The following is a 57,671-nucleotide window of genomic DNA, read 5'->3' on the forward strand; positions in this document are numbered from 1 at the left end:
AAGGAAAAGACCGGCGGCACCCTGCTTCCGATCGATCCGAACGATGCCGGCTGGCTCCGCATCATGATGCAGTCGGCAGGCTCCTGGTACTTCAATCCCGATGGCAGCGTGCACATCGCTGACAATCCGGTCCTGAAGGCCTCCATCGAGACCTATCAGCGTCTCCTCGCTGCCGGCATTTCCAAGCCCGTGGCCGGCTGGACCGAATATACCGGTTCGTTCACCTCGGGTGACACCCTCTCGACCTTCACCGGCGTGTGGATGACCGGCACGATCAAGGCCAATGCCGATCAGTCCGGCAAGTGGGCCATCGCGCCGCTCCCGGCCCTCGATGGCGTCGAAGGTGCCACCAACGCCTCCAACCTCGGCGGCTCGAGCTGGTACGTTCTCTCCTCCTCCGCCGAAAAGGCCGAAGCCGTTGATTTCCTCGCCGAAATCTGGGGCAAGGACGTCGATTTCTACCAGAAGATCCTCGTCAACCAGGGCGCTCTCGGCTCGCTCCTCGCTGCCCGCGAAGGCGAAGCCTACAAGGCCAGCGACGAATTCTTCGGCGGCGCACCCGTCTGGCAGAACTTCTCCGATTGGCTGAGCGCCATCCCGGCTGTGAACTACGGTATCTTCACCAACGAAGCTGACGCTGCCGTTGTTGCCCAGATCCCGAACATCACTTCGGGCGGCAATATCGACGAGATCATCGCTGCCATCGACTCTCAGGTCCGCCAGCAGGTCCAGTAAGGTTCTTCGTAAGGGGCGGCCCACGCCGCCCCTTACTCTCCAACTCGCCGCGTCATTTCCCGGCGATATATGGAGCTTCCTGCTTTTGCGGGAATGACACCGTGACAGGTCGAAGCAGCCCTATTTGGCGACAATAACGGAGAATAGCGTGGCGCAATCGGGTCTCGCGCGTAACGAGCATTTGAGCGGCTGGCTTTTTGTCATGCCCGCCCTGGTCCTGCTCGGCCTCTTCATGATCTATCCGATCCTCTGGTCGCTCTGGATGAGCTTTCAGGTCGGCCGCGGCATGGCCTTCAGCTTCGGTGGCTTCACCAATATCATGCGCCTGACGCAGGATCCGGTGTTCCTGCGCGCGCTCACCAATACGCTGACCTTCCTCGCCATCCAGGTCCCGATCATGCTGGTCCTGGCGCTGCTCTTTGCCAATGCGCTCAACGACAGCAAGCTCTGGGGCAGGGGCCTTTTCCGCACAGCCATCTTCCTGCCCTGCGTTACCTCGCTCGTCGCCTATTCCGTCGTCTTCCGCTCCATGTTCGCCCAGGACGGCGTGATCAATCAGTTCCTGATGTTCGCCCATATCATCGCGAGCCCCATTCCCTGGATGGCGGATCCCTTCTGGTCGAAAGTCGTGATCATCAGCGCCATCACCTGGCGCTGGACCGGCTACAACATGATCTTCTATCTCGCCGCCATGCAGAACATCGACCGCTCGATCTACGAAGCGGCCAAGATCGACGGCGTCCCGGCCTGGGCCCGCTTCTGGTACATCACCGTACCCATGCTCAAGCCGGTGATCCTCTTCACCACGGTCATCTCGACCATCGGCACGCTGCAGCTCTTCGATGAGCCCAACCTGATCCCCTCGACCCCCGGCGCCCCCTCGGATTCGACGCTCACCCTGTCGCTCTACATCTACAATCTGAGCTTCAAGTTCATGCCCAGCTTCGGCTACGCGGCGACCGTCAGCTACGTCATCGTCGTCATGGTCGGCATCCTGACCCTGATCCAGTTCCTGGCCGCAAGAGAGCGCCGCACATGAGCAATCCTCTCGCCCTTCTCGGCCGCGTCGCCACCTATGCGCTGCTGATCATTGCCGCCTTCGTATCGGTCTTTCCCTTCCTTTGGATGCTCATCGGCGCGACCAACTATTCCGCCGATATCATCAAGGGCAAGGTCACCCCAGGCACGGCCCTGCTGCAGAACATTTCGGTGTTCTTCAATTCCGTCGATATGCCGCGGATCCTGTTCAATTCGTTCTTCATCGCCGGCGTCGGCACGGCGCTGACGCTGCTGATCTCTTCGCTTGCCGGCTATGGCTTCGAGATGTTCCGCAGCAAGTTCCGCGAAAAGGTCTTTGGCGGGCTTCTGCTGATGCTCTCCATCCCCTTCGCCGCCCTGATGATCCCGCTCTTCATCATGATGGCCAACTTCAAGATGATTAATACCTATCAGGCGATCATCCTGCCCACGGTCGCCTCGATCTTCATCATCTTCTACTTCCGCCAGGCAACGAAGGCCTTCCCCCATGAGCTGCGTGATGCTGCCCGCATCGATGGCCTCAAGGAGTGGCAGATCTTCCTCTATGTCTACATGCCGGTGATGCGCTCGACCTATGCGGCCGCCACCATCATCGTCTTCATGGCCAATTGGAACAATTACCTCTGGCCGCTCATCGTCCTGCAGACCAATGAGATGAAGACGCTCACCCTCGTCGTGGCTGGTCTCACCTCCGCCTATACGCCCGATTTCGGCGTCGTCATGGTCGGGGCGATTTTTGCGACCCTTCCCACCCTGGTCATTTTCTTCCTGCTCCAGCGCCGCTTCGTCGAAGGCATGCTGGGCGCCGTTAAGTAGAACCCCTATGCGACCACTGATCGATTTCAATTCCGGCTGGCTCTTCGAAGGCAAGGACACCGTCCGTCTGCCCCACAATGCGGTGGACCTGCCCTTCTCCTATTTCGACGAGAAGGCCTATCAGCGCGAATTCACCTACGAAAAGCGCTTCGCTGCCGATCCGTCGTGGCAGGGCCAGGAAGTCTCCGTCGTCTTCGACGGCGCCATGGCCAATTCCCGCGTCTATCTCAACGGCACGGAAATCGCCGCCCATAAGGACGGCTACACCCCCTTCGAAGGCCGCCTCACTGGCCTTCTCAAATCCGGCGAAAACGTCCTCAAAGTCGTTATCGACGGCAGCGAAAACCCCGCCATCCCGCCCTTCGGCGGTCAGATCGATTACCTGACCTATGCCGGCCTCTACCGCGAAGCCTGGCTGCGCGTGACCTCCAATATTTTTGTCGGCAACGGCAAGATCGAAACGCCCAACGTGCTGGCCGACAGGAAGTCCGTCCGCGCCCGCATCGAACTATCCAACCCGCAGAACCTGCCGCTCTCCGGCACCCTGGTCGCGACCCTCAAGGACGCTTCCGGCAAAGCGATTGCCACCACCGATGCCGCCATCTCCGGCGCTTCGGTCGACGTCGCCTTCAAAGACCTGACCGGCATCACCCTCTGGGACATCAAAACCCCGGCGCTCTACACGCTTGAGGTCACTTCAGACACCGCTGCTGGCCAGGACACCGCCAACTTCCGCTTCGGCTTCCGCAGCGCCGAATTCACCACCGAGGGTTTCAAGCTCAACGGCAAGCTGCTGAAACTGCGCGGCCTCAACCGCCACCAGTCCTTCCCCTATTCCGGCTATGCGATGGGCAAGTCGGCCCAGGTGCAGGATGCCGAAATCCTGAAACACCAGCTGCACCTCAACATGGTGCGCACCTCGCACTATCCGCAGAGCCACTATTTCCTCGACCGCTGCGACGAACTTGGCTTGCTCGTGTTCGAAGAAATCCCCGGCTGGCAGCATATCGGCCCGCTGGAGTGGCAGGACGAGTCGGTCGAAAACGTTCGCCGCATGATCACCCGCGATTGGAACCACCCTTCCATCGTCATCTGGGGCGTCCGCATCAACGAAAGCCAGGACAGCCACGATTTCTACGTCCGCACCAACAAGCTGGCCCGCGAACTCGACAGCACCCGCCCGACCGGCGGCGTCCGCTACATCACCGATAGCGAGCTGCTCGAAAACGTCTACACCATGAACGACTTCATCCTCGGCAACGAGGAATGGGGTGGCAATCGTCCGCGCACTCCGCTGCGCCCGCAGCAAGAGGTGACGGGTCTCGACCGCGTCGTGCCCTATATGATCACCGAATATGGTGGGCACATGTACCCCACCAAGAGTTTTGATCAGGAGCAGCGCCAGGCCGAGCACGTTCGCCGCCACCTCGAGGTGATGAACGCCGCCTATGGCGATCCGCAGATCGCCGGTTGCATCGGCTGGTGCGCTTTCGACTACAATACCCACAAGGACTTTGGCTCGGGCGACCGCCTCTGCCACCATGGCGTCATGGACATGTTCCGCGAGCCAAAATTTGCCGCCTTCGCCTATGCCAGCCAGTGCGAGCCCGAGGAAGAAGTCATCCTCAAGCCCGTCACCTTCTGGGCCCGCGGCGAGCGCAATATCGGTGGCGTGCTGCCGCTCATGATCCTCACCAATTGCGACGAGGTCGAGCTGACCTATGGCAATAACGCGCCCAAGCGTTTCCGCCCTGATCGCGAAGCCTTCCCGCATCTCCCCCATGCGCCCGTCGTCATCAAGCGCGAGCACCTGACCGACGAGGAACTCGGCCTCTGGGGCATGTCCTGGGAAGACGCCGTCATCACCGGCTACATCAATGACCAGGTGGTAAAGACGGTAAAGTTCATCTCCGACCCGATCGCCACCGAACTCCAGGTCTCCCCTGACCACACCGAACTCGGTGCGGAAGGCGATACGGTGCGCGTCATCATCCGTGCGCTCGATCAGTCGGGCAAGAAGCTGCCCTTCTTCCCCGAACCGGTTTCCATCGAAGTGTCGGGCGCCGCCGAGCGTCTCGGCCCCGGCCTTGTGCCGCTGCGGGCTGGTTCCACCGGCTTCTGGCTGCGGACCACCGGCAAGGGCCCGATCACCGTCACCGTTACCAATGAGCGGCTCGGCCGCACCGTCACCACTCTCACCGCCGTCTGAGGATTACCAATGTCCGGTCTAAAACTCCGAAATGTGAAGAAGTCCTTTGGCGCGGTGGATGTCATCAAGGGCGTCGATCTCGACATCGAAGACAAGCAGTTCGTGGTTTTTGTCGGACCCTCCGGCTGCGGTAAGTCCACGCTCCTGCGCATGATCGCCGGTCTCGAACAGATCTCCTCGGGTGATCTGTTCATCGGCGACAAGCGCATGAACGAGGTCGATCCCGCTCATCGCGGCATCGCCATGGTGTTCCAGTCCTACGCGCTCTATCCGCATATGACTGTCCGCGAAAACATGGGCTTCGCCCTCAAATTCGCGGGCCGTCCCAAGGAAGAGATCGCCAAGCGTGTCGACGAGGCCGCCCGCATTCTCGAACTCGGAAAACTGCTCGACCGCCGACCCGGCCAGCTCTCCGGTGGCCAGCGCCAGCGCGTCGCCATCGGCCGCGCCATCGTCCGTCACCCCGATGTGTTCCTCTTCGACGAACCGCTTTCCAACCTCGATGCGGAACTGCGCGTCCACATGCGCATCGAAATCGCGCGGCTCCACAAGGAGCTGAACACCACCATCATCTACGTCACCCATGATCAGGTCGAAGCCATGACCCTGGCCGACAAGATCGTGGTGCTGCGCGATGGCATCATCGAACAGGCCGGCTCGCCACTCGAGCTTTATGATGATCCGGACAATCTCTTCGTCGCCGGCTTCATCGGCTCGCCAAAAATGAACCTCCTCACCGGCACCGCCGAAGCCGGCGGCATCCGCCTCGCCGATTTCCCCGAACACCTCGTGCCCTCGCCCGTTGCCGTGCCCGCCGGCACCGCCGTGACGGTCGGCATCCGCCCCGAACACTTCGACCCCACCGGCTCTGCCGCCCTCGACACCTCAGTCGAAATCATCGAACACCTCGGCGGGGAAACCTACGCCTACGCCCGCGGCGCCGGTTCCAACCTCCTCACCATCGCCACCGACAACAATCGCACCCTCAAGACCGGCGACCGCTACCAGGCCAGGTTCAACCCCGCCTCGCTGCTCGTCTTCGGCAAGGACGGCAAGCGCCTGCGCTAACGACGCCCCGCACCACACGCCATTCCTTCCATTCCGTCGTCATTGCCGGGCTTGTCCCGGCAATCCATCTCGCCTCCACATGGACCACCGGGACAAGCCCGGTGGTGACGATCGTCGAGAGCGAAGAAGCCTTCCAAAGCAAAAGTACGCGGCGCCCCAAGGACTCTGGCCCTCCGGCCATCGTCTCCCTCCCCTTGTGGGGAGGGATCAAGGGTGGGGTAGGGATGCACCCAAGTTAGCATCGTTGATGGGGGGCCGGTCGCCTTGGGCACGCGCTGTTCCCTCAATTCCCACCGTGTCATCCCCGCGAAAGCGGGGACCTCTGTTTCAAAACCGGGGCTCCCGCCTTCGCAGGAATGACATCACAGGGAAAAATAAAGCACTGGCCCCCGCCGCGAACACCTCCCATGGCGCCAGCCCCTAGTCCGCCCTTCCACCGGAGCCATCCAGCCCACCCACCCGATCATTCTCCTCCCCCTCCAACGGCCGATGCCCTTGCATCCCACCCCACCCTCCTTTAACATGACCAAACAAATCATATTAAAGACGGGCGGCTCCAGCCATTGCCCGGAGCCGCCATGCACGAAAATGCCGACACCGCCGCCGATCGCGACAACGGAGATATTCTCCATCAGCGCGTCCTGACTCTCTTCTGCGAAGCGCTGGAAGTGAACCAGTCCCAGCCCATGGATGTGCTCGAACATCTCGCGACGGCCCTCGGCAAGGTCTATCGCGAAGTCGCCGACTCCCACCTGCCGCCGCGCAACTGCGTCTGCGGCTGGGAGCCCGCCGAATATTCCGACGTGCACTCCCTGCAGTTCGCCCTGGCCCGCGCGGCCCTTTCGCGCGACGCGTCCTCGCTCGCTTTGTCCCCTGTCATCGGCCACGCCTGAGCATGTCCCACACTCGACCCTATCGCATTTTCAACGCCGCGCTCGCGCGTTCCGAAAACGTCACCCCGCACCTGCGCCGCATCACCTTCGCCGGCCCGGAAATCCGCGAAATGACCACTTGGGCTCCCGACCAGCGCATCAAGATTTTCTTCCCCACCGACGACGGCCGTGTGCCCGACATGCCGGACGCCGAAGACTGGTACGCGACCTACAAATCCGTCCCCGTCGCCGAACGCGTCCCCATGCGCACCTACACCATCCGCAACCTGCGGGCCGATCAGGCCGAAGTAGACGTCGAATTCGTCCTCCACGGCGAGAATGGGCCCGCCTCGCGCTGGGCCACCCACGCCAGGCCGGGCGACAAGGTGCAAATCTCCGCCCCCAATCGCCGCTCTGAAAAGATTGGCGGCGGTTTCGAATGGAAGCCGCCTGCCGACCCGCGCCATGTCCTCCTCATGGCCGACGAAACCGCCGTTCCCGCCCTGGCCGGCATCCTCGAAGAACTCGCCGCGCGCAAAAGCCCGCCACCCTGCGAAGTCTTCGCCGAAGTCGCCGACCGCGCCGACGCTCTGGCCCTGCCCACTTGGCCCGGCCTTAACATCAACTGGCTCATCCGCCACGAAGAGGGCGACCCGCGTCCCGGCGATCTCCTCGTCGCCGCCGTCGACCGCGCCAAGCTCCCCGCCGCCAATGCCGAGCAGACCGCAGTCGAACTCGAAACCATCGACATCGACAAGAACGTCCCTTGGGAACTGGCCAAAGCCACCGAAGGCGCCTTCTACGCCTGGATCGCCGGCGAGTCGGAAGCCATCATGTCCATCCGCCGCCTTCTCATCAAGGAGCGCGGCATCGACCGGAGCCTCCTCAATCTCATGGGCTACTGGCGCTTCGGCAAGGTCTACGAATAGGCCAAAGCCAGGCTTGCGCCCGCGCGAAGTTTTTCTTTCGCGCCCCCACGCCGGCAAGGCTCTATCCTGCGCGCGCTACACCGGAGAATCGCGCGTGACTGAAACAGCGAATGCCGAACGGGTGATCGACATCCGCACCTTCTGGCAAGCCGTCGGCCTCCGCGCCGTCGGCACTGCCATCGTCACGGCCGAGGCCAAGGACGGCCCCCGCGGTTTCCTCGCGCTCTCTGCCACCCATCTCTGCGCCGAACCGCCCATGATGATGGTCTCGGTCGACAAGAAGACCTCGGCCCTGCAGACAATGCTCGATGGCAACCACTTCGCCATCAACTACCTGTCCACTGCTCAGGCCGACCTCGCCGGTCCCTTCGGCGGCAAAGGCGACCTCAAGGGCGCTGACCGTTTTAGTGTCGGCTCCTGGACCACGCTCGCATCCGGCGCTCCTGTGTTGGAAGGCGCGGCCGGCGTCATCGATTGCCGCATCGAGGAAGTCATCGAACGCTTCGGTACGGCCATCGTCATCGGCCGGGTTTTGGACTTCTCCTCGACCCCAGACACCACTCCACTCGTCTCCTTCAGGGGGAAGACACTCTAGAGTCACCAATTCAGCCCAAAACGGCACTCACTGCTAACAGTCTGCTAGCTGATTGGGCCCCTAAAGGGCCGATCGGGCATAGAGCCTCTTGTTAAGAAGATTGATCGACTTTATCTACCAACTGCGCGAAAATTTCGCGCGGCTTGAAGGATGGTCGGTTCGCTATGCTCACCAACAAGGGCAAATATGGTCTGAAGGCTCTGGGCCACCTCTCCGGCGTAAAACCCGGCGATTTGGCCATGGTCGGCGACATCGCCGCGACCAACAACATCCCCAAAAAATTCCTCGACGCCATCCTCTCCGAGCTACGCAATGCTGGCTTCGTCTACTCGCGCAAAGGCAAGTATGGCGGCTACTATCTTGCTCGCCCGCCTGAAGAAATCATGATCGGCCACGTCGTCCGCGTGCTCGATGGTCCCCTCGCGCCGATCCCCTGCGCCAGCAAAACCCGCTACCAGCCCTGCGCCGATTGCGACATCGAAACCTGCCGCGTCCGCAAGCTGATGTTCAACGTCCGCAACGCCATCGCCGAGGTCCTGGACAACACCAGCCTTGCCGACATGCAAGTCGCCGGCGGCATCGAGAGCATCAGCAACGACCTCGTCGCCTAACCCAGCTTAAAGCCGAGCTTCCGCAGCACGACCGTCAACCGCTCCCGCCCATTGAGCGCCGGGGTCGTCGCAGCGCGCCGCGTGACCAGTTCCGTCCAGTCGACCAGCGGCATGCTCTGCTCACTCTGAAACGATTTTAGCGTTTCATTATAAGTGTTTAGGTCTTCCGGTCGCGCCGCGTCGCCATAGCGCTCATGGTGCAAAACCGAACTCTGCGGCAGCCGCGGCTTCACCTCAGACTCGCGCTCCACATCCGGATAACCCACCGTCAGCCCAAACACCGCCACCGTTTCAGGCGGCAGGCCAAGCTCACTCGCCACAGCCTCCGGACTACTGCGAATTCCCCCGATATAACAAGAGCCTAGCCCCAGCGAATTAGCCGCCACCACGGCATTCTGCGCCGCCAACGCCGCATCGATCGCAGCGACCAGAAAACTCTCGAGATAGTCGAGACCATCCCCCGGCGCACCATTCTGCGTGGCGATGGCGCGTGCCCGCGCAAGATCGGCCACCCAGATCAGAAACAGCGGCGCCTCGTCGATATGCTTGTTCGATCCAGCCAGTTGCGACAGCCGCGCCTTCCGCGCCGGGTCCTGCACCGCCACCACGCTCCAGGCCTGCAGATTGGACGAAGTCGGCGCCGATTGTGCAGCCGCTACAAGGGTTTCGATGAGACCCACCGGCAATTGATCCGGCAAATAGGCCCGCGCCGTCTTGTGGTCGAGCAGCACATCGAGCGTCGCCGACCACGGCCCGCGCGGCAACGGCGCCCGCTCGCCATAGCGCCGACGGAATTTCAGCGCACGCATCTCAAGCGTTTCGACGCCTTCGTCCACAAGCGACATGTCTAGTGCAGCTTGGGAAAACCATGGCGCTCAGCGAGCAGCGCCAGGATGCGCGATGTTTCGCTGATGAAGTAGTTCCCATTCGCCTCCCGTGCATCGGCCGGCGGATTGTCGCCGAAAACCAGCACCGGAAGCCCCTGATTTTCCTCGCCGATGAGTTCGATCACCGGCTGGCGCGGCCGGGGGAAGGGCAGGCGGATTACGTCCACCTTCTCCGCCAGAGCTGGAAAGCTCGCCAGGAGTCCCTCGACCTGATTGCAATAGGGGCAGACAAATGGCCCGTCGTCGCGCCTGGGATCGTCAAAACCCGGGGCGATGAGAAAGATTTTGTCCTTGGTCGTCATATATTTGGCTTTCGAAACGCAGCTTATGCGGGGTAGGGCAGGCCATAACGATCCCTGATCGTTTTGCCTTCATATTCAGTGGGATAGACACCACGATCCTGCAGGATCGGCACGACCTTATCGACGAATTCCTCGATGTCATCCGGCGCCCGTGGCGGCTGGTAGGTATAGCCATCCACTGTGCCGTCGGCCCAAAGGTCGATGATCTGATCGGCCACTTCCTCTGCCGTACCGAGCACCAGCCGGTGATGCCCTTCCGAGCGCCGCACAGCCTCGCGCGCCGTAAGCTTCTCATGGGTCAACAGATCGGAAAGCCCGAGCCCCATGCCCACGGCCTGCAGCCGGTTTGGATCGGGAACGAAGCTTTCGCCGTCGAGCACCACGTCCGGATCGAAGGTATCGGGATCAAGCCCATTCTCCTTGATGAAGCGCTTGATGAGCCCATCTTCCGAGCCCGCGCCACTGAAGAGTTCATGCTTGCGCAAAGCCTCTTCGCGCGTCTCGCCGACAATGGCGACGAGCCCGGGAACGATGCGGATTTCCGATGTGTCGCGGCCAACTTCCTTAGCGCGATCAAAGACTTTCTTGCGGAAAGCCTGCCCGGCAGGGCGCGAGAGAATGTTGCAATAGATGATCTCGCCGTGCCGCGCCGCAAGGTCGATGCCGCCTTCCGAAGCGCCGGCTTGGGCGATCACCGGATGCCCCTGCGGGCCGCGCGGCACATTGAGCGGACCCTTCACCGAAAAATGGTCGCCGACATGGTCGATGGCCTGAGCCTGGCTCGCATCCCAGAACCGTTCGGGCGGCACTTCGCCCGCACGGCGCGGATCCCAGCTCGCCCAGAGTTTTTTGGCGACATCGAGAAATTCTCGCGCCTTGGCATAGCGCACATCACGCGGTGGCAGCGGTTCGCTGCCAAAATTGGCGGCCACAGCGGGATTGAACGAGGAGACGATGTTGATGATCAATCGGCCCGCCGAAATGATGTCGGTCGATTGCGTCCGCCGCGCCAGGTTGTAGGGCGAATTATAGGTCGACGACATGGTCGCAACGAAGCCGATATCGGGCACCTGCGCCGCCAGCGCCGTGACCAGGATCAGCGGGTCGATCGTGTGAAACGGCCGGCTGTTCGGGTCCGTCATCAGCGCCGGATGGTCCGAAAAGAAGACCGAGTCAAAGAGTCCACGATGGGCCAGCTGAGTAAGCCTCAGATAGTAGGCGGGATCGGTTATCTCCTCGCGCGTCCCGGTGCGATATTTCCAGCCTGCGCCAAGATATCCGGTCGTGTTGATGCCGACATTGAGATTGAGCCGGCGCTTGTAAGTGGTCATGTCAAGTTCCCAAGCAGTCGGCTCAATAGGCCGCCGTGAAGCGGCGACGCACGTAGCGGCCCTGCTCCAGCTCATCGAGAATGGCCACCGCGAAATCGGCCTCAGAAATGCGGCTATTGCCTTCCGCGTCGCGCAGGAGCTGGTCCTCGCCGAGACGGAATTTCCCGGTGCGTTCGCCGGCTTTGATCTCGAGCGGCGGCGAGACATAGGTCCAGTCGAGATCATATTCGCCACGCTTGAGGGCGCGCACGATCTCGCGGTTGCGCAGCGTATGGGCCTTGTGGTTAGCGGGGTAAAAGTCGCTGTCGACCACATCAACTCCAGGGCTGGCTTCAAGGCTGCCGACCCCACCCACGAGGATGATCCGCTTTACCCCGCCCAACTTGACGCCCTCGAAGAGCGATTCATGGGCGCGGCGGATGAGTTCGGCTGCCTCGTCGGCCGAGTATTTCCGCAGACCCGGGCTATAGGCTGAAATCACTGCATCATGGCCAGAGACGATTTTCGCCACGGCCTCGGTATCGGCAAGGTCAGCCGTGAGCGCGGTGAGATTATGAGCCGCTTCGAGCGGGCTCGAATTGGTGACGGCGGTGACGCGCAGACCGCGCGACAGGGCTTCCTTGCGGATATTGCCGCCGATATTGCCGGAGGCGCCGAAGACGACGATGGACATGGAATGGGGCTTTCTATGGTTCTACTCGGCGGCAACGCCCTTGAGGGCGCGACCGGCGGCGATATTGTTCTGCATGGCGGTGAGCGAAGAGCGCACGGCCTCGTAGCCGTGCTCGCGCATGGCGTTTTCGTAGTCGTGGAGCGCTGAGAGGATGGGCTTGCCGCTCTGGCGGGCGGCCACGAGCTGCGGCACGAGCAGGCCCGTGTCGTAGAGCGCCGTATTGCCGCCCAGCGCGCGGAAATAGGTCATGGCGTGAATGGAATCGCCCAGAAGCGTCACCGGGCCGGTTTCCCAAATCGCACCCGGCTGCGAAGAACGCACTTTGAGGAGGGCGACGGTCGACGGATCGGTGTGGCGAATGAGCTTGAGAATGCGCTCGTCCCAATGGCTGATCTTTGCAAGCAGAACTTGCAGGAGCTCCGCACCGCTCAGGGTTTCGAGCACATCGTCCGGCGCTAGCTCGCCGACCTCATAGGCCGTGTTCCACCAGACGTAGCTGGTCGTGTTGTTGAAGTGGAAACCAGCAATATCCCTATGGGTCGGATCGTTCGCACCGATGACGCCATGACGGTCGAAGGCCGAAGGGTCGACGCGATGACTGGTAATCATCAGGTTGTGGCCCTCGGTTGGGCGGATATTGGCATTGGTGTCGAGCAGGACGGATTCGATGCCGTGCGCTGCGGCGACATCGAGCGTCATCTTGCCGGCAAGCCGACGAATGCCCGTGTCTATGCTCTTGAGATCAGGCAGCAATTGCCGCCGCACGGCCGAGCCCGCGCCGTCAGCGCCGACGAGAACATTGGAGCGCACCTGCGACCCATCGGCAAAGTGCGACAGCACTGTACCTTCCGGCTCGATCTCGTAGTGCAGGAACTGTTTGCCGGTCTGGACAATATCTTCCAGGTCGGAAAGCAGGATTTGCCGGAGGGTGATGCGGCTCACCGATTTTTCGACATGGGTGTCCTCAACGCCGCGACCCCAGGCGCTGCTGTCCACCGAGTTGAAATTCTCGTCGAGCACGGTGTTTTCGGTCGGAGCGCGGCCCAGCGTTGCGAGGAATGCTTCGAAGAGGTGCGCCGGCAGATTGGCCTCCAGCGCATCGAGACCGCGTTGCCGCAGGCGCAGACGAAACCCCTGCACATAGTCGGCACGTACGGTATCGCGCTCGAACACGGTCGCCTCGATGCCATTCTTCTTGAGGCCCTGGGCAAGCGCCAGTCCGCCCGGACCGCCGCCGATAATGGCGATATCGACAAAGGGAGTGGTCATGCAGCCTCGCTGCGCCGGGCGGCGTCGAGTGCGGGTGGATCAATCCAGGCAGTGACGTCGAAGTCGGCGGGAATGAAACCCCATTCGAGGAGGAAATCCTTGAAATGGGAGAGGGCGTCGATCTGCTCGTCTTCGAGCGTCAGTTTCAGGTGCCGGTGGACATTCGGGCCATTGGCGGCCCAGATCGCTTCTTCGGCGACGCCGATTTCCCGAGCGATGAAACGCACCGTGTCCTCGGGATGCGCCTCGGCCCAGGCGCCGACACGATCGACTGTTGCCACCAGTTCAGCCACGAGATCGGGCCGCTCATCGGCGAATTTCGCATCGACAGTCAACGGGCGCGGCGTGCCATTGTTGATGCGGATGCGGGCATCCGGATGGAAGCCGAATTCCGAAACGACGGTCGCGCCGATCTGATTGGCCAGCACCAGGCCTTCGGCGCCCTTGACGAAGAAGGCGTCGATCTCCCCGCGGGCGAGAGCCAGCAGTTCCTCGCCATAGGGATAGCGGCGCTTGAGGCCGAGGAAGGCCGCATTGCCGATTTCGAGCAAAGCCGGCTCGCGCGCATCGAGATAGACGATCTCGACATCGCCAGCCGTCAGCCCTTCGAGCGAAAGCGCCGAAACGATGCCCTTGAGAGCCGTAGCGCGCTGGAAATCGACGATCCCGGCGGTCTGCCGCGGTACGCCGACCTTGCGGCCCTTGAGGTCCTTGGCCGACTTGATGCCGGTTGCGGGGAGAGAAATAACCGCCTGGAACTCATCGGTGGTCGTGATGCCGACGATGCGGGTTTCCCGTCCGCCCGAACGCGCCCAGATCGGCGGGATATTGCCACCCTGACGGAAGGACCAATCGAGCGCATGCGTAAAGTGGCTCTGGCGAACGGCCGGGTCTTTGCTGTCGCGGATCGAGGCCACTTTGACGCTATGGCCGCCAAACGCCTCGTCAACCCAGCCAAGCTGAGCGGCGATAGAAAGCGGCGTTGGGGCAGGGCAGCGCGTGTACCAGACGGATTTGGGTTCCTGGCTCATTTCTGTTTCCTCAGGCGCTGGCAACGAGGCGCGGACGCGTCGGCGTGCGCACGGCGACCGGTTCCACCGGCTCGTCCCTGCGGGCCGCATAGCGGGCGAAAGCGCCCTTGGCCAAAATGGTGCGGATCATGTTGTTCTGCGGCGCATGGGCTTTGCCCGAGATCGCGTCGCGATGGTGCCGCTCGAGCGGATGATCGCGGCTGATGCCGGGATTGCCGCCAAGATCGAGGGCCAGCGTCGTCGCCAGAATGGCGTTCTCGATGACCACATGCTTGGTCGCGGCCGAATCCGAGCCGAAGGGTCGACCCGCATCAAAGTCCTCGGCAATCGTGCGCAGCAGGCGTCGATTGGTCGCGAGCCAGACTTCGATCTGGCCGACGCCGTCCTGGATACGCGGTACGGTCGAGAGCGGCGCGCCGAGGCTAGCTGGAGCGCGCGTGCTGGTGAAATCCACCAGCCAGTCGCGTGCCGCCCGGGCTGCGCCGTCATAGATCGAGGGGACCAGGGTAAAATACCAGGCGCCAAGCCGCTCATCGCGCTTGAGGCCTTCGGTGGCCGGAGCGATGTCGAGCACGTCGTCGATATCGATGGCGACGTCGTCGAGGATCAGGTCATGGCTGTTGGTTGCGCGCATGCCGGTGGCGTTCCAGGTCTTTTCGACGCGGATGCCGTCGGCATCGGTCGGCACGAGGAAGGAGCCGAGGCGCGGTTCCGGCTCGTCGGTAACGGCGAGCACGGAAACCCATTTGAGGAGAGGAATGCCGGTCGCATAGGTCTTGTGGCCGGTGATGCGCCACTGATTGCCCACCTTGCGCGCCACCGTTTCCGGCAGGCTGCCATGCGAGGGCGAACCAACACGCGGCTCGACCTGTGCGGCATTGATGAGGGCCACGCCTTCGCGATTAGCCTTGGTCACGCGCTCTATCAGATGTGCGGGCCACTTGCCCGAGGCGCGGATGCCATAGTGCTGACTGTAGTGCATCGCCAGCACCAGAGCGGTGGATGGCTCGCCTTGCGCCACGGCGGAGACGACCGCGAGCGCTTCGGTTAGCCCGCCGCCAAGGCCGCCATGTTCGGTTGCCGTCACGAGGCCGAGCAAGCCCGCCTCATACAAGGCATCGAAATTGGCGAAGGGAAACTCGCCGGTCTCGTCATAGTGCCCGGCGGTGAGGGCAAAGCGTCGGCCGAGATGCTCGGCCTTGGCGATATAGGGGGTGAAATCGGTGGTCATCGGTGTCCTCGGAATTCAGGCGACGGCGCGGATATCGATGCCGTCCCAAGGGCGGCGGTCGACCCAGGCGTTGATGTCAAAATCGCGTTCGAGGAAGCCCCACTCATAGAGGAAGTCCTTGTAGTGACCGATGGCGTCGACCAGCTCCGGCTCGAGGCCGAGCCCCAGATGCTTGTGCAGATCCGGCCCATTGGCCGCCGCCACGACTTCCTCGGAAGCGCCGACTTCGCGGGCGACGAAACGGCGAACCTCATCGGGATGCGCCTCGGCCCAGTCGCTGGCGCGATGTAGCGTTTCGATGAGGCGCGCGACGAGGTCCGGCCGATCTTCGGCAAGGCGTTCGTCGACAGTCAGCACGCGTGGCGAGCCGGAATTGATGCGGATCTTCGGATCGGGGTGGAAACCGAATTCGACGACCGTATGCGCCGCGATGAGATTGGCCACGGCAATGCCGCCGGTTCCCTTCACGTAGATGGCATCCACCTCGCCGCGCAGCAGGGCGGCAATTTCGGCCCCATAGGCCTGGCGGTTGCGTAGCCCATAAAGCTGCGGTCCTTCGCGGCCATCGAGCACGGAATCGGTCAGCGAGATGTCGACGATCTCCACCTGGTCCTGGCGCAGGCCTTCGAGCGACAGGGCGGAGACGAGGCCCTTGAGCGCCGTTGCTGCCATGAAATCGACGATCCCCGGCGGGCGACGGGCGATGCCGAAGCGGCGACCGATCAGGTCCTTGGTCGTTTTGATGCTGCTGCCGGGCAGGGTGATGATGGCCTGGAACTCATCGGTCCAGGTGATGCCGACAAGGCGAGTCGGATTGCCTTCCGAGCGCGCGCGGATCGGCGGAACATTGCCGCCGTGGCGGAAGGAGTAGTTGAGGTGATGGTCGAAATGGCTTGACCGGATCGCCCGATCCTTGCTGTCGATGATCGAGTTGAGCTTCACGCCCTCTTTGGCAAAAGCTTCTTCCAGAAGGCCCAATTGTACCGCCAGACCAACCGGAGTGGGCACGGGGCAGCGCGTGTACCAGATCTCGGAAATCGTGTTCTTGATCGTCATGCCTCGTCTCCTGTTGGCGGGAGCAGGTTTTTCCAAACCGGCATCCTAATGCGTTTGTCTGTTTCCGTCGCGCCCTATGAAGGGCAATGAATTTGCGTCAATGTTCAGAAATGGCCGATCTGTAAGAAGCTGGTTCCTGAAATGGCGCAAAGTCAGGATGAATTTGCCAAAGCAGATTTGACAAAGCCTATAAAACTAGTCAACATAAATTTCGCAGGCTGAACCCCGGAGCCGAGCGCCGCTCTTTCCGGATGCCGCAAGGACCCCGTTACTCTTATCGAGTGAAAGAGAAAGCGCTCATGTCAGCTCTGCTGCGCATATTGAGGACGTTGCGACGCACGCTTTTGCAAGCGGTGCCCACTGTTCTCGGCATCATCATTCTCAACTTCTTCCTGCTGCAGCTCGCCCCCGGCGACGCAGCCGACGTGATGGCTGGCGAAGCCGGTTCAGCGACCGTTGAGACCATGCAGGCGCTGCGCGAGCGCTTCGGTCTCGATAATCCGGTGCTCGTGCAGCTTGCTAATTATCTCGGCAATCTCGCCCAGTTCAGCCTCGGCTTTTCGCCGCGCTACGGCATGCCGGTGACCGAGTTGATCGGGCAGCGCCTGCCCGGCACGTTGACGCTGATGGCCATGGCTCTTGCCATCGCCATTCTCATCGGCCTGACACTCGGTTCGCTGATGGCGGCCTTTTCCGGCCGCCTGCCGGACCGCCTGCTTTCCATCTTCGCGCTGCTCTTTTATTCCGTGCCCGGCTTCTGGATCGGCCTGATGCTGATCGTGCTGTTCTCGGTGACGCTGGGCTGGCTGCCGAGCGGCGGCGCAGGGACTATCGGCTCCTCCTATACTGGCTTCGCTGCCATCATCGACAAGGCGCGGTACATGGTGCTGCCGGCGACCTCGCTCGCACTCTTCTATGTCGCGATCTACGCTCGCCTGACGCGCGCTGCCATGCTCGAGGTCAAGAACCAGGACTTTGTGCGCACGGCTTACGCCAAGGGGCTCTCGCCCGCGGTGGTGACCGTCAAGCATGTGCTGCGCAACGCGCTGATCCCAATCACCACCATGGCCGGAATGCATGTCGGCGGCATGCTCGGCGGAGCCGTGGTCGTCGAGACTGTCTATAGCTGGCCCGGCCTCGGACGCCTCGCCTTCGAGGCCGTGATGGGCCGCGACTACACCGTTCTTCTGGGCATCCTGTTGCTGTCGTCCATCCTGGTCATTCTGGCCAATGCGCTGGTGGATATCGCTCAGGCTTGGCTCGATCCCCGCATCGGAGAGCAGAAATGACGACCGAAACCGCCGTCACGCATGCCGTTTCGCCAATTCAATCGCGCGCCAGCGCCACCCAAGCCGAAAAGCCGGATGCCTCTCAATGGCATAACATCAAGGCGCCCGATGCCCGCACCACGCGCACTGCTACGGTGTCCGTGCCCGCCGGCCGGCGCGAACTGGCTGCCTTCCTGCGCAATCCCAACGCGCTTTTCGGACTGGTGTTTCTGTCCCTGATGGTCGCCGCGGCCCTTGTCGCGCCGCTCGCCTTTCCCGGTGATCCGCTCGGCATGGTGGGCAAGCCATTCCTGTGGCCCGGTCAGGAAGCAGCCTTCCCGCTCGGAACCGACTCCATGGGCCGCAATGTGCTGGCCGGTCTCTTCCATGGCGCGCGCATCTCGCTCTTTGTCGGCCTGACCGCAACGGCCCTAGGCCTCGGCGTCGGCATCACCGTCGGCTCGCTGGCCGGCTATTTCGGTGGCTGGGTCGATGACGTGCTCGTGCGCATCATCGAAATCTTCCAGACCCTGCCGAACTTCGTGCTGCTGGTCGTGCTCGTCGCCATCGCCCAGCCCTCGGCTACCACCGTTTCGGTCGCCATCGCCATCGTTAGTTGGCCCATGGTGGCGCGCCTCACCCGTGCGGAGTTCCGAGCCATCCGTGAGAAGGACTACGTTGTCGCCGCGCGCAGCCTCGGCTTCCGCCACCCGCGCATCATCTTCAAGGAAATCCTGCCCAACGCACTGCCGCCGCTGATCGTCACCGCCTCGGTCATGGTCGCGACCGCTATCCTCATGGAATCTGCCCTCAGCTTCATGGGCCTGGGCGATCCCAACGTCGTCAGCTGGGGCTCGATGATCGGCAATGGCCGCGAGCTGATCCGCACCGCCTGGTATCTCACCTTCCTGCCGGGCCTCGCCATCGTCTTCACTGTGCTCGCCCTCAACCTGATCGGCGATGGTCTCAACGACGCGCTCAACCCGCGCTTTTCGGAGGAACGCTCGTGAGCCCCGCATCCAGCCGTCTTCTCGAGGTCGAAAACCTCACCGTCCGCTTCGGCTCTGCCGATCCGGTCCGTCACCTGAGCTTCTCCGTCGATCGCGGCGAAACCGTCGCGGTGGTGGGGGAATCGGGCTCGGGGAAATCGCTCAGCGCCCTGGCCCTGATGCGCCTCCTGCCGCGCAATGCGCAGATCCCCAATGGTCGGATCACCTTTGAAGGCACCGACCTGCTGAAACTCTCCGACCGCGACATTCGGAAAGTCCGCGGCAGGGAGATCGCCATGATCTTCCAAGAGCCGATGACCAGTCTCAATCCGGTCGCCACCATCGGCAACCAGATCGTGGAAGTTCTGCGGCTCCACGAAAAGCTGAGCAAGAAGGAAGCGCGCGCCCGCGCCATCGAACTGCTCAACCTCGTGAAAATCCCGGACGCTGAAAAGCGCGTCGACGATTTCCCGCACCAGCTTTCCGGTGGCCAGCGTCAGCGCGTGATGATTGCCATCGCAGTGGCCTGCAAACCCAAGCTGCTGATTGCCGACGAACCGACCACGGCACTCGATGCGACCATTCAGGCGCAGATCCTCGAACTGCTCGACGAATTGCGTCGCAAGCTGTCGATGGGCCTGCTGTTGATCACACACGATCTCGGCGTCGTCTCGCGCTGGAGCGATCGCGTCGTCGTCATGTATCACGGTGACAAGCTCGAAGAGCTGCCCGCGTCCGAACTCTTCTCGCCCGATCGCCACCCCTATACGCGCGGACTGGCTCAAGCCTCGATCCGGCTCGAAGACGGCGTGCACTACACCTCTCGCACCCTCTCCGAAATCCGCGTGGTCAAGGATGCCAACGGGCACAACGACTACCAGATCCGCCAGCCCGTCCCCCGCGACCTGCCGCCAGTCGCCAATGACGACGAGCCGATCCTGCAAGTGGACGGCCTCTCGGTCACCTACCGTACCCGCAATCGCGAAAACCGCGCCCTCGACAAGGCCACCCTTACCCTAGCCAAAGGCGAAACTCTTGGGATCGTGGGTGAATCCGGTAGCGGCAAATCGACCCTGTCGAAGGCCATCATGCGCCTCGTCAACGCCGAAAGCGGCAGCATCCGCTTTCAGGGACAGGAGATCACCGGCCTCGGCCCCAACCAGCTCCAGCCGGTTCGCCGCGACCTGCAGATGATTTTCCAGGACCGCTTTGGGTCGCTCAACCCGCGAAAATCGATCCGCGACATTCTCGAAGCGCCGCTGATCGTCCACGGCGTGCGCGACGCTGCCGAACGCCGCCGTCGCATCGACGAAACTTTTGAGCACGTGCGCCTGCCGCTCTCGGCGGCGGATCGTTATCCGCACGAATTCTCGGGTGGCCAGCGCCAGCGCATCGGCATCGCCCGCGCCCTGATCCTGCGCCCGTCGCTCGTCATCTGCGACGAGCCGGTGTCGGCGCTCGACGTGTCGATCCAGGCGCAGATTCTCAATCTTCTGGTCGATCTCAAGCGCGACCTCGGGCTCAGCTATCTCTTCATCTCGCACGATCTGGCGGTGGTCCAATACATTTCCGACCGCGTCATCGTGATGAAGGATTCCCGCATTATCGAAGAGAGCGACCACAAGACCATCTGGCGTCAGCCCAAGACCGACTACACCCGCGCGCTCATCGCCGCTGCGGCCGGCGGCGAAACGCGGAGCAGGGCGCTCGCTTCCTGACCTCAATTCCACCTTCAATACCAAAGACCATGGTGTCGGCTTACGGCACCACGAACAGGGAGTTTTCCATGGTCGACTATCGCTATCTCGGTCGCAGCGCGCTGAAAGTGTCGCCGATCACCTTGGGCAGCATGATGTTCGGCAATCAGACGCCGGATGACGTCGCCTTCCGCATCATCGACAAGGCGCGCGAACAGGGCATCAATTTCATCGATACGGCCGACGTCTATCACGATGGCAAGTCTGAGCAGACGGTCGGCAAGGGCATCAAGAAGCACCGCGACGACTGGGTGGTCGCCACTAAGTTCGTCAATTCGCGCGATCCAAAACCCAACAAGGGCGGCTATTCGCGCAAGTGGGTCTACGAGACCGTCGAGAATTCGCTGCGCAATCTCGATACCGACTATATCGACATCATCTATTTCCACCGTGCCGTGTTTGACGCTTCGCTCGAAGAGCCTGTCCGCGCCATTGCCGATCTGATCAAGGCCGGCAAGCTGCGCTATTTCGGTGTGTCGAACTTCCGCGGTTGGCGCATTGCCGAGGTTGCCCACCTCGCAGACCAGCTCGGCATCGATCGCCCGATCGCCAGCCAGCCGCTCTACAACATCGTCAACCGCACCGCCGAAGCAGAGCAGCTTCCGGCCGCTGTCGCCAACGGCCTCGGCAATGTCTCCTACAGCCCGCTCGCTCGCGGCGTGCTCACCGGCAAGTACAATGTCGGCGAAGCGGCCCCGGCCGATAGCCGTGCCGGCCGCGGCGACAAGCGCATGCATGACGTGGAATTCCGCGAAGAATCCATCGAGGTCGCCAAGAAGGTCGCTGCCCACGCTGCCGCCAAGGGCACGACGGCTGCCGACTTCGCGCTGGCCTGGGTGCTGAACAACCAGCTCATCACTTCGGCCATCGCCGGTCCGCGCACTGAAGAGCAGTGGGATGGCTACATCCGCGCTCTCGATGTGAAAATCGACGCCGACGACGAAGCGCTCGTGGATAGCCTCGTGGCGACCGGCCACCCCTCCACTCCGGGCTTTACTGATCCGGGTCACCCCGTCGAGGGTCGCGTGCCGCGCTCCGCCGCCAGCTCCGCGCAGATCATTCCGCTCAGCCGCACCCAGCGCGTCGCCTAAGCACTTCGGATTGCACTCAAGAGGGCCGGCAACTTGCCGGCCCTTGTCGTTAGCGGCGGGCAAGAAGAAGCATTTTCTTCTTCGAAGGGGCCGATTTTCCCGCCCACGAACTCGCTTTGGGCCCATCATTGCGTGTTGGCGCGAAATTTTTTCTTTCCGCGCGTCCGGCGGCGTTGAGTGTTTTTCCGCCCGCTGCCTCAGTTCGTAATCCATTATCTCGATAAAATAACTAGACATTATAAAGTCATCCTGCCTCGCCGAATTGGGGCCCCAGTTTCCACGTCGCTCCACAGAGCGGCACGCAACGGACAGGACCAAAAATGACGACTTCCAAATCTCGTGGCGTGCTCGCCCCAACGCGCCGCGCCTTCCTGCTTTCCACGGCCGCACTCGCCCTTGTCTCGACGCTGCCGGGCTTCGCTTTTGCCCAGAGCGCGACCCCGACGCCAGGCGGCAGCGTATCGATCAACATCGGCACGGAGCCGCCGGTTCTTGTGCTCATCGCCCACACGGCAGGCGCCGCCTACTACATCAGCGGCAAGACTACCGAAGGTCTGCTGACTTATGACGAAAACTTCCAGCCCCAGCCGCTGCTCGCCACCGAATGGGAAGTGGCTGAGGATGGTCTGCGCTATGCCTTCAAGCTGCGCGAAGGCGTGAAGTGGCACGACGGCAAGGACTTCACCGCTGAAGACGTGGCCTTCTCCATCCTGGCCCTCAAGGAACATCACCCCCGCGGCCGCGCCACCTTCGCATCGGTCGAACAGGTCAATGTCCTCGGCTCGCACGAGGTCGAACTGATCCTCTCCAAGCCCGCGCCGTTCCTGCTGACCGCCTTCGCCAGCTTCGAGGCGCCGATCGTGCCCAAGCACCTCTATGAAGGGACGAACGTCCCGGAAAACCCGCACAATGTTGCGCCGGTCGGCACGGGTCCCTTCACCTTCGTCGAATGGGTGCGCGGCAGCCACGTCATTCTCAAGAAGAACGAAAACTACTGGGGCGAGGGCAAGCCCTATCTCGACCAGCTCATCATCCGCTTCATCGTCGATCCCGCCGCAGCCGTTGCTGCCATTGAATCGGGCGAAGTGCAGGTTTCGGTCGCCAACGTGCCGCTTACGGATATCGAGCGCCTCAAGGCCAATCCCAACCTTGTGGTCGACACCCGCCCGGCGCCTTATTCGCCGAGCATTGCGCGCGCCGAATTCAACCTCGAAAATCCCTACCTCGCCGACATCAAGGTCCGTCACGCCATCGCGCACGCGATCGACAAGGATTTTATCGTCAACACCATCTATCTCGGCTACGCCACCCGTCTCGACGGCCCGGTGAGCCCGGATCTGGCGCGCTTCTTCAATCCGGACGTGCCGAAATATGAATTCGATCCGGTCAAGGCCGAGGCATTGCTCGACGAGGCCGGCTACCCGCGCGGCGCCGATGGCTTCCGCTTCAAGCTCTTCGTCGATCCGACCCAGCCCTCGGGCCCGCCAAAGCAGACCGGCGAGTATTTCGTCCAGGCACTCGCCAAGGTCGGCATCCAGGTCGAGCTGCGCACGCAGGATTTTGCGACCTTCGTGAAGCGCATCTTCACCGATCGCGACTTCGACATCGCCATTGAAGGCATGAGCAATCTTTACGATCCGACAGTTGGTATCCAGCGCCTCTACTGGTCCAAGAACTTCAAGGTCGGCCTGCCGTTCTCCAACGGCTCCAAGTACGAAAACCCGGAAGTCGATCGTCTGCTCGAAACTGCAGCCGTCGAGATCGACCCCGCCAAGCGTCTGCAACTGTTCAACGATTTCCAGCGCATCGTGGTCGAAGACCTGCCGACGCTCGACATCGTCACGCCCGCGTCGATCACCATCTCCGACAAGCGCGTGCAGAACCTCAAGCTCGGCGCCGAGCACCTCTGGACCAACGGCGCGGACATCTACCTCGCTTCGTAGCGTCGTCAGCCTGCCGGGGATTGTCCCCGGCAGGAGTCTTTTTGTGCAGGATTTTCAATGACCGTTGTGCCCCAAAGCGTCTGGTACGCCCATTCACCCGCCGTCGCGCCGCTGATCGTTGCCCTGCATAAGGGCTGGCTTGCCGATGGGCTCTCCCAGCAGGGAATTGGCTTCCAGTCGGTCAGCGGTCATGCCGATCCGGCCATTCGACGTTCCTATTCGGACCACCACCTCAATTTCCAGATCCGCCAGGGCGGCAATGTTCCTGCCCTATGGGCGCGCTCGAACGGCGCCAACACCCGCCTCGTCGGCCTCACCTGGACGCAGGAATTTCAGGCCATCGTCACTTTGCCCAAGACTGGCATCAAGACCGCCAAGGACCTGACCGGCCGCCGCTACGCTGTGCCGCGCTTCGCGCCGCTCGGCTATCAAGTGCTCGCACCCTTCGCCATTCGCGGCCTCGTCAATGCACGTGCCGCCGAAGGGCTTGATATCGCCGGCATCGAACTGGTCGACGTGCATGTCGGTCGCGACGCTGCCGGGCAGGGCGAAACCTTCGGGCGCTTTGCGCCAAAGCGCCTCGCCATCTATGCCGATGAATCCCTCGCGCTGCTGCGCGGCGAGATCGATGCCTTTTACGTGAAGGGAAGCGAAGGCATTGCGGCGGCTAGCTTTATTGGCGCCAGCGTGGTTAGCGAATTCGGTTTCCATCCGGACATCAATATCCGCGTCAACGCCGGCACGCCGCGCCCTCTGACGGTGGACCAAGCCTTCATCGATGCTCGACCCGACCTAGTCGATCTGCTGGTGGGCGAGATCGCCAGTGTCGGCGATTGGGCTAATGAGAACCGCGCTGAGGCCATCGCTATCCTGGCGCGGGAGAACAATGTCGGCGAGCAATTCGCCAATCTGGCACTGGGTGACGACCTGCGCACGGCCCTCGGACTGACGCTGGAAGTCGGCGAGTTGCGGGCCTTTGAGGCCTATAAGCAGTTCCTCTTGGAGTGGAAATTCCTCGACAAGGATTTCCCGCTTGATGCCTGGGTGGCGCCGCAACACCTTGCCGCAGCACAGAATTTTCAGAAGACCAAGGCCCGACCATGACCGCTGCCGCCCAAAAGATTTTGTCCGTTCCGCGCGGCCCGAGCCGGGAAGAACTGCTTGCCCGTATCCCTGCTTTGGTCGCCGAAATCGCAAAGGGCGCAGCGCAACGCGATCTTGATCGCGAATTGCCGTTCGAGGCGTTTCGGCTGTTCCGGGAGGCCGGGCTTGGCGCATTGCGGGTGCCGGTGGAATTGGGCGGGCCGGGTGGTTCGGTGCCTGATTACATCGAGTTGATCGCGGCCTTGGGATCGGCAGATTCCAATGTGGCTCATGCACTTAGGTCGCATTTCAACTATGTCGAGAACCTGGTTCTTACAAACGCCGACCAGCGCGATGCGGGGGCTATCGAGAGCGTGCTGGAGGGCAAGCTGTTTGGTGGGGCGCATACCGAGCAGGGCACGGCGCGGCCGGGTGAGGTAACGACAAAAATCGTAAAGGTTGGAAGCACTTGGCGGCTCAATGGGCGCAAGTGGTATGCGACCGGAACGGCCTATGCCGACTATGCTTCGTTCAGTGCGGTCAATGAGGCGGGCGAGACGGTTGGTGTGCTGCTGCCGGTGGATCGGAAGGGGATTGAAATCCTCGACGATTGGGATGGCATGGGGCAGAAGCTGACCGCGAGCGGCGGTGTAGTGCTTGATAATGTTGAGGTTTTTGAGCACGAGTTTGCGCGCCGGAGTCTGGAAAATCAGGTCGGCCGGCACTGCTCGACGCTGCGGCAGTTGCATCTGGCGGCGAGTGCGGCTGGGGCGGTGCGGAACGTTTTGAGTGATGGGATCGACTATGTGAGGAAGCAGGCGCGGTCGGCGGCGCATAGTCCGGCGGCGACGGCGCGAGAAGATCATTTCGTTCAACAGGTTATCGGCGAGATCGCGGCCAATTCGCTGGCGATTGACACCCTGATTGCCGAGGGTGCGAAGGCGCTGCAGCATACCGCAGATACGTTCGCAACGGGTGACGCCGAGGCTATCGAAACGTCCCTTATTGCTAGCACACTGGTAACGGCGAAAGCCCAATTGGTTATTGGTCAGCTAGGACCGCGCACGGCCGAGCGCATGTTCGAACTTGGTGGCGGTTCGGCGACCTCGAGAAAGTACAATTTCGACCGTCACTGGCGAAACATTCGGACCGTGCTCAACCACAATCCGCTGCTGCACAAGTCGCGCATTGTCGGCGACTACATCCTCAACGGCACGACCACCCACTTGAAAGAGGGCAAGGTGTTTTGATGGCCGAACTGTTTCTGATTACCGGTGCAACCGGGAAACTCGGTCGGGTGCTGACGCCCAAGCTGATCGGTGGTGGGCATCGGGTGCGCGTGCTGACGCGGCGGCCGGAAATGGCGCGCGAGCTTTATGGCGACAAGGTCGAGATATCGGAGGGGGATTTTTCGGTTCCTTCCTCGTTGCCGGCGGCGCTGGACGGTGTGAGTCGGGTGCTGCTGCTCTCGCCGATCAGCGAGCGGTTGGCTGAGGACCAGATTGCGTTGGTCGATGCCGCCAAGGCGGCAGGCGTGACGCGGATCGTGAAGATTTCCGGTTCGGATTGGACTGTCGGGACGTCGTTCTCGGGCGATGCGCACAAAAGGGTGGAAGATCATCTGGCGCAGTCGGGGCTCGAATATGTGGCGGTGCGGCCTAACGCCTGGCTGCAGGTGTCGCTCGCGGTGGTGGCGGCGCAGATCAAGCGGGGTGAAGCCATTGCGGCGCGACATGGGGCCAAGGTTGGCTATGTCGATATCAGGGATATTGCCGATGTGGCGATCAGCCAGCTTCTGGCGCCGAAGGTGGCGGCGAGCCCGCTGGTGATCACGGGGCCGGATTCACTGTCCATTCCCGATATTGCGGGACTGGCGACGCGGATTATCGGCAAGCCGGTGGGTGTGTCTTCGGCGGTGGCCGGGTTGCCGGCAGGTGTTGAAGGGTTTGAGGCTCAGGTGGTGAAGCAGTTCTTTGTGGTGATTGCACAGGGTGGTGCGGCCGGGCTGACCGATACGGTCGAGAGGGTGCTGGCGCGGAAGCCGCGGAGTGTGGGGGCGTATTTGACGGAGGAACTGGCCTAGCCATACACTCGATGTGACACCCTCCCCTTGACGGGGAGGGCTGGGGAGGGGTGTTCACGACCACAGACATCGTGGCTCCCGCACCCCCTCCCGTCCTCCCCCGTCAAGGGGGAGGTGTCGCGCCGGTGGGTGGGGATATGTCGAGTTCTCTTTCACCGTGTCATCCTCGCGTAAGCGGGGATCTCCGTTTCTGGAGCAGGGATTCCCGCTTTCGCGGGAATGACACTGTGGGGCGGCCTACGAAAAACCGGATTTTGCGCTCAATCCAGAACCAGTGGACGAAAAACCCGGATATCGTCCATTGTTTGGAAGTGTCTCCCTCGACTTTTTTGGTGTAAATGCCGACTAATTCCGTCGTCATTTAACGGACTGAAATTGACCGATCACATCTCCAGCGGCGCGGCTTCGAGTGAAGCCATTATCCAACTGCGCGGGGTCGAAAAAGACCTTTGCGGCACGCGGTGCCAATGCGCCCGTTACTGCACTTCATGAAATCAATCTCGACGTGCCGAGGGGCGCCATTCTTGGCGTTATCGGTCGTTCGGGGGCGGGCAAATCGACGCTGATCCGGCTGGTCAATGGGCTGGAACTGCCCAGTTCCGGTTCGGTGCGGGTCGATGGCGTCGAGGTTTCAGCACTGGAAGAACGGGCGCTGCGTCAGGAGCGCCGCTCGATTGGCATGATTTTCCAGCACTTTAACCTGCTGGCGCGGCGCACGGCCTTTGGCAATGTGGCGCTACCGCTGGAAATTGCCGGTGTGTCCAAAGCCGAAATCCGCAAGCGTGTATTGCCGCTGCTCGATCTCGTGGGGCTGTCGGACAAGGTTGATCGCTATCCGGCCGAACTCTCGGGTGGGCAGAAGCAGCGCGTTGGCATCGCCCGCGCGCTTGCGACCAATCCAAAAGTGCTGCTTTCGGACGAGGCGACTTCGGCGCTCGATCCGGAAACGACCGAACAGATTTTGGCGCTGCTCCGGCAGGTCAATGTCGATCTCGGCGTGACCGTACTGCTGATCACCCACGAAATGTCGGTGATCAAGGGCGTTGCCGATCGGGTGGCGGTGATTGACGAAGGGCGCATCGTCGAAGAGGGCGCGACCTATGATGTGTTCACCGGGCCTCAGCATGCGACGACGCGCAATTTCGTCGCCAGCATTACCGGCACGCAGTTGCCCGAGCATCTGGCCAAGCGCCTGACTGCCGCGCCCGAGGCCGGCAAGGAAGCGCTGGTGCAGCTTGTGTTCAAGGGGGAGGGCGCGGCGCAGCCGTGGCTTTCCGTGCTGACGCGAAAACTCGATGTCGATCTCGGCATTGTGCAGGCCAAGGTCGACCACATTTCCGGCCGGCCTTTCGGCACGCTGGTGGTGAGCCTGCCGGACGTGGCCAAATTGCCCGCCCTTTTGGTGACCTCCAAGGAACTGGGTCTCGAAACGGAGGTGCTCGGCTATGCCTGAAGTCTTCTCGCCCCAAATCCTGAAGCTGCTCGTCGATTCCTTCGTGCAGACGCTCTACATGGTCGGCATTGCCGGGGTCATCGGCACGCTGATCGGCCTGCCGCTCGGCGTGTTTCTGGCGACCAGCCAGCGCGGCGAACTGTTTGCGGCGCCGGCGGTCAATGCCGTGCTGGGCCTGATCGTCAATGCGGCGCGCTCGACGCCGTTCATCATTCTCGTTGTCGCCATCATTCCGCTGACGCGGTTGATCGCTGGCACGTCCATCGGCACCAGCGCGGCCATCGTGCCGCTGACCATTGCGGCGGCGCCCTTTATTGCCCGCGTCATCGAGGCGGCCATTCGCGGTGTCGATCAGGGGCTGATCGAGGCGGCGCGGTCGATGGGCGCGAGCCCCTTGCAGATCGTGCAAAAAGTGCTGCTGCCCGAGGCGCTGCCGGCTATCACGCTGGCGCTGACACTGACCGTCGTTAGCCTCATCGGCTATTCGGCCATGGTGGGCGCCGTCGGCGGCGGTGGCCTCGGCGATCTCGGTATTCGTTTCGGTTATCAGCGCTTCATGCCCGACGTGATGTTGGCCGTGGTGCTGGTGCTGATCGTTCTCGTCCAGGGCGTGCAGAGCCTTGGCGATTCCCTTGCGCGACGCTTCGACAAGCGCTCGCGCCATTAACTCCCCTCCCTCGAAAGGACTTTTTCCCATGTCGTTCAAGACTGTTATCGCTGGCGTGGCCCTTGGCCTCTCGCTGATCGCGGCGCCGGCCTATGCCGAAACCATCAAGATTGGCGCGACGCCCGGCCCGCATGCCCAGATCCTGGAAGCCGTGAAGCCGATCCTGGCCGCGCAGGGCATCGATCTCGAAATCCTCGAATTCTCGGACTATGTCATTCCGAACGAGGCTCTGGCTTCGGGCGAGCTCAACGCCAACTCGTTCCAGCATCAGCCCTACCTCGATAATCAGGTTAAGGATCGTGGCTATGCCATCGAGTCCGTGGCAACGACCGTGAACTTCCCGATCGGCATCTACTCGGACAAGTTCGAGAACATTGCCGACCTGCCCGATGGCGCCAAGATCGGCATTCCGAACGACCCGACCAATGGCGGCCGCGTGCTGCTGCTGCTCGAAGACAATGGCCTGCTTGACCTGACCGAAGGCGTGGGCACGGCGGCGAGCGTGGCTGACATCATCGGCAACCCGAAGAATTTCGAAATCCTCGAAGTCGACGCTGCCCAGTTGCCGCGCGTGCTGCCGGATGTGGATGCCGCAGGGATCAACACCAACTATGCCGAACAGGCTGGCCTTGATCCGGTCAATGACCCGATCCTGCGCGAAAGCCCGAAGGGGCCCTATGTGAACGTGATTGCTGTTCGCACCGAAGACAAGGATCTGCCGTGGGTGAAGGCTCTGGTTGAGGCTTACCACTCGGATGAAATCCGCACGTTTGTTGAGACGACGTTCAACGGCGCTGTGCTGGCGAGCTGGTAATCACCCGTCGTCGTCATTGCCGGGCTTGCCCCGGCAATCCATCTCGCCGTCGTATGGACCACCGGGACAAGCCCGGTGGTGACGATGGGGCAGATGGCAGTTGATCCCCGCGAAAGCGGGGATTTTTTCTGGGTGGAGCAATGTGACTGCCGCTCTACCTCTGTCACTTTGAAATTCAGTTCCACCGCGTCATTCCCGCGAAAGCGGGAATCTCTTGGCACATAAACAGGGATTCCCGCTTCCGCGGGAATGACACCGTGCTTTTGGGTGGGCCAGGAGGATAACTCGTGGCTACGGAACCATCACTCCGGCATCGGCCGGATGAAGTGGTTGTTTGCGACTTCCCGCGTTTCGGGCCGCGGCAGCGCCGATTGGCGGCGGATGAACTCGATGCGGTTGAGTTCTTCGGAAAAGCGCGTGTCTGAGAAACGGCGATCGGGGTCGGGCACTGCCGACAGTAAGAGCCGCGTATAGGGGTGCTGAGGGTTGGTCAGCACGCTCTCGGTGTCACCCCATTCGACGATCTGGCCGGCATACATGACCATGATGTCCTCGGCGACATAGCGCGCGGTGGCGATGTCGTGGGTGATGTAGAGGAGCGCCAGGCCCAGTTGGGCCTTCATGTCATTGAGCAGGTTGAGAATGCCGAGGCGCACGGAGACGTCGAGCATCGAGGTCGGCTCGTCGGCGACGATGACCTGCGGGTTCACGGCAAGCGCGCGGGCGATGCTGATGCGCTGGCGCTGGCCGCCGGAGAGTTCGTGCGGATATTTTGGCATCAGCAATGCAGGGTCGAGTTTGACCCGGGTCAGCAATTCCTCGATGGCGGCGGTGCGCTCCTTGCTGTTCAGCTTTGGCTGATGGAGGCGCAGGGGGCGTTCGAGGTGATAGCGAATGGTGTGGGTGGGGTTGAGGGCCGCGAAGGGGTCCTGGAACACCATCTGCACTGAGGCGCGATAGGCTTTCAATGCCTTGGCACTGGCCTTGCCGAGTGGCTTGCCGCGGAAAAGCAACTGGCCCTCGTCGGGCGTATATTCGCGCATGATGAGCCGGGCGGCGGTGGTCTTGCCGGAGCCGGATTCTCCGACCAGCGCCAGCGTGCGGCCGGGATGGAGGCCGAAAGAGACCGAGCGGGCGGCGTAGACGGGCTTGTCGGCGCGGCCGAAGGTTTTGCTGACATTGTCGAGGGCGAGGATGGCGTCGCTCATGACTTGGCTCCCTCGCGGATCTGTTCGCCATGGAGTTTGGGCATCGAGGCCCAGAGGCGCTTGGTGTAGGCGTGCTGCGGTGTGCGGTAGATGGTCTGGGCGTCGTTGACCTCGACCAGTTCCCCTTCGAGCATGATGCCGATGCGGTCGCTGACTTGCACCATCAGGCCGAGATCGTGGGTGATGAAGAGCACGGAGAAGCCGAGTTCTTTCCTGAAGACGTCGATGCGCTGCAGGATTTCGCGCTGCACCACGACGTCGAGGGCGGTGGTTGGCTCGTCCATGATCAGAAGCTTTGGATTGAGCGCGAGGCAGATGGCGATGACGATGCGCTGGCGCATGCCGCCCGAGCACTGGTGCGGATAGGACGAGAGCCGGTCGGGCGAGATGTCCACGAGCTTTAGGAGTTCAGCGGCGCGGGTGCGGGCCTCGGCGCGGCTGATGCGGGTGTGGGCCTTGAGCACGTCGTAGAACTGCGCCTCGATGGTCAGCACCGGATTGAGCGAGTTCATGGCGCTCTGGAACACCATCGCGACCTCGCGCCAACGGAAGCGGCGGAGTTCGTTGTCGTCGAGTGCCAGGACGTCGCGGCCGCCGACAAGGATCTGGCTGCCTTTGCGAATGAGGGCAGGGGGGCGGTGGAGGCGGCTGACGGCGAAGGCGATGGTCGATTTGCCGCAACCGGACTCGCCGGCAAGGCCGAAGAACTCGCCGGGGGCGATGTCGAAGGAGACGTCTTTGACGGCGTGGAAGTCTTTCTCCGCGCCGATATAGTCGATGTTGAGATTGCGGATGGAGAGGACGGGATCGGTCATAGCTTGCCCTCTCCGATGCGGACCATGCGGGTCCAGCGATTGAGCATGCCGCCCGTACGCAAGCGCGGATTGGCGATTTCGTCGATGGCGAAGTTGATGAGCGCGAGGCCAAGGCCGAGAACGGCAAGGGCAAAGCAGGGCGCGAGGAGGTCCCACCAGGCGCCGACCGAGAGGGCCGAAGCGTTCTGGGCGTTGTAAAGCATGATGCCCCAAGAGACGGTGTTGGGATCGCCGAGGCCGAGGAATTCCAGGGTCGCTTCGGTGATGACGGCGAAGATGACGCTGCCGATGAAGTTGATGCCGACGATGGAAATCAGGTTCGGGAAAATCTCGAAGGCCATGATGCGCCAGCTCGGTTCGCCCAGCATTTCGGCGGATTTGACATAGTCGCGCTGGCGGATGGAGAGGGTTTCCGAGCGGGTGACGCGCACGCCCCAGGCCCAGGAGGTGAGGCCAAGGATGACGGCGATCACCAGCGGGCTCGCCTGGCCGATAAAGGCGGCGAGGACCAAAAGGAGCGGCAGGTTGGGAACGACGAGCACCATATTGGTGAAGAAGTTGATGACCTCGTCGATGACCCCGCCCTTGTAGCCGGCGATGATGCCGAGGACGGTGCCGATGATGGTAATGGCTAGGCCGGCGCCGAAGCCGACGGCGAGCGAGACGCGGGCGCCGTAGACGAGGCGAGCGAAAACGTCGTGGCCGAGGCGGGTCGTGCCCAGCCAATGCTCCCACGAGGGAGCCTGATGCGGACGGCCGACGCGCTTCACCGGGCTATACTCGGTGAGGAACGGCGCGAAAATGGCGACGAGGATGATGAGAAGGAGAATGGTGAGACCCACCATGGCCTTCTTGTTGCCGAGCAGCTGGCGGAAAAGCGTCATGGCTCAGGCCTTCTTCAAACGGGGGTCGAGCAGCACATAGCTGAGATCGACGGCGAAATTGGCGATGAGCATGGCGGCGGTCATGATCAGGAGCTGGCCCTGGATGACCGGATAGTCGCGGGCGATGATGGCCTGGTAGAGCGTGTTGCCGAGGCCGGGATAGTTGAACACCACTTCGGTGACGAGCGAGCCGCCGAGCACGGTGCCAAGTGCAATGGCGAGGCTCGAGACAGTCGGCAGCAGGGCATTGCGTGCGGCGTACCAGAGCATGACTCGATTATCGGCGAGGCCCTTGGCGCGGCCCATGACGATGTAGTCTTCTCCAAGCAGGTTGATCATGTTGTTGCGCATGGTGACGGCGAAGCCGCCGGTGAGCACGATGACCATGGTCAGCATGGGGAGGGTGCCGTGATGGATGACGCTCGAAATGTAGGTCCAGTTGAAACCCGGATCGAGCAGCGGATCGGCGGCATAGCCGTTGGGGAACCAGCCGAGCTGATAGCCAAAGACGAAGAGCATAATCAGCGAGACGACGACGGCCGGGACGGAGCTGGAAAAGATCGCGGTGAGGGAGACGATGGAGTCGAATATCGTGCCGCGGCGCCAGGCGGCCATGACGCCGAGGAAGGTGCCGAGGGCGAAGCTCAGGAGTGTCGCGATGCCGACGAGGCCAAGCGTCCAGACGAGGGAGCGGCCGAGGAGTTCGGTGACGGGCAGGGGGAAATACTTGATCGAGCGGCCGAGATCGCCGGTGAAGACGCTCTGCAGGTAGCGCAGATATTGCTCGCCGATTGGCGCATCGATGAAGCCGAAGGTCAGCTTCAGGGCGTTGAGATTTTCGAGGGAGAGTTCGGAGCCGGCGCTGGCGAACATGATCTGAATGGGATCACCCGGCATCAGGCGCGGCAGGAAGAAATTGACTGTGGCGGCGGCAATGAAGGCCGCGAGATAGAAGGCGAGACGCCGGAGCAGGAAGGTCATGGGTTCTGATTTTCTCCCTGAGGCGGGGTAGTCGGCGGGAGCGCAAGGGTAACGCTCCCGCCTCTGGCACGATTACTGAGCGACTGGATCGAGATCGAGCAGCTGCAGCAAGCGGGCCGGGTTGGCGTTGGAAACGACGGGCGAGTACTTGGGATTCTCGGCGTCGGCCCAGCCGGTGAAGCGGCTGGTATTGTACTCGTAGAAGGACGGGCTGTTGTAGACCGGGATGATCGGCATGGCTTCGGCCACGATCAGCTGGAGCTGGTCCATGAGCGACTTCTGCTCGGCCGGGTCCTTGGACTGGGTGTACTGGTCAAGGAGCGTCATAACCTCGGCATTTTCCCAATGCGGCGCGGTGAAGCGGCTCTTGCCGAAATCGCCCGGGTTGAACGAGCGGATATACGGGAAGTAGGGATTGGCCGCCGACGCCAGGGCGTTGAGCGTCATGGAATAGGTGCCGTCGATCAGGTTCTGGGTCCAGACCGCAGCTTCCGGCGTCGACATTTTTACATTGAGGCCGGCTTCGGCGAGGCTTTCGATGGAAATCTGGACAGCGTCGATCCAGTCGGTCCAGCCATTGGGCACCATGATGTCGATGGCGATCGGGGTGCCATCGGGATTGTCACGGAAGCCGTCGCTGTCGGCGTCGACATAACCGGACTCATCGAGCAGGGCCACGGCGGCTTCGAGGTCGAACTTGCCGTACTGGCCGAACTCGGTTTCGACCGCCGGATTGGCGAAGGCCTTGTAGAGTTCGCCGAGGCTTGCCGGGTCTTCATTGACCAGCGGATAGCCATAGCCGGCGATGTCGACAATGGTCTGGCGGTCGATGAGCATGGAGAGCGCGCGGCGGAAGTTCACATCTGTGAACGCCTTGCGGTTGTTCTCATCGGGCGTGATCTGGCTGACCTGGAACGAGACGAGGCTCGATGGAGTGAACCAGTACTTGTGGTGCTCGGGGTCCTTGGCGACGAAAGTGTTGTCAATGTCGGGGATGAAGCTCGTGGCCCAATCCAGCGTGCCATCGGCAAGGGCGGCGAGAACCTGCGGATTGTCGGCGAGCTGCGGCATGCGCAGGCAGTCGACCTTGAGATTCTCGGCGTCCCAATAGTTGGGATTGCGGCACTGTTCGTAGACCTGCGGGGTGAAGCGCGTGATCTCGGTCATCGGGCCGGAGCCGACCGGGTTCTCGTTGGCGAAGGTCACGGGATCCGCAATGTCCGCCCAGATGTGCTCGGGCACGATCGGCATGCCGACAATGGTATTTGCGATCAGCGAATTGGGTTCGTTGAGGTTGAACTTGACCGTGCGGTCATCGACCTTTTCGACCGAAGCGAGCTGGGCCGAAACCGAGATGAAATCGAGCGCCGGGAATTTCTTGATGTAGTCATAGGTGAAGACGACATCGTCTGCGGTCAGGGCTTCGCCATCGGACCATTTCAGGCCATCGCGCAGCACGAAGGTGATCGACTTAAGATCGTCGGCCAGCTCATAGCTCTCGGCGAGGCGGAAATTGGGTTCGTTGCCCTTGAGGCGGTTGAACACGACCAGCGGCTCGTACATGAAGTCGAGCGTGGTGTAGCGCGCCGAGGTCTGCCCGAACGGGTTGAAATTGCGCACGAAGGTCGTGGTCTGTTCCGAGCTTAGGGTCAGCACGTTCTGGGCGCTGGCGGGTACCGCCATGGCCAGAGTCGCAACCGAAACGGCCGCGATCAGCGTAGTTTTCAGCATTATACGTCTCTCCTTTGAATACGGCCCTGCCTCAGGCAAGTCCGTTCTCCCTGAAAATGTCTTCCACCTCGGCATGGAGCGCCCTCACGTCCACACGAGACTTGCCGAGCTGTGATTGGGCCCGGTCGATACGAGCGAGGCTTTCGGCGGTGAGCGGACCTGCCGCCTTGGCTGCCGCCTCGCTGGCATTGAGATCGCCCTGGCTATGGAGGGCAATGTCGTAGCCGGCATCGAGCGCAGCACGCACGCGCTCCGGCCAGGTTCCCTTGAGTGCCTCCATGGTGAGGCAATCGGTGACGAGCACACCGTCGTAGCCGATGTCGCGGCGAATGAGATCGCAGACGGCGGCGGAAACGGAGGCGGGGTGGTCCTTGTCGATCTGGGTGAAGACCAGATGCGCCACCATGGCCCAGGGGGAATCCTTGAGCGCGATGAAGGGGCGGAAATCGGTTTGGCGCAGGTCGTCGACTTCGGCATCGACCACAGGGCAATCGAAATGCGGATCGACGGTGACGCGGCCATAGCCGGGAATGTGCTTCATGATCGGCATGGAGCCGACTTCGAGCATGGCATCGATGACGACGCGGCCCATCTCGATGACGAGATCGGGATCGTCGCCAAAGGAGCGCTGGCCGATGACGTCATGCGTGCCCTTGCGGGCGAGATCGACGACGGGCGTCGTGCCGCTGCCAAGGCCGAGTTCGCTCATCATCGAGCCCATGGCGAGCGTCGAGAGGCGCATGGCGCGCTTGCCGGTTTCGAGATCCTTGCGGGCGAGGGCGCCGAATTGGCCGAGGCTGCGGAACAATGGCCAATTGCCATTGTCGAGGCGCTGCACGCGGCCGCCTTCCTGGTCGATATAGACCGGGGCGTCGTCGCGGCCGACGGCCTCCTTGAACTGGTGGACGAGGCGCTTGATCTGCTCGGGATTGTCGAGATTGCGCTTGAAGAGGAAGAGGCCGAAGGGATTGGTCTCGCGGAAGAAGGCGATCTCGTTGGCCGAGAGCTCATATCCCGGCATGCCGACGAAAAGGGCGAGGGGCGTCGTGGTCATGGTCTAGTTTGCCTCGGGCTTCTTGATACGCAGCAAGCCCTGATAGATGTCTTCCTTGTCCGACGGGATGGGCATGGCGCCGGCCGCCTTGACGTAGAAATCGACGGGGCCCGCGGAGCCGATGACGGCATAGGCATAGCCATGCGCCTTCATGGCAGCGAGCGTGTGGTAGAAGAGCGCGAGGCCGATATTCTTGCCGCGCTGGTCTTCGGAAACGCCGGTGGGGCCGAAAAAGCCGCGGGCCGTCGCGTCATAGCAGGCAAAGCCGACGAGCTGGCCATCGACCGTGGCGATGAGGCAACCGGGCGGCTGGTGCGCCATGGCGGCGCTGACTTCGCTGACCCAATATTCGGAAAAATGGGTGCGGACCCAGTCTTTGATGATGTGCTGCTCGGGCGGCAGGGCGACGCGAATGGTCGCTTCGACATCCTGGACGCGGGTCCGGAGTTCGTCGAGCTTGCGGCTATAGAGGTTGACGAGCAGGTCCATAAAAGTGCGCCGCTCCCATCGGCGAAGTATCGCGCAACGCGGCCAGGGCGCGGGATTGAGGCTCTCCCTAAGGGGTGTCTCCACACGCCCTATGGCATCGTTGCAAGGGGATGCTAGGAGCGAATATTCCAAGTGTCAACGATCGAAGGAATATTCTATTCCGATCGTGATCAGGCTGTGGAAGGACGCCGACCATGCCAGCGAATAAGGCGAGCGGTGGCGCATATTTAGGCAGAATCTCTGCGGAAAATTTTGGGTCGTATGATCTTGATGGCGATGAAGACACAAAGCCGTGCTCGCCGGCAGCGAACGGCCGAACGGTGTCAAAAGTAATATTCTATTCGCGATGTGCGGATCGTTGGAATGCAATATTCCAATACGGGCTCGGTGCTACCAGCCGTAGTCGAGCACGGTGAGCGTACGGATGCGGCCGTCGTCCAGCCATTCGATGGACGAGTTCTTGCGCATGCCGATGAGCGCGGCGCCGACGGGGCCGAGAATGGGCACATTGCCGCGCTCGCCGAAGGGGCGATTGGGGTAGGTCAGCCGGCCAAGGCGGACCTGGCCCTCGTCATCCAGCCGGAACATCACACGCTGGCCCATGGAGACGCCGGCCGGATCCCATGGGTCACAGACCGCTGCCCGCTTCAATTCGCGTTCGAGATAGGCCGAGACATAGGGCATCGACTCGAACGAACGCTCGGCCAGGACCATGACGCGGTTGTAATCATCTGAATTGATGAGGATTTCGGGCAGGGGAAGCGAAGGAAACACGGTGGTCGGACCGGGGAAAGCGAGGTTTGAGGATATTCCGACCGTGGAAATGCACAGTCAATAGGCGGTCAGAATATATTCTGGTCAACAAGCGTCAGGATTATTGACCTAAGCATTCTGATATGGAAGTTTGATGCCGCATTTTTATGCATGATGCACATTTCATGATCGCAAGGAACAATGATGTCCGACGACACCCTGCTAGATCGCGCCCTTATCCGTCTCGAAGAGGCCGCCAACCACCTCAAGATCGATCAGGATGTCATCGAGAAACTCAAATATCCGCGCGAAACCACCAAGACGCGCCTTCTGATCCGTATGGACGATGGCTCGCGCAAGTCTTTCCTCGCCTGGCGCTGCCGCTATGACGATACGCGCGGCCCGACCAAGGGCGGCATCCGCTTCCACCCCGACTCGACCGTCGAGGAAGTGGAAACGCTCGCCTTCTGGATGACCTTCAAGTGCGCCGTGATGAACCTGCCCTATGGCGGTGGCAAGGGCGCGGTGCGGGTCGATCCGCATCAGCTGTCCAAGTCCGAGCTTGAGCGCCTGTCGCGCGCCTATGTGCAGGCCTTTGCCAATATCATCGGGCCTGATCGCGATATTCCGGCGCCTGACGTCTACACCAACGCCATGATCATGGGCTGGATGTCGGACGAGTATAACCAGATCACCGGCGAGGTTTCTCCGGCCGTGATCACCGGCAAGCCGATTGCGCTGGGCGGTTCGCTCGGCCGCAATGATGCGACGGCGCGCGGTGGCTTCTACCTCGTGCGGCACCTGGCGACCGAACTCGGTCTCGACAAGGATCACACGGTTGCCATCCAGGGCTTTGGCAATGCGGGTCAGTACTATGCGCGGCTGACTGCAGCTGATGGCAATTCGGTGATTGCGGTTTCGGACTCGACCGGGGCGATCCATCGTCCGGGTGGGCTCGATGTCGAAAAGCTGATCGCGGGCAAAAATGCCGGTCGTCGTGTGGCCGACATGGCCTCTGAACTCGGCGCTCATGTCATTTCGCCCGATGACCTCCTGGCGGTGGAAGCCGATCTCTTTGTGCCGGCGGCGCTCGAAGACATGATCACCAAGGATAATGCCGGGTCGATCAAGGCCAAGGTCGTGCTTGAGCTGGCCAACGGCCCGGTGACCCCGGACGCCGACAAGATCCTCAACGACAAGGGCGTCATCGTCCTTCCCGATATTCTGGCCAATGCCGGTGGTGTCACTGTTTCCTATTTCGAATGGGTGCAGAACCGTCAGGGCTATTATTGGGACCTCGAAGAGATCCACGCGCGCCTCTTGAAGATCGTCGAGCGCGAAGGCCGTGCGGTCTGGGATATCGCCCAATCGCGGAAAGTGTCGGCGCGTTCGGCCGCCTATATCCACGCGCTCGGGCGTCTCGCCAATGCCATCGAAGCCCACGGCACGCAGCCGTTCTTCGCCGGTTAGTCCGGCCAGGTTGAAAAAATCGGGGCGTCGCTGAGGGATCAGCGGCGCCTTTTCTTTATGCGGGCTTTATACGGGCCTAACCACTTCCGTATGGAAACTTTACGCGAAAGGGTATGAATGTTCTGGCCTCACATATGGAGGCTCGACATGTTCGATATCTTCTTTCTGGCGCTGGGCGCGGGATTTTTTATCCTGACTTTTGCCCTGGCGAAGCTGCTGGCCCGGGTGTAGCGCGATGCTGATCTGGCTCTGGGGGCTCGGCGCCCTCGCTATCGCCGTCTACATGGTCATCGCCCTGTTCCGGCCTGACAAACTCTAGATCTTTTCGCGTTTTCGAACCGGAAAAGTGGTGTCCACTTTTCCTGAAAACGCTCTAGCGGAAGCAATTCAAAATGAACTGGCAAGGATGGGCGGAAATCGCCCTGACCCTTGGTCTCGCCCTGGCTTTGGGCTGGCCCTTGGGCATCTTCATGTCGCGCGTATGGAACAAGGAAAGCACCTGGCTCGACCCGGTGCTGAAGCCCATTGAGCGCGGCTTTTACGCGGTCGCCGGTATCGACCCCAACAAGTCTCAGGGCTGGGTGGGCTATGGTGCCTCGCTGATCGCCTTCAACCTCTTTGGCTTTATCCTGCTCTACGCCATGCTGCGCCTGCAGGGCATTCTGCCCTTCAACCCGCAGGGTTTTGCTGGCGTCTCGCCGGACCTCGCCTTCAACACGGCGGTCAGCTTCGTCACCAATACCAACTGGCAGAGCTATGGTGGCGAAACCACCATGAGCCACTTCACCCAGATGGTCGGCCTGACGACGCAGAACTTTGTGTCTGCGGCGACGGGGGCAGCGATCGCTGCTGCCTTGGCGCGCGCCTTTGCCGGCAATCGCGAGACCGGGATCGGCAATTTCTGGGCAGATCTCGTGCGCACGACGCTCTATGTGCTGCTGCCCCTGGCGTTTGTCCTCGCCGTTGCGCTGATCGGCCTGGGCGTGGTCCAGAACTTTGCTGCCTCGGTATCGGCCACGACGCTCGATGGCGCCAGCCAGACCATTTCGGTGGCTCCGACGGCGAGCCAGCTTGCCATCAAGCAGCTGGGCATCAATGGCGGCGGCATCTTCAACGTCAATTCGGCCCATCCGTTCGAAAACCCCAACCCGCTGACCAACCTGATGACCGCCATTGCGATCAACACGCTTGGTTGGGCAGCGTTTTTCGCCTTTGGCCGCTCGGCCTTTGCGCGCAAGGAAATCCGGGCGCTGGCAACGGCCGGCATCCTGATCCTCGGGGCGGGCGCGGGGGTGATCTATGTCGCCGAAGCACAGCCGGCTCCGGCTCTCGTGGCGGCGGGCATCGAAAACCCGGTCAACATGGAAGGCAAGGAGACCCGGTTTGGTCTTGCCGGTACTGCCGCCTGGGCAGCGCAGACGACAGGCGCTTCCAATGGCTCGGTCAATGGCATGCACGATAGCCTCATGCCGCTCGGTGGTGGCATGTCCATGCTGCTGATGATGCTGGGTGAAATCCTGCCCGGTGGCATCGGTTCGGGCATTGCCATCATGGTGGTCATGGCCGTGCTCTCGGTCTTCGTGGCTGGCCTCATGGTCGGGCGTACGCCGGAATATCTGGGCAAGAAGATCGAGGCGCGCGAAATCCAGTTCGCCATGGTTGCGCTGCTTGTCGTGCCGCTCTCGACGCTGGGTCTTTCGGCCCTGACCGTGGTGTGGCCGGGCGGGCTCTCGAGCCTCTTCAATCCCGGTGCGCATGGCCTGAGCGAGCTGCTCTATGCCTTCACCTCGGCCACGGCCAATAATGGCTCGGCCTTCGGTGGTGTCTCGGCCAACGTGCCGTGGTGGAACACGACGCTCGGCCTTGCCATGCTCCTCGGCCGCTTCATTCCGATCGTGGCGGTCCTTGCCATCGCCGGCAGCATCGTCACCAAGCCAAAACTGGCCCCGAGCACCGGCACACTGCCGACGACAGGTGCGCTGTTCATCGGTCTTCTTGTTGGCGTCATCATCATTCTGGGCGCGCTGCAATACTTCCCGGCGCTGGCCCTTGGCCCGATCGTCGAGCACTTCCAGGTGCTCGAAGCGGTCGCGGCAAACTGAGGTTCCCTCACATGTCTACAATGGATTTTGAAACACAGGGCAGGGGTTCGACGCGGCTTGCTGGCGGCTTGACGGCCGCGACGCTTGCCCGCGCCCTGGGAGACGCCTTCGTCAAGCTCGACCCGCGAAAACTGCTCGGCAACCCGGTTATCCTGGCCACCGAACTCGTTGCGGTTCTGGCCACGATCTCCGCCGCGATTGCCATCGGCAGCGGAGCCGACGGCGGCTTCGCCGTCGCCATCGCCCTCTGGCTCTGGGCCACCGTGCTCTTTGCCAACTTTGCCGAAAGCATCGCCGAAGGTCGGGGCAAGGCCGCCGCCGATTCCCTGCGTGCAACCCGCACCTCGACCAAAGCCAAGCTGATCGTTGATGAAAAGCAGGAACTGATCGTGCCGACGCCGGCCCATGAACTTGGGCTTGGCCAGATCATCCTGGTCGAGGCTGGCGACGTCATTCCGGTCGACGGCGAGATCATCGAAGGCGTGGCCTCGGTCAACGAGGCGGCGATTACGGGCGAAAGCGCCCCGGTCATTCGCGAATCCGGTGGCGACCGCTCGGCCGTGACCGGTGGCACCACCGTGGTGTCGGACTGGATCAAGGTGCGCGTCACGGCGCGCCCCGGCTCCACCTTCCTCGATCGCATGATCGCCATGGTGGAAGGCGCCGATCGGCGCAAGACACCCAATGAGATCGCGCTGGCTGTGCTGCTGGCAGGCCTGACGCTGATCTTTCTCATTGCCGTCGTTACGCTGCTGGCCTTTGCCGCCTATTCGGGCATCGCGCTCGATCCGGTCGTGCTGGGCGCGCTGTTCGTGTGTCTGATCCCGACGACCATCGGTGGCCTGCTTTCGGCCGTGGGCATTGCCGGCATGGATCGCCTGCTCAAGGTCAATGTGCTGGCAACCTCGGGTCGCGCCGTGGAAGCGGCTGGTGACGTCGATACGCTGCTGCTCGACAAGACCGGCACCATCACTTTCGGCAATCGCATGGCCACCGAAGTCATCGCCTCTCCGGGGATCAGGGAAGAGGTGGCCTTCCGGGCCGCCGTCATGACCTCGCTGGGCGACGAAACGCCCGAAGGCCGCTCGATCATTGAACTGGCTCGCAACAAGGGCATCAGCATCGAAGCGCCTGCCGACAGCACCATCATTCCGTTCTCGGCTTCGACGCGCCTTTCAGGCCTCGATACCGACGGAAAAACCTGGCGCAAGGGTGCGGTCGACGCGATCCTGAAACTGACCGGCAAGAAGGACAGCGACGCGCCGGCCCAATTCCGGCAGGCGGTGGACCGCATCGCCCGGAGCGGCGGCACGCCGCTGGCCATTGCCGAGGGCAATACGCTGATCGGCGTCATCCATCTCAAGGACGTGGTCAAGCCGGGCGTTGCTGCCCGCTTCGCCGACCTCCGCCGGATGGGCCTGCGCACGGTCATGATCACCGGCGACAACCCGGTGACGGCGGCGGCGATTGCCGCCGAGGCCGGCGTCGATGACTTCCTCGCCGAAGCGACGCCCGAGGACAAGCTGCGCCTGATCCGCGAGGAACAGGGCAAGGGGCGTCTCGTCGCCATGTGCGGTGACGGCGCCAATGATGCGCCGGCACTGGCTCAGGCCGACGTTGGCGTGGCCATGCAGACCGGTGCCCAGGCGGCGCGTGAAGCGGGCAATATGGTCGATCTCGACAGTGACCCGACCAAGGTCATCGAGATCGTCGAAGTGGGCAAGCAGATGCTGATCACGCGCGGTGCGCTGACGACCTTCTCCATTGCCAATGACGTCGCAAAATATTTTGCGATCATCCCGGCGCTGTTCGTGGTCGTGCTGCCCCAGCTTCAGATGCTCAACATCATGGGCCTGACCAGCCCCGAAAGCGCCATCCTGTCGGCGGTGATCTTCAACGCCCTGATCATTGTCGCGCTCATTCCCCTCGCCCTGCGCGGCGTGAAATATCGCGCAGTGGGGGCCGGTGCGCTGCTGTCGCGCAACCTCCTGATCTACGGTCTCGGTGGCCTCATCGCCCCCTTTATCGGCATCAAGATCATTGACGTTGCCATCACCGCACTCGGTCTCGCATAAGGAGCAAAGAAAATGCTGAACCAAGCAAGACCAGCCATCGTCTCCATGCTGCTGTTCTCCGCCATTCTCGGTGGCGCCTATCCGGCTGTCGTGACGGCGGCCGGCGGGGCGCTGTTCCCCGCGCAGGCCGAAGGCTCGCTCGTCCGGAACGCAGAGGGTGTGGTCGTCGGCTCGAAACTCATCGGCCAGGTGACGACCTCGCCGGGCTATCTCTGGCCGCGGCCCTCCGCAGCCGGTGATGGCTACAACGCCGCCGGCTCGTCTGGGTCCAATCTCGGCCCGCTCAATCCGGTTCTCATCGAGCGCGTGGCAGCGGACGCTGCCGCCGTTCGGGCCTATGCTCCGGAAGGGGCGATCCCGCCCGATGCCGTCACCACATCCGGTTCGGGTCTTGATCCCGAGATCTCGCCGGAATTTGCGGCATTGCAGGTGGATCGTATTGCCGAGGCCCGCGGTATAGAACCCTCTGAGGTGGTGGCCGTTGTCGCCGCCAATACCGAGGCGCCGCTCCTGGGCTTTATCGGCCAGGCGCGGGTCAATGTGTTGATGACCAACCTGGCGCTCGACAGCGCCTATCCGCTCCAACCTGCTGCTGAGTAGTCCGACGTGCAAGACATCCGGCGTCCAGATCCCGAAGCCCTTTTGGCCGAAACGCAGAAGGCGCATCGGGGCAAGCTCAAGGTATTTCTGGGCATGGCGCCGGGTGTCGGCAAGACTTACGAAATGCTGCGCCAGGCCCGGCGGCGCAAGATGGATGGGCTCGATGTGGTCATCGGGCTCGTCGAGACCCATGGCCGCAAGGAAACCGAGAGCCTGTTGCGCGGCATGGATGTGTTGCCGCGGCGACCGATCGAGCATCGCGGACGAACGCTGCTCGAATTCGACATCGATGGTGCCATTGCGCGCCGGCCGGAACTGCTGATCGTCGACGAATATGCCCACACCAATGCCTCGGGCTCGCGGCACCCCAAGCGCTGGCAGGATGTAGAGGAACTGCTGGCCGCGGGGATCGACGTCTGGACCACGCTGAATGTCCAGCATCTCGAAAGCCTCGTTGATGTCGTGCTCAAGATCACTGGGGTGCGCCAGCGCGAGACGGTGCCGGATGGGGCGCTATCGCGCGCTGACGACATTGAGGTCATCGACATTACGCCGGCCGAACTGCGCGAGCGCATGGCGGCCGGAAAGGTCTATGTGCCCGAGACGGCGAGGCTGGCGGCCGACAATTTCTTCAAGCCCGAGAACCTGACGGCGCTGCGCGAACTGGCGCTGCGCCGCGCGGCCCAGACGGTGGACGACCAGCTCAACGCGGCCATGCGAGTGAAGGGGCTCGAAGGGCCGTGGGCAGCGGGGGACCGCATTCTGGTTCTCGTGGCCGATGATGGCATGTCGAGTGCCCTCGTCCGGCAGGGCAGGCGGCTTTCCGATACCATGAAGGACGCGCCCTGGATCGTGGCGCATATTACCCGCGGGCGATCCGAAGACGGCGAGGCCGGTACGACATCGAAGCTCACCGATGCGCTGAAACTGGCCGAGCAATTGGGGGCGACGACCGTCGTGCTCAATGGCGCGGATCTCGTGGCCACCGCGCTCGCCTATGCCGGCCAGAACAATGTGACCCAGATTGTCATTGGCAAGGGACGAGACAGCCGCCTGCGCGAAGTGTTCGGCCTGTCGCTGGCGGCGGAACTGCTGCGCGCGGCGCGGGGCGTGTCCATTCACGTCGTGACCGAGCCGGGCGAGAACCAGGTGCGGGAACGCCGGCCCTGGCTGCAAATCCTCAAACGCGGCTGGGCGCCCTATGCCATTGGGCTCGGCTATGTGGGGGTCGCTACGGCCCTGGCCTATGCGCTGGATCTGCAATTCGAGCGGGCTGATTTGGGCATGATCTTCCTCGCCGCAATCCTGGCGGCTGCGGTGGTGCATGGGCTGGCGCCGGGCATGGTTGCCGCGGTGTGCGCCTTTGCCATCTACAATTTTCTATTCCTCAACCCCCGCTACAGCTTTGCCATCGGCTCGCCGACCGATCTGCTGACTCTGATGGTTTTTCTCGCCGTGGCGCTGGCCACGGGTATTCTGGCTGGCCGCTCGCGCGACCGGGCCCGCGAGGCCCAGCGCCGGGCGAGCGATGTGACCTCGCTGCTGGTTGCGACCAGGGCCTTTTCGCGGGCGCCCACCAAGGCTGATGCAGCGCGCGCACTGGCCGAGCAGACGACGGCGGCGACCGGCGCCAAGTCGATCGTGCTGCTGCCCGAGGGCGGGGAACTGGTGACCGTGGCTGGGGCGCCGGAAGCGCAGGAACTGGGGCCGGGCGCCATGGCGGCAGCGCGCTGGACCTGGGAGCGCGGGGAACCGGCAGGGCACAATACGGGCACCTTGCCCCAGAGCAATTGGTCGTTTCGGCCATTGCGGGGGTGCAGAACCGGACCGGTGTGGTCGGTATCGAGCGGGTGGCGACAGTGCCGGGATCGGATCAGGAAAAGCTTCTTACCGCGCTGGCGGATGGTGGCGGCATTGCCATCGAGCGTGCCGAATTTGCGCTGCATGCCGTCGAGGCCGAGACGCTGCGGCGCTCGGATCGGTTCCGGACGGCGCTGCTCAATTCCGTGAGCCATGACCTGCGCACACCGCTGTCGACGGTTCTCGGGTCGTCCTCAACCCTGCTGGAGCTGGGCGACAAGCTGGCGCCGGAGGTCAAGCAGGACCTGCTCGAATCCATCCGCGAGGAGGCAGAGCGGCTCAATCACTATATCCGCAACCTGCTCGATATGACCCGGCTCGAAGGGGGCGGGGTGACACTGCGGCTGGAAGACAGCGATATCGAAGCGGTGTTGCGTACGGCCACAGCACGGTTGAGCCGCCGACTGGGCGAGCACTCCATAACCTATGATTTCCCGACCGAACTGCCCAAGGTGACGATCGATCCGGGGCTGCTGGAACAGGCCGTCGTCAATATTCTTGAGAATGCGATTGCCTATTCGCCTGACAATACCGAGATCAGCATCGCGGCCTATGAGGACCGCAAGAAGATCATCATCAGCATCGAGGATGAGGGCAAGGGCATTCCCACCGACGAGCTGGAACGCGTCTTCGACAAGTTCCGCCGGCTCGAGGAACCGACCGATCGCAGCAAAGGCGTGGGGCTGGGTCTCTCGATCACCAAGGGTTTCATCGAGGCCATGGGCGGGGCCATCGTTGCCGCGAGCCCCATCCATGGCGACAAGGGAACGCGGATGCTGATCGCCCTCAACAAGTCCGAAGCCGACGTCTGGAAAGACAAGTGACACCACTGCTTGCACGCATTCTGGTTATCGACGATGAGCCGCAGATTCATCGCTTCCTCGGTCCGGCGCTGGATGCGGCGGGGTATCACCACCGGCGCGCCGACAATGGAGCGCAGGGGCTGCGCGAGATCGCGCAGTGGAGCCCGGATGTGGTCATCCTCGATCTCGGGCTGCCGGACATGGACGGCAAGGATGTGCTGCTCAAGGCGCGGGCCTTTTACGAGGGGCCGATCCTGATCCTTTCGGCGCGCGACAAGGAAGGCGAGAAGATCGAGGCCTTTGAGCGCGGCGCTAACGACTATGTCGAAAAGCCTTTCGGCATCGGCGAACTGCTGGCGCGCATCAAGGCCGCGTTGCGCCAGAGGGCGGCCTCGCAGCCGCCCGTCGCCAAGGTACGGTTCGGCGATGTCGAGGTGGACCTCGACCTGCGTTATGTGAGCCGTCATGGCGAACCGGTGCGGCTGCCGCCCAAGGAATATGCGCTGCTGACGCGCCTCATTTCAGGCAATGGCAAGGTGCTTACGCATAAGGAGCTGCTGGTGGCCGTGTGGGGCGCCGCGCATATGGAGGACACGCAATATCTGCGCGTCGCCATCGGCCAGCTGCGGCAGAAGCTGGAGGCGGACCCCGCTTCACCCATGCATATCGTGACCGAGCCGGGCATCGGCTACCGGCTGCGGCGCGAAGGCTAGGTCCGGTCCGCTTCAAGCGAGGCTTTCACCATGCGCTTGAGCGTCGTGACGTGGCCGGAGAGGGGTTCGGTGGCTTCCGGTTGGAGGGAGGCCACTTGCGCAAGCACATATTCGCCGGTGCCGATGACGTCGCGCCAGCGGGGGCGGTCGGGCAGGGTTTCGACGAGCAGGTATTTGTCGAGCGTGCGTGCCTGCAATGAGGAGCGGTCCAAGCTGACGCGCCAGATGCCGCTTTCCTCGGCGAGGTCGAATTTGGATTTGCCGGTGGCCTTGCGCCAGACGTTGAGGCTCTCGGTCATCACGGCGACGATCATCTCGCGATAGAGCTCTCGATCCGACGGGGTTTCGTCTTCCTCGATGGCGGCGAGGTCGGGGCCGACGGTGTCGAGGACATCGCGAATGGAGCGGTTGACCAATTCCGCCCGCTGCCGCAAGGGCGCGGTGTCCTGATCGATGATCAGCGCCAGCCCGCCGCCTTGCTGGGGTTCGATGTCAAAACCCTGGATGATGACCTTGTGGTCCGGCGCGCCAAAGGTCGTGCTGGTCAGATTGGCCTGGCCGTCGGCTTCGATCTCGCTGCGCATGTTGTCGAGGAAGCCGGGATCGAGGAGGTCACCCAGGAGTGTTTGGCCGGTTTCGATCCGGCCGCCGGAAAACTGCATGGCCTGCTGGTTGGCATAGATGATGCGCCCGGCCTCGTTGGCGCAGACAAGGCCGACCGAGACGGTATCAAGAAGGCGCGACATGCGTTGCTGGGAGAGGCGCAGGGCGTCTTCGACATGCACGCGGCGGTCGATTTCCTGCTTGAGTTCAGCGTTTTCGCGGGCCTGTACCTGTGCATGGGTGGCCGAGAGCAGGGTGGCGATGCGGGCCAGGAGTTCGTCTTTGACGAAGGGCTTGCAGACATAGTCGTTGGCGCCGCTTTCAAAACCCGCGAGGAGGTCGCGGGTGCGGCTGCGGGCGGTGAGCATGATGATGGGCAGTTCGTGCAGCGAGAAACGCTCGCGCAGTTTTCTCGCGACGTCGAGGCCGCTGAGGCCGGGCATCATGACATCGAGAATGACGAGGTCGGGCTTTTGCCGCGCGACGGCCTCGAGCGCTTCCGTGCCGTTGCGGGCCGCTTCGAAGCGGTAGCCGAGTGGCTGGAGCACATTGCGTAGAACCTGGATATTGACCGGCTCGTCGTCGACAACGAGGAGGTGCGGTCCGTCCTTGGCCGCGAAGGGTGCGTCGGGCATGACGGGCAGGTCGATATAGCCGGTGCCCGGTTCGGCAAGGAGTTCCACGGCATTCAGTTCCGAGCCGGGCGGGGCGACGGGAAGAGCGAGGCGGAAGATCGAGCCTTCGCCGAGAGTGCTGGTCGCCGAGAGTTTGCCATGCATGGCATGGGCAAGCTGGCGGGCAATGGTGAGGCCGAGGCCAGAACCTTCGATCTCGTTGCCACTGGCGCGTTCGAGCGGCTGGAAGACGCGTTCGAGACTGTCGGCGGCGATGCCGATGCCGGTGTCGCTGATCGAGATTTCGATCTCGTGGCCCACATGGCGGGCGCTGACCGAGACGGTACCGCTGCCGGTATATTTGATGGCATTGCCCACGAGATTGTAGAGGATCTGTTCTAGCCGCACCGGGTCGGCTTCGAGATAGGGCAGGTCGTCTTCGAGCTCCACCTTGATGCTGACGGGCTCGCCCCAGACCATGGTTTGCGCCACCGACAGGACATTACGGATCGAGGTCGGCAGGTGCACGGCATGGATGTCGAGGTTCATCCGGCCCTGGCGGATGCGGTAGAGATCGAGCAGGTCGTCGACGAGGCGCGAGAGGCGCCGTGCCGAGAAGGTGATGAGTTCGAGTTGGCTGCGCTGCAGGGCGGTCAGATCGCCCGCGGCGCCTGTCGCCAGCGTGCCTGAAATGCCGATGATGCCATTGAGCGGCGTGCGCAATTCGTGGCTGGTATTGGCGACGAAGGCGTCCTTCTGGCGGTCGGCCTCTTCCAGTTCCGCGTTCTTTTCCGCGATGACGCGAACCTGCTGTTCGAGCTCCTGGTTTTTCTGGCCAATGAGGGTGAGCTGATCGCGCACGGCCATGCGCATGCGGCTGAAACTGGTGGTGAGGCGTGCGAGTTCGTCGGGGCCGGAGATTTTGGGCACGTCGAGATCGAGCTGGCCCGCGGCGATGGCTTCGGCGGCGTCGGCCAGTTTGCCGAGCGAGGCCGAGATGGTGCGCGATAGCATGAGGGCGATGAGGAAGATCAGCGGCAGGCTGATGGCGGCTATCAGGGCGACGAACCGGGTGAGGGATTCGGTCTTGGCGAAGGCGAGGCGTGTGGGTGTTTCCGCCGACAGATGCCAGGGCGTGGCGCCGAAGGGCAGGACGGTCCAGGCAGCAAGCGCCGGCTCGCCGCTGGCGCCGGTATCGAGAATATCGGCGCCGCGCTCCGAACCGCGCGAAATGCTGGCGAGGCGTTTGTCGCCGGGATGCAGGGCGCCGTCGGGCGGGCCCGAAATCAGCGCGCCGCTGCTGCTGGTGAGGAACAATTGGCCCGTCGCCTCATTGCCGAATTGGCCTTGTACGACCGCATCGACGGCATCGGCGGGCAGGCGGAAGACGGCGAGACCGCGCGTGCGGCTGTGGAAGTCGATGCGCACCGCGACATAGGCGGAAAAGGCGTTGGTGACGGGGTCACGGCGGAAATCAAGGAGGGCCAGGCGATCTTCGCCATCGCCTTCGAGCAGCGTCTCGGTCAGTTGCCCAAGGGGCGTATTCCTCAGGGTCATCTCGAGATCGGCACCGAGATAGCCGTCCTTTTCGACCGAATAGATGACGCGGGCGGCGCTGTTGATGAGGTAAAGATTGTCGAATTCCGATGTGCGCACGAAGCTCGCGAAATCTTCGTGGAAACGATTGTGCGCATTGGCATATTCGAGCGCGGTACGGAGGAGGGGGCCGCCCATTTCGGCCGGCTGGCCCACGCCACCTTCGTTGAGCGCGAACACCTCCTGCAAGACGCGCTGCGCCTTGTCGGGCGAGGCGTCGATCATGCGGAAGGCATAGGAAAAGCCGTAAAACTCGCCGACCGAATAGCGCACCGTATTGGATTTGGTCAGCGTCTCCGCCTGGCGCAGGGAGAAGGCTAGATATTGCTCGATTTCGGCGTGCTTGGCATCGCGCACGAACTGCAACTGCGCAAAGGTTTCGTCGCGCAGGCTGGAGGTCAGGGTGGTGATCAGCGCCCAAAAAGTCAGGGACAGCGGCACGGCCATCACGCCGAGAAAGATCAGGAACAGCCGTCCCCGAAAGTTGGACGGCCAGAGCGCCGGCAGCTTCATGTCTTCTCCTCCCGGCTCGCTGCCTCATCTCCCCGATGAGACCACTTCAAACCAGACTTCCGCCGCCGCGCTGGGTTTTTGCCGATTTTTCCGGCGAATTTGACGATTTTGACGCGGTGACTCCATCACCACTCTAGTGCCAATTAGATACCAATCGCAACTCATGCGATGGATCCGGCCTCGACGCCGGATGCGGAGGACTATTTTGGGAGGAGTTCATATGTCTCTGAAGAAGACGACGCTCGTGCTATTGGCCGGCGCGGTTGGCCTGCCTGCTGCCCATGCACAGGAAGCCATTCTGACGGCGGTGCCGCAGCAGCTGACCGCCTGGGTTGAAAACTACAACCCGATGAATGCCACCACGGTTCTGCCGACCGTGCAGGATTTCATGTATGAGCCGCTGGTCGTGTTCAACGCCATCAAGGGCGGCGAAGCCAACTATCGCCTGGCGTCGGCATATGAATATTCCGAAGACGGGCTCTCGCTGACCTTTACGATGCGCGATGGCGCAAAATGGTCGGACGGCGAACCGCTGACGGCCAAGGACGTGGCCTTCACCTTCAACATGATCAAGGAATTCCCCGCTCTCGACCTGCGTGCCGTATGGCCCAAGCTCGAAAGCGTTGAAGCCGCTGACGACAAGACCGTCACCTTCAAGTTCAAGCAGGTTGATGCCGGCCTGATCTACCAGATCGTGCAGACCTATGTGGTGCCCGAGCATGTCTGGTCGGGTGTCGCCGATCCGGTCACCTTCACCAACCCCAATCCGGTCGGTTCGGGCCCGCTGACCGAAATCCGCCGCTTCACGCCGCAGGAATATATCCAGTGCCGCAATCCCAATTATTGGGACAATGCAGAACTGGAAGTCGACTGCATGCGCATGCCGCAGGTGTCGAACAATGATCAGGTGCTGACCATGGCCGCCAATGGCGAGCTCGACTGGTTCGGTTCCTTCCTGCCCGACATCGAACGCACCTATCTTGCCGGTGATCCGGATCACCGCGGCTACTGGTTCCCGGCCGGCTCGCCGGTCTATTTCTCGCTCAACATGGAAAGCGAAGACGCGGGCCTCAAGGAAGCCTTTAGCGACGTCGACTTCCGCCGCGCCTTCTCCATGGCCATGGACCGCCAGGCAATGGTTGATATTGCCGGCTATGGCTATCCGACCGCCAACGAATATGCGTCCGGCCTCGGCCAGGCCTATGACGTGTGGAACAATGTCGAAGCGGAAGCTGAATTCGGCCAGTTTGCGCAGTTCAATATCGAAGCTGCCAAGACGTTGCTGGCCGACTCTGGCTATGCCGACAAGGATGGCGACGGCTTCCTCGAAACCCCGAGCGGCCTGCCGATCGCCTTCGAAATCATCGTGCCCAATGGCTGGACCGACTGGGTGAACACGGTGCAGCTGGCCATCGAAGGCCTTGCCGAAGTGGGCATCAATGCCTCGATGGCAACGCCGGAGAGCCCGGCCTGGACCGATGCGCTGATCTCGGGCAAGTATGAAGCTGCGCTCAACGCTGTCGCGACCGGCGTCAGCCCGCACTTCTTCCTCGACTCCTCGCTGCACTCGCGCAATGTCGGGCAGAACCGCTTTGCCTCTTCACGTTATGCCAATCCCGAACTCGACGCGGCGCTTGATGCTTTCAACGCCACGACCGACGCGGCCGAGCAGAGCGAAGCCATGAAGAAGGTTTTGGCCCTGATCGCCGCCGACATGCCGCTGATCAACGTGTTCAACAACCCGCTCTGGTACGAATACAACACGACCCGCTTCACCGGCTTCTTCAATGCCGACAATCCGGTCGCTCGTCCGGTGGTCTATGCCGGCGTGCCGGAACGCCTGCTGCATCTGCTGGCACTCTCCCCAGTCAAGTAATCCCTTGAAGAAAGGCGGCGCGGCTTCGGCTGCGCCGTCTTGCTCTTTTGGAGAGTGCGATGAACTTCGTTATCCGCCGGATAGCCTTCTATCTCGTGGCCTTCCTCGTGGCCGCCACCGTGAATTTCGCCCTGCCGCGGCTGATGCCGGGCAATCCCATCGACGTCATGTTCGCTCAGCAGAACAGCACGTTGACGCCGGAAGCGCGCGACGCGCTGATCGCGACCTTCGGCTTTGCCTCGGGCCCGCTGCACCTGCAGTTTCTCGACTATATGAAGTCGGTCTTTACCGGTGACCTCGGCTATTCCATCCGCTTCTATCCGCAGAAGGTGAACCAGGTTCTGGCCTATGCGCTGCCCTGGACGCTGCTGCTGGCAGGGACCGCGACGCTGCTGGCTTTCTGTGTCGGGTCGATCATCGGCACCTTTGCCGCCTGGCGGCGCGGGGGCATGTTCGATGCGGTGGTGACGCCGGTTTCGCTGGCCTTGCAGGCAACCCCGGCGGTGGTGATCGCGCTGACCGCACTCTTCATTTTCGGCGTGGCGCTGAAATGGCTGCCCACTGGCTACGCCTTTGCGCCCGCGCTTGATCCGGCCTGGAGCTGGGAATTTTTCGGTAGCGTGGCGCTGCATGGGTTGATGCCGATCTGCTCGCTGATGGTGGTCTTTGTCGGCGGCTATCTCGTCACCATGCGCAACAACATGATCGGCCAATTGGGCGAGGATCATGTGACCATGGGGCTGGCGAAGGGGCTCTCGGACCGGCGCGTGCAGCTCAATTATGCGGCGCGCAATGCGCTGCTGCCCTCGGTAACTTCGCTCGGCCTGACGCTTGGCGCCATTCTCGGCGGGTCGCTGGTGACCGAAGTGGTGTTCAACTATCCCGGCCTCGGCCAGACCCTCTATATCGGCATCGTCACGCGCGACTATCCGCTGATCCAGGGACAGTTGTTGATCATGACCTTTGCGACGCTCCTCGCGAACCTCGCGGTCGATCTTCTCTACGTCTTCCTCGATCCACGCCTGCGGAAGGCCTGAGACCATGTTCGAAACGCTCAAAGTTTTCCTGCGCAACAAGAAGGCTCTCATCGGCCTCATCATTGTGCTGCTCTATGTCGCCGTGGCCATTTTCGGGCCCCTGCTGCTCAATCTCGACCCGATGCAGCGTGTTGGCCGGCCGCATCAGCCGCCTAATCCCGAGGAATTGCTCGGCACCACCCGCATGGGGCGCGATGTCTTTGCCCAGCTCATCTATGGCACGCGCACTTCACTCGCCGTGGGCTTCTTCGCTGGCATCATCATCGTCTTGATCGGCACGGTGCTCGGCATTGCCGCCGGTTATTTCGGTGGCTGGATCGACGAGATCGTGACCTTCTTCACCAATGTGGTGCTGGTCATTCCGCAATTGCCGCTGTTGCTGGTCATCGCCGCCTTCATGGGCCAGACCAATCCGGCTGTCATCGCCATCATCATCGGCATGACATCCTGGGCCTGGGGCGCGCGCGTTACCCGCTCGCAAACCCTGACCCTGCGCAATCGCGAATATATTCTGGCCTCTGAACTCATCGGGGAGCGGCCGACGCGGATGATCTTCGTTGAGCTCTTGCCCAACCTGCTCTCGATCATCGGCTTCAATTTCATCGGCTCGGTGACCTACACGATCATCACGCAGGCAACGCTGGAATTCCTGGGCCTTGGCAATCCCATGTCGGTCTCCTGGGGCACCATGCTCTACCACGCTCAAAATGCCTCGGCGATCAGCGTGGGGGCCTGGTGGGAAGTGCTGGTGCCGGCTGTGGCCGTCGCTGGTATCGGCGTCGGGCTGTCGCTGCTCAATTTCGGTGTCGACGAAATCTCCAATCCGCGATTGAGGACCCTTGGCACCGTAGCCGCGGCCATCAAGGCGCAGAAGAAAATCGACCAGCAGCGTCTCGCGGAGGTTAAGCCATGACCGACAAACCATTGCTTGATGTGCGCGGGCTGAAAGTTGATTTTCTCACGGCCAAAGGGCTGTTCACAGCGGTGAAGGGCGTCGACTTTTCTATCGGCCGCGGCGAAGTGCTGGGGCTGGCGGGTGAGTCGGGGTCGGGCAAGAGCACGATCGCTCTGGCGCTGATGCGTTTGCATCGTCCGCCGGCCATCATCTCCGAGGGTTCGATCACCCTTGATGGCGAGGACGTCCTCGCCATGACGCCGGAGCGGCTTCGGCAGTGGCGTTGGTCGAGTGTCTCCATGGTGTTCCAGAGCGCCATGAATTCGCTCAATCCGGTGCTGACGATCTTTGAACAGTTCCGCGACGTGATCGTGCGGCATACCGGCGTTTCGACGGCGGAGGCGCGGGCCCGTGCCAGCGAACTGCTGGCATTGATCGGCATTCCGCAGAGCCGGCTCGATGACTATCCGCACCAGCTTTCGGGCGGCATGCGCCAGCGCGTGGTCTTGGCCATTGCTTTGGCGCTGGAGCCAAAACTGATCATCATGGACGAACCGACGACGGCGCTCGACGTGGTGGTGCAGCGCGAAATCCTGCAGGAAATCGTCGAGCTCAAGCGCAAGTTCGGGTTTTCGATCCTCTTCATCACGCACGATCTGGCGTTGATGGGGCAATTCGCCGATCGCATCGCCATCATGCTCGAAGGCAAGCTGGTGGAAGTGGCGCCTTCGGCCGAACTCATCGCCAATCCGCAACACGACTATACCAGGCGGCTCTGGTCCTCCATGCCGCTGCTGACGAGGGCTTGAACCATGCAGCAGGTTTCAGAACTGCTTCGGATCGAAGGCGCGACCAAGATCTTCCACATGAAGCCCATGCTGGGCGCGGCCCATGAAGTGGTGGCGCTCAACAATATCTCGCTCACGATCCGGCCGGGTAAAGCCCTGGCCGTGGTGGGGGAAAGCGGCTCCGGCAAGTCGACGCTCGGCCGGGCCGTGGCGCGGCTTTTCCAGCTCTCTTCGGGCACTATTGCCTTCAAAGGGCGGGATATTGCCGGCATGCGCTCGCGTGCCGACAAGCTCGATTATCTGCGCAGCGTGCAGATGGTGTTCCAGGACCCGTTCTCGGCGCTCAATCCGGCGCACACGATCCGGCATCATCTTGAGCGGCCGCTGATGCTGCACAAGAAGCTGCATGGCGCCGCGCTCAATTCTGCGGTGGAAGCGGTCTGCGCCGATGTGGAACTCGACCCTTCGGTAACGCTCGAAAAATACCCGCACGAGCTTTCGGGCGGGCAGCGCCAGCGCGTCAATCTCGCCCGCGCCCTGGCCGTGGGCGCGGAACTGATCATTGCCGACGAGCCGACGTCCATGCTCGACGTTTCGATCCGTCGTTCCGTGCTCGACCTGATGCGGCGGATGAAGGAGACGCGGTCGATTACCTTCCTCTACATCACGCATGACATCGCGACGGCGCAGTTCATCGCCGATGACATTGCCATCATGTATGCGGGGCAGGTGGTGGAATGGGGACCGCCGAACCTGGTGATCTCCACCCCGCAACACCCCTATACCAAGCTGCTGCTCTCGGCTGTGCCGGATCCGAAGGTGAAACTCGATGGAACGGGCGCCAAGTCCTTTGCCAGCGAGGCCCAGGCGGTGCGGGCGCTGGCGCGAAAAACCTCGCCTGAGGTGATGGAAGTGCAGCCCGGCCACTTTGTGCGCAAGTTCGACACAGTCTAGGCTAGGCCGTCATTGTCTGTGCGAGACCGGCGCAAGTTTGCGCCGGTCGTGCGTTTGGCCTGTCAGGCCTTGCCGAGGGCGCGGCGGAGGAAGTCGCGGACCGTCTGCTGGAATTTAGGGGCCTCTTCGACCTGTGGGGCGTGGCCCGAATTTTCGAAGATGACCAGTTCCGAGCCAGGGATCAGGCGATGGATGGTCTCGGAGGCGGCGACCGGGGTGATCCAATCGTGGCGGCCCACGGTGATCAGGGTCGGGACCTTGATGCCTGGCAGGTGCGGCTTGAGGTCGTAGTTTTCCTGGTTCACGGCGAAGGCAAAATTGTGCGTCGCATAGTGATAGGGCGTGTTGGCGACGCGGGAGTGCACCTTGTCCATGTCGAGGTCATGGTCGTAGAGCGGCAGGATATGCGCCCAGGCGGCCTTGAGGTCTTCATTGTCGCGGGTCGTGCCGGCCATGATGCGGTTGAAGAGGTCGAGATCGACCTCGATGCGCGGCGAGGCCAGGGCATTGGCGCGCGAGAGTTCGCGGTGTGCATTGTCGGCCGAGGTATCGCGCAGCACCATGGCGAGGACGCGGTCGGGATAGCGGATGGCATATTCCATCGAGATGAAACCGCCATAGGACCCGCCGGCCATGATGATCTTTTCGGCGCCGATCCATTCACGGATGGCATCGACGTCGGCCGCCCATTGTTCGTGGGTGAAGGGCGCCTTGTCTTCCGAAGCGCCGCTGCCGCGGGCGTCGAAGACGACGACGCGATACTCGTCGGAGAAGGGACCGAAGGAGCCCTTGGGTTCGGCATGGCTGCCGAGGCCCGGCGCGCCATGATGAACGATCATCACCGGCTTGCTCTTGTCGTCGCCGCCGAGCACTTCAATGTTCAGGCGTGCGCCATTGATGGTGACGTCCATTCCAGTCTCCTCTTTAGTCGTGAAATCCAGCGATCAGCCGATGATGCATTCATCGATGGTGCGCGGATGGCTGGTCAGCCGCTCCGGCCCCGTTTCGGTGATCAGCACCGTGTCGGAAATGCGATAGCCGCCGTGGCCGGGGATATAGAGACCCGGTTCGGACGAGACGATCATGCCCGGCTGCAGCGGGCTGTCGTCGCCATCGGCGATCCACGGCGGCTCATGCAGCCAGATGCCGATGCCATGGCCCTGGCGGTGGCGCAGATATTGCGCCATGCCGGCCTCGCGGATGACATCAAGGCAGATGCGATTGGCTTCCGAACAGGGACGGCCGGCGATAAGGGCATCGGTGCCGATGGCCTGGGCGCGGGTGGCGACTTCGAAATAGCGGCGCTGCTCGGCCGTGGGCTCGCCCATGACGAAGGTGCGCTCGCTCTCGGCAAAGCGGCCGCCAACGGCGCAGCCGAGCGAGAGGATGAAGGTTTCGCCGGGCTTGACCCGTTCGGCCGAGGGCAGGCCATGGGGCAGGGCGGCATTCTTGCCCG

51 protein-coding genes (2 of these 51 running past the window's edge) are annotated in these 57,671 nt (G+C 62.3%); 32 read left to right on the plus strand and 19 right to left on the minus strand.

The features are described from left to right. The 9 genes from NVV77_RS04360 to NVV77_RS04400 all read left to right on the plus strand — a co-directional run. Positions 1-735, plus strand: partial view of an ABC transporter substrate-binding protein gene (locus tag NVV77_RS04360; protein ID WP_295411108.1) — the 3' portion only. The gene continues 540 nt to the left of window position 1, outside the view; the window shows 735 of its 1,275 coding nt (coding positions 541-1,275); the start codon falls outside the window, past its left edge; the stop codon is at positions 733-735. A gap of 202 nt (positions 736-937) precedes the next feature. After that, positions 938-1,774, plus strand: a complete 837-nt coding sequence (locus tag NVV77_RS04365; RefSeq protein WP_295411382.1) for a carbohydrate ABC transporter permease — start codon at positions 938-940, stop codon at positions 1,772-1,774. After that, a complete protein-coding gene (locus NVV77_RS04370; protein WP_295411111.1) occupies positions 1,771-2,589 on the plus strand; it encodes a carbohydrate ABC transporter permease in 819 nt (272 codons plus the stop codon). The genes NVV77_RS04365 and NVV77_RS04370 overlap by 4 nt, the downstream gene beginning before the upstream one ends. A gap of 7 nt (positions 2,590-2,596) precedes the next feature. Then, the gene (locus NVV77_RS04375; protein ID WP_295411113.1) at positions 2,597-4,798 is read left to right on the plus strand and encodes a glycoside hydrolase family 2 TIM barrel-domain containing protein; all 2,202 of its coding nucleotides are present in this window, start codon (positions 2,597-2,599) and stop codon (positions 4,796-4,798) included. A gap of 9 nt (positions 4,799-4,807) precedes the next feature. Further along, positions 4,808-5,866 (plus strand): ABC transporter ATP-binding protein, encoded by a 1,059-nt coding sequence (locus tag NVV77_RS04380; protein ID WP_295411114.1) that lies wholly within the window; start codon positions 4,808-4,810, stop codon positions 5,864-5,866. A 578-nt stretch (positions 5,867-6,444) separates the two neighbouring features. Beyond that, a complete protein-coding gene (locus NVV77_RS04385; protein ID WP_295411116.1) occupies positions 6,445-6,759 on the plus strand; it encodes a hypothetical protein in 315 nt (104 codons plus the stop codon). 2 nt (positions 6,760-6,761) lie between these two features. Then, a complete protein-coding gene (locus tag NVV77_RS04390; protein ID WP_295411118.1) occupies positions 6,762-7,667 on the plus strand; it encodes a siderophore-interacting protein in 906 nt (301 codons plus the stop codon). Between the two features lie 94 nt (positions 7,668-7,761). Next, on the plus strand, positions 7,762-8,262 hold the full coding sequence (locus tag NVV77_RS04395; protein ID WP_295411119.1) for a flavin reductase family protein: 501 nt from the start codon (positions 7,762-7,764) through the stop codon (positions 8,260-8,262). Positions 8,263-8,426: 164 nt separating this feature from the next. Then, positions 8,427-8,873, plus strand: a complete 447-nt coding sequence (locus NVV77_RS04400; RefSeq protein WP_295411122.1) for an Rrf2 family transcriptional regulator — start codon at positions 8,427-8,429, stop codon at positions 8,871-8,873. Here the strand turns inward: NVV77_RS04400 and NVV77_RS04405 are convergent. Genes NVV77_RS04405 through NVV77_RS04440 form a run of 8 tightly spaced genes read right to left on the minus strand, consistent with a single transcriptional unit; the run spans position 8,870 to position 16,653 of the window. Continuing rightward, a complete protein-coding gene (locus tag NVV77_RS04405; RefSeq protein ID WP_295411384.1) occupies positions 8,870-9,682 on the minus strand; it encodes an NADPH-dependent oxidoreductase in 813 nt (270 codons plus the stop codon). The genes NVV77_RS04400 and NVV77_RS04405 overlap by 4 nt on opposite strands. A 38-nt stretch (positions 9,683-9,720) precedes the next feature. Continuing rightward, on the minus strand, positions 9,721-10,062 hold the full coding sequence (locus tag NVV77_RS04410; protein WP_295411124.1) for a DUF3088 domain-containing protein: 342 nt from the start codon (positions 10,060-10,062) through the stop codon (positions 9,721-9,723). Between the two features lie 23 nt (positions 10,063-10,085). Further along, positions 10,086-11,393, minus strand: a complete 1,308-nt coding sequence (locus tag NVV77_RS04415) for an NtaA/DmoA family FMN-dependent monooxygenase (protein ID WP_295411126.1) — start codon at positions 11,391-11,393, stop codon at positions 10,086-10,088. A gap of 22 nt (positions 11,394-11,415) precedes the next feature. Further along, the gene (locus NVV77_RS04420) at positions 11,416-12,066 is read right to left on the minus strand and encodes an NAD(P)-dependent oxidoreductase (protein WP_295411128.1); all 651 of its coding nucleotides are present in this window, start codon (positions 12,064-12,066) and stop codon (positions 11,416-11,418) included. 21 nt (positions 12,067-12,087) lie between these two features. Beyond that, positions 12,088-13,335, minus strand: coding sequence for an FAD-dependent monooxygenase (locus NVV77_RS04425; RefSeq protein WP_295411129.1), 1,248 nt, complete (start codon positions 13,333-13,335; stop codon positions 12,088-12,090). Continuing rightward, a complete protein-coding gene (locus tag NVV77_RS04430) occupies positions 13,332-14,366 on the minus strand; it encodes an ABC transporter substrate-binding protein (RefSeq protein WP_295411131.1) in 1,035 nt (344 codons plus the stop codon). The genes NVV77_RS04425 and NVV77_RS04430 overlap by 4 nt, the downstream gene beginning before the upstream one ends. Positions 14,367-14,376: 10 nt before the next feature. Beyond that, the gene (locus NVV77_RS04435) at positions 14,377-15,597 is read right to left on the minus strand and encodes an acyl-CoA dehydrogenase family protein (RefSeq protein ID WP_295411133.1); all 1,221 of its coding nucleotides are present in this window, start codon (positions 15,595-15,597) and stop codon (positions 14,377-14,379) included. Between the two features lie 15 nt (positions 15,598-15,612). Beyond that, complete coding sequence (locus NVV77_RS04440; RefSeq protein ID WP_295411135.1) at positions 15,613-16,653, minus strand: ABC transporter substrate-binding protein; 1,041 nt, start codon at positions 16,651-16,653, stop codon at positions 15,613-15,615. Positions 16,654-16,952: 299 nt separating this feature from the next. Between NVV77_RS04440 and NVV77_RS04445 the strand changes: the two genes are divergently transcribed. The 11 genes from NVV77_RS04445 to NVV77_RS04495 all read left to right on the plus strand — a co-directional run bounded on the left by NVV77_RS04445 (position 16,953) and on the right by NVV77_RS04495 (position 29,801). Further along, positions 16,953-17,942 carry an ABC transporter permease gene (locus NVV77_RS04445; RefSeq protein ID WP_295411136.1) on the plus strand — a complete coding sequence of 330 codons (990 nt, stop codon included), beginning with the start codon at positions 16,953-16,955 and terminating at the stop codon, positions 17,940-17,942. Continuing rightward, positions 17,939-18,931: an ABC transporter permease gene (locus tag NVV77_RS04450; protein WP_295411137.1), complete on the plus strand. Its 993-nt coding sequence runs from the start codon at positions 17,939-17,941 to the stop codon at positions 18,929-18,931. The genes NVV77_RS04445 and NVV77_RS04450 overlap by 4 nt, the downstream gene beginning before the upstream one ends. Beyond that, complete coding sequence (locus tag NVV77_RS04455; RefSeq protein ID WP_295411139.1) at positions 18,928-20,628, plus strand: ABC transporter ATP-binding protein; 1,701 nt, start codon at positions 18,928-18,930, stop codon at positions 20,626-20,628. Before NVV77_RS04450 ends, NVV77_RS04455 begins: the two co-directional genes overlap by 4 nt. Before the next feature lie 68 nt (positions 20,629-20,696). Next, a complete protein-coding gene (locus NVV77_RS04460; protein WP_295411141.1) occupies positions 20,697-21,758 on the plus strand; it encodes an aldo/keto reductase in 1,062 nt (353 codons plus the stop codon). 320 nt (positions 21,759-22,078) lie between these two features. Next, positions 22,079-23,701, plus strand: coding sequence for an ABC transporter substrate-binding protein (locus NVV77_RS04465; protein WP_295411143.1), 1,623 nt, complete (start codon positions 22,079-22,081; stop codon positions 23,699-23,701). Positions 23,702-23,758: 57 nt separating this feature from the next. Further along, a complete protein-coding gene (locus tag NVV77_RS04470; RefSeq protein WP_295411145.1) occupies positions 23,759-24,805 on the plus strand; it encodes an ABC transporter substrate-binding protein in 1,047 nt (348 codons plus the stop codon). Continuing rightward, complete coding sequence (locus NVV77_RS04475; RefSeq protein WP_295411147.1) at positions 24,802-26,034, plus strand: acyl-CoA dehydrogenase family protein; 1,233 nt, start codon at positions 24,802-24,804, stop codon at positions 26,032-26,034. Before NVV77_RS04470 ends, NVV77_RS04475 begins: the two co-directional genes overlap by 4 nt. After that, entirely contained in the window at positions 26,034-26,867 is an 834-nt protein-coding gene (locus NVV77_RS04480) for an NAD(P)H-binding protein (RefSeq protein WP_295411148.1), read from the plus strand. The genes NVV77_RS04475 and NVV77_RS04480 overlap by 1 nt, the downstream gene beginning before the upstream one ends. A gap of 409 nt (positions 26,868-27,276) precedes the next feature. Continuing rightward, complete coding sequence (locus tag NVV77_RS04485; RefSeq protein ID WP_295411151.1) at positions 27,277-28,320, plus strand: methionine ABC transporter ATP-binding protein; 1,044 nt, start codon at positions 27,277-27,279, stop codon at positions 28,318-28,320. Continuing rightward, a complete protein-coding gene (locus NVV77_RS04490) occupies positions 28,313-28,987 on the plus strand; it encodes a methionine ABC transporter permease (protein ID WP_035086102.1) in 675 nt (224 codons plus the stop codon). The genes NVV77_RS04485 and NVV77_RS04490 overlap by 8 nt, the downstream gene beginning before the upstream one ends. Before the next feature lie 28 nt (positions 28,988-29,015). Next, entirely contained in the window at positions 29,016-29,801 is a 786-nt protein-coding gene (locus NVV77_RS04495) for a MetQ/NlpA family ABC transporter substrate-binding protein (RefSeq protein WP_295411155.1), read from the plus strand. 302 nt (positions 29,802-30,103) lie between these two features. Here NVV77_RS04495 and NVV77_RS04500 read toward each other — a convergent pair whose 3' ends face one another. The 8 genes from NVV77_RS04500 to NVV77_RS04535 form a co-directional block, all read right to left on the minus strand. Continuing rightward, the gene (locus tag NVV77_RS04500; RefSeq protein ID WP_295411157.1) at positions 30,104-31,009 is read right to left on the minus strand and encodes an ABC transporter ATP-binding protein; all 906 of its coding nucleotides are present in this window, start codon (positions 31,007-31,009) and stop codon (positions 30,104-30,106) included. Beyond that, the gene (locus NVV77_RS04505; RefSeq protein WP_295411159.1) at positions 31,006-31,824 is read right to left on the minus strand and encodes an ABC transporter ATP-binding protein; all 819 of its coding nucleotides are present in this window, start codon (positions 31,822-31,824) and stop codon (positions 31,006-31,008) included. Before NVV77_RS04505 ends, NVV77_RS04500 begins: the two co-directional genes overlap by 4 nt. Next, positions 31,821-32,708, minus strand: a complete 888-nt coding sequence (locus tag NVV77_RS04510; RefSeq protein WP_056309149.1) for an ABC transporter permease — start codon at positions 32,706-32,708, stop codon at positions 31,821-31,823. Before NVV77_RS04510 ends, NVV77_RS04505 begins: the two co-directional genes overlap by 4 nt. A gap of 3 nt (positions 32,709-32,711) precedes the next feature. Continuing rightward, positions 32,712-33,689 carry an ABC transporter permease gene (locus tag NVV77_RS04515; RefSeq protein ID WP_295411163.1) on the minus strand — a complete coding sequence of 326 codons (978 nt, stop codon included), beginning with the start codon at positions 33,687-33,689 and terminating at the stop codon, positions 32,712-32,714. 72 nt (positions 33,690-33,761) lie between these two features. Continuing rightward, the gene (locus NVV77_RS04520) at positions 33,762-35,417 is read right to left on the minus strand and encodes an ABC transporter substrate-binding protein (protein ID WP_295411387.1); all 1,656 of its coding nucleotides are present in this window, start codon (positions 35,415-35,417) and stop codon (positions 33,762-33,764) included. Between the two features lie 34 nt (positions 35,418-35,451). Further along, the gene (locus NVV77_RS04525) at positions 35,452-36,474 is read right to left on the minus strand and encodes a glycoside hydrolase family 3 N-terminal domain-containing protein (RefSeq protein ID WP_295411165.1); all 1,023 of its coding nucleotides are present in this window, start codon (positions 36,472-36,474) and stop codon (positions 35,452-35,454) included. A 3-nt stretch (positions 36,475-36,477) separates the two neighbouring features. Further along, positions 36,478-36,963 carry a GNAT family N-acetyltransferase gene (locus tag NVV77_RS04530; protein WP_295411167.1) on the minus strand — a complete coding sequence of 162 codons (486 nt, stop codon included), beginning with the start codon at positions 36,961-36,963 and terminating at the stop codon, positions 36,478-36,480. Positions 36,964-37,353: 390 nt separating this feature from the next. Next, a complete protein-coding gene (locus tag NVV77_RS04535; protein ID WP_295411170.1) occupies positions 37,354-37,737 on the minus strand; it encodes a nucleoside diphosphate kinase regulator in 384 nt (127 codons plus the stop codon). A gap of 183 nt (positions 37,738-37,920) precedes the next feature. Here NVV77_RS04535 and NVV77_RS04540 point away from each other — a divergent pair, with 183 nt between their 5' ends. The 7 genes from NVV77_RS04540 (at position 37,921) to NVV77_RS04570 (ending at position 47,339) form a co-directional block, all read left to right on the plus strand. Continuing rightward, complete coding sequence (locus NVV77_RS04540; RefSeq protein ID WP_295411173.1) at positions 37,921-39,186, plus strand: Glu/Leu/Phe/Val dehydrogenase; 1,266 nt, start codon at positions 37,921-37,923, stop codon at positions 39,184-39,186. Positions 39,187-39,578: 392 nt separating this feature from the next. Beyond that, on the plus strand, positions 39,579-41,288 hold the full coding sequence (gene kdpA, locus NVV77_RS04545; RefSeq protein WP_295411175.1) for a potassium-transporting ATPase subunit KdpA: 1,710 nt from the start codon (positions 39,579-39,581) through the stop codon (positions 41,286-41,288). A gap of 11 nt (positions 41,289-41,299) precedes the next feature. Beyond that, positions 41,300-43,363 (plus strand): potassium-transporting ATPase subunit KdpB, encoded by a 2,064-nt coding sequence (kdpB, locus tag NVV77_RS04550; protein ID WP_295411177.1) that lies wholly within the window; start codon positions 41,300-41,302, stop codon positions 43,361-43,363. A gap of 12 nt (positions 43,364-43,375) precedes the next feature. Then, entirely contained in the window at positions 43,376-43,963 is a 588-nt protein-coding gene (gene kdpC / locus NVV77_RS04555; protein WP_295411180.1) for a potassium-transporting ATPase subunit KdpC, read from the plus strand. Positions 43,964-44,005: 42 nt separating this feature from the next. Further along, the gene (locus NVV77_RS04560; RefSeq protein WP_295411183.1) at positions 44,006-45,973 is read left to right on the plus strand and encodes a DUF4118 domain-containing protein; all 1,968 of its coding nucleotides are present in this window, start codon (positions 44,006-44,008) and stop codon (positions 45,971-45,973) included. Further along, positions 45,970-46,647 carry an ATP-binding protein gene (locus NVV77_RS04565; RefSeq protein WP_295411390.1) on the plus strand — a complete coding sequence of 226 codons (678 nt, stop codon included), beginning with the start codon at positions 45,970-45,972 and terminating at the stop codon, positions 46,645-46,647. The genes NVV77_RS04560 and NVV77_RS04565 overlap by 4 nt, the downstream gene beginning before the upstream one ends. After that, complete coding sequence (locus NVV77_RS04570) at positions 46,644-47,339, plus strand: response regulator (RefSeq protein WP_295411186.1); 696 nt, start codon at positions 46,644-46,646, stop codon at positions 47,337-47,339. Before NVV77_RS04565 ends, NVV77_RS04570 begins: the two co-directional genes overlap by 4 nt. Here NVV77_RS04570 and NVV77_RS04575 read toward each other — a convergent pair. Continuing rightward, positions 47,336-50,665 carry a response regulator gene (locus NVV77_RS04575; RefSeq protein ID WP_295411188.1) on the minus strand — a complete coding sequence of 1,110 codons (3,330 nt, stop codon included), beginning with the start codon at positions 50,663-50,665 and terminating at the stop codon, positions 47,336-47,338. The two genes, NVV77_RS04570 and NVV77_RS04575, sit on opposite strands and share 4 nt — an antisense overlap. 220 nt (positions 50,666-50,885) lie before the next feature. Here NVV77_RS04575 and NVV77_RS04580 point away from each other — a divergent pair, with 220 nt between their 5' ends. The 5 genes from NVV77_RS04580 to NVV77_RS04600 are packed head-to-tail and all read left to right on the plus strand — an operon-like array spanning position 50,886 to position 56,215. Beyond that, positions 50,886-52,541, plus strand: a complete 1,656-nt coding sequence (locus tag NVV77_RS04580) for an ABC transporter substrate-binding protein (protein WP_295411190.1) — start codon at positions 50,886-50,888, stop codon at positions 52,539-52,541. Positions 52,542-52,600: 59 nt separating this feature from the next. Further along, positions 52,601-53,578: an ABC transporter permease gene (locus tag NVV77_RS04585; protein WP_295411193.1), complete on the plus strand. Its 978-nt coding sequence runs from the start codon at positions 52,601-52,603 to the stop codon at positions 53,576-53,578. Between the two features lie 4 nt (positions 53,579-53,582). Further along, a complete protein-coding gene (locus NVV77_RS04590; RefSeq protein ID WP_295411195.1) occupies positions 53,583-54,491 on the plus strand; it encodes an ABC transporter permease in 909 nt (302 codons plus the stop codon). After that, complete coding sequence (locus NVV77_RS04595) at positions 54,488-55,282, plus strand: ABC transporter ATP-binding protein (protein WP_295411197.1); 795 nt, start codon at positions 54,488-54,490, stop codon at positions 55,280-55,282. The genes NVV77_RS04590 and NVV77_RS04595 overlap by 4 nt, the downstream gene beginning before the upstream one ends. 3 nt (positions 55,283-55,285) lie before the next feature. Beyond that, positions 55,286-56,215: an ABC transporter ATP-binding protein gene (locus NVV77_RS04600; RefSeq protein WP_295411199.1), complete on the plus strand. Its 930-nt coding sequence runs from the start codon at positions 55,286-55,288 to the stop codon at positions 56,213-56,215. A 62-nt stretch (positions 56,216-56,277) separates the two neighbouring features. Here NVV77_RS04600 and NVV77_RS04605 read toward each other — a convergent pair whose 3' ends face one another. Then, positions 56,278-57,126 (minus strand): alpha/beta hydrolase, encoded by an 849-nt coding sequence (locus tag NVV77_RS04605; protein WP_295411202.1) that lies wholly within the window; start codon positions 57,124-57,126, stop codon positions 56,278-56,280. Between the two features lie 33 nt (positions 57,127-57,159). Next, positions 57,160-57,671, minus strand: the end of a protein-coding gene (locus tag NVV77_RS04610; protein ID WP_295411204.1) for a Xaa-Pro peptidase family protein. The gene runs 652 nt beyond the window's last position; 512 of the gene's 1,164 nt are visible here — the last part of the coding sequence; its start codon lies off the right edge, out of view — the gene reads right to left on this strand; its stop codon occupies positions 57,160-57,162.

The organism is Devosia sp. (assembly GCF_024707125.1).
Taxonomy (GTDB): Bacteria; Pseudomonadota; Alphaproteobacteria; order Rhizobiales; family Devosiaceae; genus Devosia.

What these genes read in the sequence shown, in the direction of transcription:
- NVV77_RS04515 (WP_295411163.1), bottom strand. Translation starts at nt 33,689, where the DNA reads ATGACCTTCCTGCTCCGGCGTCTCGCCTTCTATCTCGCGGCCTTCATT.
- kdpB (WP_295411177.1), top strand. Translation starts at nt 41,300, where the DNA reads ATGTCTACAATGGATTTTGAAACACAGGGCAGGGGTTCGACGCGGCTT.
- NVV77_RS04425 (WP_295411129.1), bottom strand. Translation starts at nt 13,335, where the DNA reads ATGACCACTCCCTTTGTCGATATCGCCATTATCGGCGGCGGTCCGGGC.
- NVV77_RS04400 (WP_295411122.1), top strand. Translation starts at nt 8,427, where the DNA reads ATGCTCACCAACAAGGGCAAATATGGTCTGAAGGCTCTGGGCCACCTC.
- NVV77_RS04380 (WP_295411114.1), top strand. Translation starts at nt 4,808, where the DNA reads ATGTCCGGTCTAAAACTCCGAAATGTGAAGAAGTCCTTTGGCGCGGTG.
- NVV77_RS04375 (WP_295411113.1), top strand. Translation starts at nt 2,597, where the DNA reads ATGCGACCACTGATCGATTTCAATTCCGGCTGGCTCTTCGAAGGCAAG.
- NVV77_RS04445 (WP_295411136.1), top strand. Translation starts at nt 16,953, where the DNA reads ATGTCAGCTCTGCTGCGCATATTGAGGACGTTGCGACGCACGCTTTTG.
- NVV77_RS04525 (WP_295411165.1), bottom strand. Translation starts at nt 36,474, where the DNA reads ATGACCACGACGCCCCTCGCCCTTTTCGTCGGCATGCCGGGATATGAG.
- NVV77_RS04500 (WP_295411157.1), bottom strand. Translation starts at nt 31,009, where the DNA reads ATGAGCGACGCCATCCTCGCCCTCGACAATGTCAGCAAAACCTTCGGC.
- NVV77_RS04405 (WP_295411384.1), bottom strand. Translation starts at nt 9,682, where the DNA reads ATGCGTGCGCTGAAATTCCGTCGGCGCTATGGCGAGCGGGCGCCGTTG.
- NVV77_RS04420 (WP_295411128.1), bottom strand. Translation starts at nt 12,066, where the DNA reads ATGTCCATCGTCGTCTTCGGCGCCTCCGGCAATATCGGCGGCAATATC.
- NVV77_RS04465 (WP_295411143.1), top strand. Translation starts at nt 22,079, where the DNA reads ATGACGACTTCCAAATCTCGTGGCGTGCTCGCCCCAACGCGCCGCGCC.
- NVV77_RS04365 (WP_295411382.1), top strand. Translation starts at nt 938, where the DNA reads ATGCCCGCCCTGGTCCTGCTCGGCCTCTTCATGATCTATCCGATCCTC.
- NVV77_RS04470 (WP_295411145.1), top strand. Translation starts at nt 23,759, where the DNA reads ATGACCGTTGTGCCCCAAAGCGTCTGGTACGCCCATTCACCCGCCGTC.
- NVV77_RS04480 (WP_295411148.1), top strand. Translation starts at nt 26,034, where the DNA reads ATGGCCGAACTGTTTCTGATTACCGGTGCAACCGGGAAACTCGGTCGG.
- NVV77_RS04410 (WP_295411124.1), bottom strand. Translation starts at nt 10,062, where the DNA reads ATGACGACCAAGGACAAAATCTTTCTCATCGCCCCGGGTTTTGACGAT.
- NVV77_RS04460 (WP_295411141.1), top strand. Translation starts at nt 20,697, where the DNA reads ATGGTCGACTATCGCTATCTCGGTCGCAGCGCGCTGAAAGTGTCGCCG.
- NVV77_RS04475 (WP_295411147.1), top strand. Translation starts at nt 24,802, where the DNA reads ATGACCGCTGCCGCCCAAAAGATTTTGTCCGTTCCGCGCGGCCCGAGC.
- NVV77_RS04585 (WP_295411193.1), top strand. Translation starts at nt 52,601, where the DNA reads ATGAACTTCGTTATCCGCCGGATAGCCTTCTATCTCGTGGCCTTCCTC.
- NVV77_RS04435 (WP_295411133.1), bottom strand. Translation starts at nt 15,597, where the DNA reads ATGACCACCGATTTCACCCCCTATATCGCCAAGGCCGAGCATCTCGGC.
- kdpA (WP_295411175.1), top strand. Translation starts at nt 39,579, where the DNA reads ATGAACTGGCAAGGATGGGCGGAAATCGCCCTGACCCTTGGTCTCGCC.
- NVV77_RS04440 (WP_295411135.1), bottom strand. Translation starts at nt 16,653, where the DNA reads ATGACGATCAAGAACACGATTTCCGAGATCTGGTACACGCGCTGCCCC.
- NVV77_RS04430 (WP_295411131.1), bottom strand. Translation starts at nt 14,366, where the DNA reads ATGAGCCAGGAACCCAAATCCGTCTGGTACACGCGCTGCCCTGCCCCA.
- NVV77_RS04530 (WP_295411167.1), bottom strand. Translation starts at nt 36,963, where the DNA reads ATGGACCTGCTCGTCAACCTCTATAGCCGCAAGCTCGACGAACTCCGG.
- NVV77_RS04385 (WP_295411116.1), top strand. Translation starts at nt 6,445, where the DNA reads ATGCACGAAAATGCCGACACCGCCGCCGATCGCGACAACGGAGATATT.
- NVV77_RS04510 (WP_056309149.1), bottom strand. Translation starts at nt 32,708, where the DNA reads ATGACGCTTTTCCGCCAGCTGCTCGGCAACAAGAAGGCCATGGTGGGT.
- NVV77_RS04450 (WP_295411137.1), top strand. Translation starts at nt 17,939, where the DNA reads ATGACGACCGAAACCGCCGTCACGCATGCCGTTTCGCCAATTCAATCG.
- NVV77_RS04490 (WP_035086102.1), top strand. Translation starts at nt 28,313, where the DNA reads ATGCCTGAAGTCTTCTCGCCCCAAATCCTGAAGCTGCTCGTCGATTCC.
- NVV77_RS04590 (WP_295411195.1), top strand. Translation starts at nt 53,583, where the DNA reads ATGTTCGAAACGCTCAAAGTTTTCCTGCGCAACAAGAAGGCTCTCATC.
- NVV77_RS04505 (WP_295411159.1), bottom strand. Translation starts at nt 31,824, where the DNA reads ATGACCGATCCCGTCCTCTCCATCCGCAATCTCAACATCGACTATATC.
- NVV77_RS04390 (WP_295411118.1), top strand. Translation starts at nt 6,762, where the DNA reads ATGTCCCACACTCGACCCTATCGCATTTTCAACGCCGCGCTCGCGCGT.
- NVV77_RS04540 (WP_295411173.1), top strand. Translation starts at nt 37,921, where the DNA reads ATGTCCGACGACACCCTGCTAGATCGCGCCCTTATCCGTCTCGAAGAG.
- NVV77_RS04595 (WP_295411197.1), top strand. Translation starts at nt 54,488, where the DNA reads ATGACCGACAAACCATTGCTTGATGTGCGCGGGCTGAAAGTTGATTTT.
- NVV77_RS04575 (WP_295411188.1), bottom strand. Translation starts at nt 50,665, where the DNA reads ATGAAGCTGCCGGCGCTCTGGCCGTCCAACTTTCGGGGACGGCTGTTC.
- NVV77_RS04415 (WP_295411126.1), bottom strand. Translation starts at nt 11,393, where the DNA reads ATGACCACTTACAAGCGCCGGCTCAATCTCAATGTCGGCATCAACACG.
- kdpC (WP_295411180.1), top strand. Translation starts at nt 43,376, where the DNA reads ATGCTGAACCAAGCAAGACCAGCCATCGTCTCCATGCTGCTGTTCTCC.
- NVV77_RS04370 (WP_295411111.1), top strand. Translation starts at nt 1,771, where the DNA reads ATGAGCAATCCTCTCGCCCTTCTCGGCCGCGTCGCCACCTATGCGCTG.
- NVV77_RS04580 (WP_295411190.1), top strand. Translation starts at nt 50,886, where the DNA reads ATGTCTCTGAAGAAGACGACGCTCGTGCTATTGGCCGGCGCGGTTGGC.
- NVV77_RS04495 (WP_295411155.1), top strand. Translation starts at nt 29,016, where the DNA reads ATGTCGTTCAAGACTGTTATCGCTGGCGTGGCCCTTGGCCTCTCGCTG.
- NVV77_RS04600 (WP_295411199.1), top strand. Translation starts at nt 55,286, where the DNA reads ATGCAGCAGGTTTCAGAACTGCTTCGGATCGAAGGCGCGACCAAGATC.
- NVV77_RS04605 (WP_295411202.1), bottom strand. Translation starts at nt 57,126, where the DNA reads ATGGACGTCACCATCAATGGCGCACGCCTGAACATTGAAGTGCTCGGC.